Origin of the sequence: Serratia sp. 2723, from assembly GCF_050434425.1 — a bacterium.
Lineage (GTDB): Bacteria > Pseudomonadota > Gammaproteobacteria > Enterobacterales > Enterobacteriaceae > Chania.
This window is the reverse complement of sequence record NZ_JBNDIN010000009.1, coordinates 1-57,671: the sequence shown is the minus strand read 5'-3', so window position 1 is coordinate 57,671 and position 57,671 is coordinate 1. Positions and strand designations below refer to the sequence as shown.

The following is a 57,671-nucleotide window of genomic DNA, read 5'->3' as shown; positions in this document are numbered from 1 at the left end:
CAACGTCTGCCAAGGAGCCTCACCATGCTGGATAGTCAAACCATCGCCACCGTTAAATCTACCATCCCCCTGTTAGCCGAAACCGGCCCCAAACTGACCGCCCACTTCTACGATCGCATGTTTGCCCATAATCCTGAATTGAAAGATATTTTCAATATGAGCAACCAGCGTAACGGCGATCAGCGCCAGGCGTTGTTCGACGCTATCTGCGCTTACGCCAGCAATCTGGAAAACCTGGCCGCCCTGCTGCCTGCGGTAGAACGCATTGCCCAGAAGCACGCCAGCTTCAATATCCAGCCCGATCAGTATCAGATTGTCGGCCAGCACCTGTTAGCCACGTTGGACGAAATGTTCAGCCCTGGCCAGGAAGTGCTCGATGCCTGGGGAAAAGCCTACGGGGTACTGGCTAACGTGTTTATTCAGCGTGAAGGCCAGATCTATCAGCAAACGGAAAAGAGTGACGGCGGCTGGCGTGATTTACGTGCCTTCCGCATCGTGAAAAAACAGCCGCAGAGCGAAGTCATATCCAGTTTTGTATTGGCACCGGTAGACGGTGGCCGCGTGGCCGATTATCAGCCGGGCCAGTATCTGGCGGTCTATATTAACGATGACAGCCTGCAACATCAGGAGATCCGCCAGTATTCACTCACCACCGCATCGAACGGGGAATATTACCGTATCGCGGTAAAACGTGAGGAACAGGGCGCCGTTTCCAACTTCCTGCATCAGCAGGCCAAAGAAGGCGATATTATTCATCTCGCGGCACCACACGGCGATTTCTTCCTGCAGGTGGAACCTACTACACCGGTGGCATTAATCTCGGCAGGCGTTGGCCAAACGCCAATGCTGGGGATGCTTAACACCCTGCACAACCATCAGCATCCGGCCAACATCCACTGGCTGCATGCTGCAGAAAACGGCTCAGTGCATGCTTTTGCCGACGAGGTGGCGGATATCGCCGGGCGCATGCCTAATCTGAGCCGTCATGTCTGGTACCGTGAACCTAATGCCGATGATGTGCAGGGCCGTGATTATCACAGTCAGGGCCTGATGGATCTGAGCACGTTGCGTAGCGAGTTGAGCGATCCGCAGATGCATTACTACTTCTGTGGCCCGGTGCCGTTTATGCAACACGTAGGTAAGCAGTTGCTGGCGATGGGTGTGGAAGCCGAACGTATCCACTACGAATGCTTCGGCCCACATAAGGTACTGTAAGACTCTAGTCTTTTGGTAACATTATCAGGTGCGAATGTTATTGATTAATTTGCGTGCCAAGTGCGGGTGCCGAAGAAACGGTGCCCGCGATAATAATCAACGATATTGTCAGTTTGACATCAATCTCAAATCAACAACCTCCTTAGTGTTATTCCCCTTTCAGCTATCGTTTTTAAGCCGACACTGTGGTAAATCTACGCCCCATTGATAAGGACTTTGCATGGAGCACAAGGATGAGCCAGCTTTCAGCAGCCCGCTTTATTTTCGCCAGCAATCTGATCAGCCACACTCGCCATACTCCCGTCAGGCTAATAAATTTTTTGGCAGCCATACCCGTTCATTCACGTTGTTAATTATGGAAAGTGTACGTTGATCGCATCAATGGACTCACTATTGGCGTCATCTTCAAGGAGGAGCACAGATGCAACAGACCGTACAGGACTGGGTAAGAGAAACGGCGGGTACACAGTTGTATGCCATCCTCGCTAATACTCATGGCGCACAAGGTATCAAAGCCTATTATCGGGAAGACGGCAACCGCACACCTTTCGGGCTTTACGCCAATACGCCCTATGCCAACTGGTTCGAAGTGATGCCGGTGCTGGTGCAGCTTAACGAAGGCAGCCCATTCTTACGCTGGGTGGCAGATACCCCTTTACGCAACTGGGGCTGGCTGGCACGTTCACCGTTGCCACAGGCTGCCCTGGCGGACCATCTTGCGGGCTTGACCCAGGTGATCATGCCCAGCGGTAAAGCGGTGTTTTTCCGCTATTGGGATGGACGCTATCTGCCGGCTTACCTGCGCTACTTTGGCGATGAGTGGCGCTCTATCCTGCCTGTGTTCTCCGATTACTGGGTAAATGGTGAAGTATTTACCTGCCCGGTAGACCCTTCTGCGCAGGCCCTGATTAGCCCCTGGTGGCAGGTGCCCCAAGGGATGGTGGATGCACTGCTGGATGAAGATCCGGAGCCGCTGATCGCCAACCAACTGACCTGGCTGCGCGAGAATGAGTTTGAACTCTATCAAGCCGTGCCGGAACCGGTGTTGCGCCAGATAGCGCTGCGGCTTTACCCACAGGTCTGGCAACAGACGCCAGATCCGAAGAAGCGAACCGCCCGGTTGTCCCAGGCGCTGGTTGATGCGCTGAGCCGCCGTACCCATCCGTTCGAGGTGATCACCCCCAACGTTTCCTCTTTTCGACCGTGAGTAATGGACTATGACGACCGAATATATTGCCAGTATTGATAATGAATTACTGAGCTTCAAGAACAAGATCCTGATCACCCAAGAGTATCGGCAGATTGTCAAGGACTGGTCCGTCGCCAGCCGTATTTCCGGGTTAGCCGGTGGGCCGACGCTGGAGATGGAGAAAACCCTGCGGCTCAACGACAGCAAAACGGCGGTCTCGGAAAACGATCGCAGCTTTGAGAGTAGCGTAGTGACCTGCCCGAAAAGCGGCGAGATCAAGGTGGCCCTCGCCTATGAGTCCACACTTGAACTGCCTATCCCCGATGTGACCATCGAGATCTATGAAGACGTCAGTTATGGTATTGACTCCAAGGTGGCGACCCAGCAAACCGATGAGCAAGGCGTAGCGCGCTTTCCCGGCCTGACGGCAGGCAAGAAATATTACGTTAAAGCCACCGACACCCAGCTGGAACAGCATAATGACCAGATGCTGCAAGCCTATGACGGCCTGATGCTGGAGATGTACGACACTTTGTCAACGCAATGGCAGACCTACAGGCCGCAATGGCAGTTGAGCCCAATCAATGCCGGCTTGTTGAACGCGCTGGGTGACGGATTGTACAACGGCATGTTTGGCCTGTGGGATGACGTGAAACTGGCCTACGACGTGATCACCGACCCCGCAAAGTACGGACAGAAAATCTATGCGGAAGCGGGTAAGTATAAGGATCTGATCACCCAGTTAGATGAACAGAAACTGAAGTCCCTGCTGGAAGGCAGCAAGCAGATGGCCCGCGAGCTGTTGGCGCTGTTCAATGATGAAGCTGCGCTGTACCTGTTTATGCGTTCGGTGGCACTGCAAGTGCGTATGTATCCCTGGGGTGCGCTGTTGGAACCGATGGTAAAGATAGGGGGTTCCATTATTGGTGATGCGCTGGTCGGCATTGTCTTCGGGGCGCTGCTGACTCTGGTGACCGCAGGGTTAGGCTTGGCGTTCCTGGTTTATAAGGTAGGCAGCTTGCTCAAGAAGCTGGGCAGCGCCATGCAGTCTGTCTGGCAGGGGCTGAAGACGATTCTGTTTGCCACCCTGGAACTGGTCAAACGGTTCTTTGAAAAGACTCGCCAACTGAACCTCAAGCGCCAGGCCAATGCCAAGTTGAAGCAGGATCGGAAAAACCAACTGGGGGCATCAAACCATACTGGTCTGGTGGATAACTCAGGCACGGTGAAAAACAACCCCGCGACAAATGCGGCTGACCAGCCCACGGTGAACTCGCAGTGCACCCCCGGCACCGGCTGCCCGGTCTCGCTGATCAACGGCGAAGAGTTGCTTACTCTGGACGATGGGCAACTGATTGGCCTGACACCCTTTATCTTCCAGCGTCAGTACCGCACCACCGCAGTCGAACGCACGTCGGTATTTGGTTTTGGCTGGAGCCATAGCCTGCAACATCAGGTGGAGTTTATCGGTGATGAACTGCACTGGACCGATCACCAGACCCTCACCACCATTCTGCCGTTACCTACCCAGGTTTCCCCAAGCGGGCTTAACTATGTAGCCGGGGCCGCCGCCTATCTGGACGAGGAGCCCGATAGCTACTGCCTGATGGCCGGTAGCATGGAAGGCTGGGTGTTGCATGTGCATCGGGTTACGGGGCAAACGACCGGGCGCATCACCGCCCTTTCACACCGCCAGTTGCGGTTGACCCTGCATTATCACGATGGCTTACCTGTTCGGCTGGAACATCCGGCTGGTGCGGCATTGCAGTTCAGCTATCAGGAGCTGCCTCAAGGCTGGCGCCTGACGCAGCTGAGCCTGACCCCTGAGTCGGGTCGGGAAGAGGCTCTCCACCCGCTCATGACCTATGAGTACGATGAGCGGGGACAACTGAGTGCCGCTATCAATGCGGCCGAGGAAGCCGAGCGCTATCAGTATCGTGATGATTATGTATTCAGCCTGCGGCAGTTGGCTGGCGGGGCTGAGTTTTACTGGGAGTGGCAAGGGGAAGGCAAACAAGCCCGTGCGGTGCGCCACTGGAGCAACCTGCCGAACCTTGACCAACGTTTTCTGTGGGATGAACAACCCGGGGCCGTCACCCTCGTCCATCAGGACGGTTCACGGGAGACCTGGCAACATGACACCCGCTTTCGCCGCCTGATAAAGAAGGTCGACCCGGACGGCGCGACCCACCTCAATGAATACGGTGAACGCGGTGAGCTGCTGAGTGAAACCGATCCGTTGGGCAATCGCACCGAATATGGCTATAACGGTGAACTGCAGTGCACCTGGGTGCGAACTCCTGACGGACAGGAGACCCAATACCGTTATTCGCGTGGCCGGGTAGTAGAGAAAACCACCTGGAGCCTCGATCAGGAGGACAAGCTCCGTGAACGGTATCGCTACGATACGCAGGGCAACCTGACGGAGGAAACCGATGCATTGGGCAATACCTGCCACTACCTGTGGTCTGCACAAGGGGCACTCAACGAGGTGCAATACCCGGATGGCAGCCGCGAGCGCTTTGTCCGCGATGGGTTTGGCCAGGTGCTGGAACACCATCAGCGCAACGGGCTGACCCACTATTATCGTTACAACCTGCTGGGGCAAGTGATCCGGCACAGCGACAGCCCACTGGACGAGGCCGGGGTCAACGGCACCCGTTATACCTGGAATGCCGCCAACCGGCTGGAGGCTATTCACGCGCCTGACGGCACGGTGCGCCACTACCGGTACAACGCCTACGGCAAGGTGACCAGCGAGCGTGATGAAAAGGGGCTGACCACCCAATACGAATACCATCCAAACTCCCATTTGGTGAGCCGAGTCATTTATCCCGACCTCAGCCAGGTGGAATACCGCTATGACAACCCGAAGAACTTCGTCAGCGACATCATCAACCAGAACGGCGAACACCATCGGCTGGCCTATCACCCCAACGGGTTGGTGAGTGAAGAACACACCGTTGACGGACGCCACTTCTTCTATGACTACGACCTGAACGGACACCTGACCCAGCGCACCGAATACGGCACCAGCCAGAGTAAACAGACCGCGCTGGTCACCCGCTATGAGCGGGACGCTGCCGGGAGACTGGTTCGCAAGGTGTTGCCGGACGGCAAAGAAGTCAACTACGGCTATGACAGCTTTAACCGCCTGCAGCTGGTGGACGACGGGCATTGGCCGCTGGCATACGGTTACGATGAAATTGGTCGTCTGACGGAGGAGTATCAGGGCTTCGCCAGCCTGTTTTACGGCTACGACAGCGCAGGTAACCTGACACGCCAATGCCTGCCCGACGGCAACATTCTGGCCTACCAGTACCAACAGGGGCAGGTCTCGCGTATTGCGCTTAATGGTCAGGTGCTGAGTGATCACCAATATCGCGGTGAGCAGGAAATCCGACGTATCACCGGCGAGGTGGTGAGCGAGTTTGATTACGACGGGCAGCAACGCCTGCGCCATCAACGGGCTACCGCCGTGGTACAGGCAGAAATGGAGGGTGACGCCCCGGACGTAACGCCGGTGATGCAGCGCCGCTACGAGTACGACCCGGCAGGCAACCTGACGCAAATCCTCGACCCGCACAAAGGCAACCGGGAATACCGCTACGATAAGCAACATCGCCTGACCGAAGCGCTGCACCACCCGATAGCCTACCCCGAAGCCTTGCCGCAGGCGCTGCGCTGGAGGGGTATCAGTGAACAGTTTACGCACGATGCAGCGGGTAACGTATTGGGGAACGATGCTGCCTCCCGTGGGACGAAAGTCCGTGGCAACCTGCTAAAGCAGAAAGGCGATGTGCGGTTCGAGTATGACGAGTTTGGCAACCTGACACGTGAAGTGCGCAGCACCCAGCCACTGTGGGTGCGGGAGTTCCGTTATGACTGCCAGCACAGGTTGGTGGAATTTATTGAACAACGGCAGGGGCAGAAAACCCACTTTGCCTATGCCTATGATGCCTTTGGTCGCCGCATCCAAAAACAGGACCTGCTGGCCCAACGGCCTGATGCCCTCACCCGTTTCTTCTGGCAGGGTGAGCGGATGGTGGCAGAATGCGCCGACGATGATAATATCTTTACGGCGGACGACCCCAAACCGGCGCACCTGGCAACGTATAAAAGCTACCTGTACAGCCCCGGCAGCTTTGTGCCGCTGGCACAGTTGTTGGGTAAAGGACGCAAGTCGGAGATTTACTTCTACCTGAATGACCATCTGGGCACCCCGCAGGAACTGGTCAACGGCAAAGGACAGATTGCCTGGAGCGCGGCGTACCGCGCCTACGGCAATCTGGCGGTAGCGTTCGTTGAATCTGTGCCGCAGCCGCTGCGTTTTCAGGGGCAGTACTTCGACGCGGAGAGCGGGCTACACTATAACCGGTATCGTTATTACTCGCCGGAGACCGCAAGGTTTATCACGCCTGACCCGATTGGGTTGGCCGGTGGGCTGAACCAGACGCAGTATGTGCCTAACCCTACCGGGTGGGTGGATCCGCTGGGGTTGACTAGCGTTCCTGGAGATTGCCCGGAGACATTTGGTAAATATAGGCCTGACCGCCCATTACCTCGGGATAGCTATGGTAATCCAGTACCTGATGTCGAACTTCCGCATACTCAATTGGGGACAAAAAAGGGGCGAAAAGGGGAGTATACTCAAGCCAGAGAGTGGGGATACGATGATAATGGGAAGTTAGTCCCAATACGAGATATTGACTTCACAGATCATGGCCGCCCTAAAGAACACCCTAATCCTCATCAACACGATTATCTTCCAAACCCTACGGGAGGTACTCCTCAACATGGGCCTGCAGTAGAATTGGTGATGCCAAAATGAATATTATAAAAGGAAAAATGTTTTCAGATAATGGAATGAAAATTAAACTATCTGATTTATTAGCAAAAATACCAAAAAATGAATGGACATGGTGTATTTATGAGTTTGAAGGAGTTGGGGTTGCGCCCTTTGGCCTTTCAATGCCTGAGTTCGAGGACTTGGTTTTATCTAAAGATACTGGATTTGAATTGACTTGGGATGAGATGATTTTATTGGCTGAATCATTAATAGATATCATGTCATGTACATTGGCTGCTGTCACATCCCCAATGCCATATAGTTGTATAGAAAGTAACGAGCTAGATAATTGCATGGTATTATTGAGAGTTTTTGATAGTACCACATGGGAAATAAATATGTATTACTAACCCTTTAACAAATTGCGTCAATATTGGCCGCTGGCATACGGTTACGATGAGGCCGAGCTACTGGCAGGGTAAACGGATCGTGGCAGAATGTGCCGACGATGATGATATCTTTACGATGAGTGACCCAAACCGCCGCACCTGGCGACCGATAAAGCTACATGTACAATCCCGGCAGCTTTGCAGTTGCCGGGAAAAGGCGCGGCGCAACTACCTGAATGACTACCTGAGCCCCCACAGGAACTGGTCAACGGCAATCTGGTGGTAGCATTCATTGAGTCTGTACCGCAGCCGCTGCGTTTTCAGGGACAGTACTTCGACGCGGAGAGCGGGCTACACTATAACCGCTATCGTTATTATTCGCCGGAGACAGCCCGATTTATCACCCCTGACCCGATTGGGCTGGCCGGTGGCCTAAACCAGACGCAGTATGTGCCTAACCCTACCGGGTGGGTGGATCCGCTGGGGTTGACTAGTGTGAAGAGAGGGTGCCCTCCGGACTCAGATATACCGGCTGGGGTGAAGACGGGTGAGCCAGAAATTATCGAGGTAAGTCCCAAGATTCTCGTCTCTACACAAGGTAAAGACGAAATGACTGGCTCGGTTATTAAAAAAGTGAAAAAAAGCATTAAAAATGATGGATTTGACTATAGTAAACCTATTGATGTTTGGAGGAATCCAGGGACTAACCGGCTTGAAATCCAAGATGGCCATCACCGTACTGCCGCAGCATTGGAGCTAAAATTAGATAAGGTTCCTATTAGAATATGGGGCGAGGATTAACAATGAGTTATAAATCTTTTTATATTTTACCTTCAATGACTAAAAAAACACTAACAAAGCATGGATGGGATTTTGAGTCTAACATAGGGCTCCCTGATAATTTGGAAAGCGAGCTTATTATTGCTTTAGATTTGGAATTAATTGAAAGTTACTCTGGAGTGAATGATTACAAGGGGGATGGATTTAAGGTGACTTGTATAAAGAATGATGACTCTGATATTGAAAGTGTTTACTTTAGAGTTTATAGTAAAGAATTCAATGGATTAGTTGATTTCGTTAGCTCACTATTCAAAGATAATGATGATATGGAGTTATTCGTTCCATCGCATAAATGAAGCTTACCCCGGAAAGATTCACCTGATCTTTCCGGCCCTTTTTGGCAACGTCAAGTCATTGTATGACAAGCCCTACGGGCAGGGAATAGGCTGGAATTGCTGGGTAGAGATAGTACTTTGAAGCAGAAAACGGGTTGTACTATAACGAAAAAATGGATGGATATGAAGTTAAGTTTGACAAGAACAATCCAGACAAACCTTTCACCGCATTTCCTACGGAGAAAAAATAATATTAAAGGATCCAGATATCGATTTACCTTACAGCCCGGATATGTATTATTTTTTATACGGGTTTGATGTTTATGAAAAAGATGAAGGGTTTGTTAAAGACTTGGGAAGCCATGATCCTAACAACGTTATAGACAGGAGAAATCTGATAGTTAATTATTTTATTGGTAAATTTAACTATCTATCTTATCGTCATAAATATGTGCTTGTAAAAATACTGAACGATGCAATAAATAACGAAAAATATAATTTTTCTAAAATAATAAATAGCTACGAGGATGATTACTCTTGTCTTCCTTGGAGTTGGGATATTAAAGATCCTCGCGTTTTCTTTGAGGATATATTAAGGATAGCTAAAGAGTATTGGAAGGATGAATTACAAAAAGCAAGTCTAGAAGATCAATGCAATTGGTGAATTATTTATAAAAATTATACTCGTAATCTGGTTGATTTTTATGATTACGTTGAGACAAGGAAAGTTTCGGGGTGCTGGATACGATCTACGCACCTCTAAGATTTACTACTACCTGAATGACCACCTGGGCACCCCGTAGGAACTGGTCAATGGCAAAGGACAGATTGCCTGGAGCGCGGCGTACCGCGCCTACGGCAATCTGGCGGTAGTGTTCGTTGAATCTGTGCCGCAGCCGCTGCGTTTTCAGGGGCAGTACTTCGACGCGGAGAGCGGGCTACACTATAACCGGTATCGTTATTACTCGCCGGAGACCGCAAGGTTTATCACGCCTGACCCGATTGGGTTGGCCGGTGGGCTGAACCAGACGCAGTATGTGCCTAACCCTACCGGGTGGGTGGATCCGCTGGGGTTGACTAGCGTGCCGGGAGGATGCCCTCCAAACTCAGATATACCGGCTGGGGTGAAGACGGGTGAGCCTACAGCACCCAGCACAGATAATAAAGATGTTCAATGGTCACCTCATGGCTATAAGCATTCATCACCGAAAAACTCTTCATGGAAAGATATTATAAAATCGACTAAATTAGGCCCCGCAAAATATAAACCAGGCACTGACATAGAGGCACTGGAGCGTTCAGTTTATAGCACTGGACAGGTTGTAACCAATGGAAAACCATGGAAGGTAAAAGATCTAGGTGAAGTAATTGGTGCTAGCGAGGGAAAACTGAGTCAATGGATGAGAGTTGAAGAAAGTGCAGGGACTATACACGGACACCCTATATCACGCAGTGAGTTTTTGAGGCTAACTAAAATATGATATCAACTGACTTTTCACATAAAAATGGAGTTGTCACTTTTGATAATCTCTTCTTGGATGAAAATAAGCCTCTTATTGATCAACTAGATGATCTTAAAGAGGATATGCTTCAGGTTGAGTTTCCTAATGCGTACCTTCTTGATGTTGGATGGACTCCTTCGTTTAATATAGATGGTAAGTTTAAAATTGTACTTATAAAAGATTATGACTGGCAAAAACCGGTCTACACAGGAGTCGCAACTAACGTAAAAGATTTAGAGAGGGAAATGTCGCTAGCGGTATCTGAAATACCAACTGGCTAAGCAAGTTTTGGTTTTGAGTCCCAGATAAACAAAGTGCGTCGACGATAATAATATCTTTACGGCCGACGCTCCAAAACCGGCGCACCTGGCGACCTATAAAAGCTACCTGTACAGCCCCGACAGCTTTGTGCCGCTGGCGCAGTTACTGGGCAAAGGACGCAAGTCAGAGATTTACTACTACCTGAATGACCATCTGGGCACCCCGCAGGAACTGGTCAACGGCAAAGGACAGATTGCCTGGAGCGCGGCGTACCGCGCCTACGGCAATCTGGCGGTAGTGTTCGTTGAATCTGTGCCGCAGCCGCTGCGTTTTCAGGGGCAGTACTTCGACGCGGAGAGCGGGCTACACTATAACCGGTATCGTTATTACTCGCCGGAGACCGCAAGGTTTATCACGCCTGACCCGATTGGGTTGGCCGGTGGGCTGAACCAGACGCAGTATGTGCCTAACCCGACCGGATGGGTGGATCCGCTGGGGCTGGCTAGTGTGCCTTGCGATGACGTGACGCCTAGCAACCCAATGAAACAACATGTTCTTGATAATATTGAGGCAAGTAAGGCTGCTAGAGAATTGTCAAACATGGGCGGTTTACCACCACAACCAGGAAATAGAACTCGTGAAGGCTTTATGAAAGAACATGTATCACAAGATAGAGAAACTGGTTTATATACAAATTCCCCTGGGTTTAATAACAATAATGGAAATATTGGTGGGCAGTTTAAACGCTTTGGACTTGATTCTCATGGAGGGATAAGCCCTCATGTACATCAACCTATTCGAAATGTATCTCCTAAAGATGGTTCTATATATGGTTCGCAAGGCTCAAAAACTGGTAATGGAGGTGTCACCTCGCCAACAAACAAGGATATTAAACAGCTATATCTTCACATCTACAATGGGAAATACACTCAATGAAGAAGATTGAAAACTTTGACTGCACTCAAATGATTTCATTTGAGCACCATCATGAAAAAAAACCAGAATTGCTTGGTTTGTCAAGTTTTGAGAAAATCGGCTTTGATATATTACTTGATGAAAATATAAGGCAAGTAAAAAAAACATACTTCCAAAGAAGTGAAAATGAATACTTCATAGAACTTATAAATAAAGAATTTTCTGGAGAATTTGAGGGTTGGGTTGATTTCGACACCCCCCCCCAAATAATTGTTGACTTTGCATGTGAAATAATTGATTTTTCAAAAAAAAACAATCTATCTAAAATTAGAATTTTTTTAACATTTTTCGCTGAAAAAAACGTCACAAAAGATCATACTGTTTTATGTAATTCCGATGAGCTTCTAAATGCTTTTTTTATAATGTCAAAAAGCAACTTTGATATATGGGTGGATAATTTAATTATTAATTTTATATCTCCGTAATCATTGAAGGTGCTTAATTTTGTTTACACTGAGGAGCATGCTTTCCACCATAAAGATATTTATCACCGTCGAAAAATAGGTAGTAAATAAAATTTTCGAATGTAAGTGATTGTACGAGTCCCCCCTGGCAGCGTTGTGCCGCTGGCGCAGTTGTTGGGCAAAGGGCGCAAGTCGGAGATTTACTACCACCTGAATGACCATCTGGGCACCCCGCAGGAACTGGTCAACGGCAAAGGACAGATTGCCTGGAGCGCGGCGTACCGCGCCTACGGCAATCTGGCGGTAGCGTTCGTTGAATCTGTGCCGCAGCCGCTGCGTTTTCAGGGGCAGTACTTCGACGCGGAGAGCGGGCTACACTATAACCGGTATCGTTATTACTCGCCGGAGACCGCAAGGTTTATCACGCCTGACCCGATTGGGTTGGCCGGTGGGCTGAACCAGACGCAGTATGTGCCTAACCCGACTGGGTGGGTGGATCCGCTGGGGTTGACTAGCGTTCTAGGGGGGTGTCCGCCTGATACAGCAGAAAAGACAGCTAGTGCGGTTAATTTAGGGGAACCGGACATCCCGACAGTAGAGTTAAATCCTCATGAAGTAAGATACAGCCAAAGTTCAGTAAACAATGCTGGTGGTTTAACAAAGAGTATGAACGAGAATGGTTGGAAGGGAGATCCAATCGATGTGGTAAGAATGAGCGATGGAGGATTAACAACCATAGATAATACCCGTGTTTTAGCTGCATCTCGCGCCAATGTGAATGTTCAGGCTCGAGTACATGATGGAAACTCACCTTTGCCGACTGAATTTATTGAACGATTTACGACTAAAAAAGGTGTACCTGTTACATGGGAAGATGCAATCATGCTACGAATTGGAAAACAAAATTCCGGATATAGAAATACATATCCTAATGGCTCACCAATTATAGGCTCAATAGAATAAATGAATAATTTTCTTACGAAAAACGAACTTCCTGAATGGTTTGAATACCCTATTGAATTCAATAGAATTGCAGACCAAGGGTTGCTTGATTTTGACCCATGGATAATACTTCAAGGAGAAAGGCTAAGAACTCGTTATGATGGAATAAAATCTAGGTATCCATCAAGGCAACTAGTTCCATTCGCGAGGCGTGAGGATAATGATGATATTGCATGTTGGGAGAAAGATAAACTAGGACGAGTGATTATCATTCATGATTTCTCTAACGAAGGGTATGAGAATGTTATTGAATTTAGTGGATTTTGGGATTGGCTTCGTAGTGCATTAGAAGCTACCATTGAATATGATGGAGAATAAATGACCAGACGCGAAATTTGGATGGCGAATTCTATCGTTATAATGTAACAAAATTATAATGGTACTCACGTGTTGATTTATGTGTGTTCAAATAAATGAATTTTTTCAGCCGGGGACAAACCGTCCCCGAGCGTATGTTCAAGTTACCCTAGGTTAGGCGAATCCGTCATTCACTCACAGATAAACTTCACCGGCACAGTAGCCGTTAACCAAACACCATTATCAGCATGGTAAAAATTAAAGCCATTTTGGTGCATGGCCAATGCATCAATTGTTAACACTACAGCTTTACCATGCCGTTCGCCAACCGCTGTCGCTGTAGTTATATTAGCGGATAGATGCACGTACTGACGAGACCCTGCAAGCAAGCCGTTTTGATGAATTGAATTGATAAAACGTGTTGCCGTGCCATGATAAAGATACTGCGGCGGAGTTTTTTCCTCATACTTGATATCCACCAGTGGTGAGGAGTGCCCCTGTATAGCACGGATATAACAGCCATCATCAGAAATAGAGAAACGCTTCTTGTCGCTATTCTCCACAACCAATTTTATTAACTGCAAATCAAGTATCCTACCCTTTTGGGTTGCACAGGTGATAAGCGAGTCGATGCTTACCCACCCCTCGCTGTCCAGAGTTAAACCGATAGACTCTGGTTGATGACGTAATACATAACTTAAAAACTTACTTACTTCTTGATTTTGACTACTCATTTCACATTCCTTGTTGTTAACATCAGCATATTACCTAGTCATCTATGGTCGGAGTCAATAAAGATATCAAAATTGGAGTGATTATGGGCTTTGTTGAATAAATCGAACTTTTGCTGAGTTGAAGGATCAGATCACGCATCCTCTGACAACACAGGCAGTCCCGTGGCAAAGCAGAAGTTCAGGATCACCAACTGGCGCACTTACAACCAAGCCCTTATCAATCGAGGCTCCATGACTTTCTGGCTGGATGACGAGGCTATTCAGACCTGGTATGAGTCAGCAATACCTCCATCACGGGGGAGACCTCAGCGCTATTCTGATCTTGCCATAAAGAACGCCGTCGTATCTGGCGGAAGCTGCATCTGGTCGTTGACAGCAAAACACATGAAGTCATCTGTACGGAGCTGTCACTGAACAATGTGACCGATGCAGAAGCCTTCCCGGGTCTCATCAGGCAGACCCACCGAAAAATCAGGTCAGCGGCAGCGGACGGGGCTGATGGCACCCGATTATGTCACGATGAACTGCGCCGTAAGAAAATCAGCGCTCTCATCTCTCCCCGAAAGGGAGCAGGTTACTGGCCGGGTGAGTACGCAGACCGAACCGAGCGGTTGCTAATCAGCGGCTGAGCGGGAGCAATGCGCGATGGAAATGGACAACGGAGTATAACCGTCGCTCGATAGCGGAAACAGCGATGTACAGGGTAAAACAGTTGTTCGGTGGTTCACTGACGCTGCGTGATGACGATAGTCTGGCGGAGGCTATGGTGCGTGCGCTGAACAAAATGACGAAGGCTGGTATGCCTGAAAGTGTGCGTATCGCCTGACTGGCGCCAACCTGCTACGGGATGCTTATTCCAAACAGGATTTATTCAACAAAGCCCACGCCTGACCCAATTGGGCTGGCCGGTGGGCTAAACCAGACTCGAAACAAACCAGTGAAGTGGCTAAAGTTGTTGGGGTCGAACATGTTCGACCCCAATGAAACAGAAACAGGAACAGCATGGCACATCGGAATGCCTTGTTATTTAGCCAGCTTCCGAGCATCCCGAACCTGCTCCGCCGTCACCGGCGCAGCCTGGTTCCCCCAGCTCCCACGCAGATAGCTCATCAGATCGGCAGCCTTTTGATCGTTGAGCACCCAGCCATAACCCGGCATAACGATCGCCGTAGCATGTTGGGTGACCGGCGTGTGAGCCCCTTCCAGCACCACGCGCAAGGCAGTCAGCGGATTATCCGCCGTCACCGACAGATTGCCCACCAGAGCAGGGATCACATTGCCGCTCCCCTCCCCCTTATTGCCATGGCAAGTTGAGCAGTACATCGCATAGGTCTGACTGCCAGAAGCCATACTCGCGCTCGGTACCGTCGTGGTTACAGCCGGTTTCGGTGCCTTTATCTCCAGGCTATGTACATACTGCGCGATAGCCTGTAAATCGCCATCGCTGAGGTATTGCGTGCTGTGCGTCACCACATCACCCATCGGCCCGGCCACAGCCGCATGTTGGCTACGGCCGCTTTTCAGTAGCGCAACCACATCATCCGGCTTTAACCCACGCAGGCTCGGGGCATACCAACCATCCAACTCTGCGCCACTCAGGAACTCAGGGGATTGGTTATCCAGCCCTTTTTCCTGCATCGCCCAGCCGCGCGGGGTATGGCAACTGCCACAGTGGCCCAACCCCTGCACCAGGTAGGCGCCGCGATTCCATTGGGTGCTTTGCTTACTGTCTGGCTGATAGGTTTGGTCTTCATGGAATAGCGTATTCCATACCGCTAGCGGCCAACGCATGGACATTGGCCAGCTGATATCGCTTTCCCGGTTGGCAGTGTCTTGCGCCGGGACTTCATGCATCAGGTAGTCATAGAGAGCGCGCATGTCCTGCTCGCTCATTTTAGCGTAAGAGGTATAAGGCATGGCGGGATACAGACGATGCCCATCTTTGGCCACGCCCTGCCGCATGGCACGGTCGAACTCTGCAAAGCTATAGCTGCCAATCCCCTGCTGTTTATCCGGTGTGATATTGGTGGCATAGATATCCCCCACCGGCGTTGGGAACTTCATCCCACCCGCCAGTTCCTTGCCACCCGGAGCCGTATGGCAAGCCGTACAGTCCCCTGCCTTGGCCACGTATTCACCGGCGGACATGGCGTGAGCCGAGCCACCAGCCAGTAACAGCATCAGATACAACGGACGTATTGTCATACCCCCTCCTTGGCAGCCACTTTGCCGTAGGCCAGTTCATTCACTGCTCGCCAAGCCTGATCGATCGCCGAGTTGGCATAGGGGCTCCAGTCGGAATCGGAATTGGCAATGACGATCTTGCCGATCGGCTGCCGTGCGGTTTCGATGACCTTTTGGGATTCCTCTTCATCATCAAACATGCCGTTGAGGAAATAGGAATAACCGTGTGACCAACGGTTGACGGTGATAGCCTGAATATCTCGCTGATGATCAAATCCGGCGGCACCCAACATGCCCTGCAACTGCTCACGGATCATCTGCTCATGCACCTCAAACGGGGTTCCTAGCAACAACGCTCGTCCTTTGCGTGACTGTTCACGCGGGCTAAGGCCGCTGCCGGGCAAGGTCGGCACATACACCATATGCAGCCCGATAGGCTGGTTTGGATCGCGCGGGTGCTGATATCCCCCCATGTTTACCGGGTAGTCCAGTTTCACCCGGCTATAAGGCGCGGTCGGGGAATAGACTTCGTGCACCCCAAGTTTGATAAACGGCTGCCAGTTGCGGATCACCACCTTGCTGTATACCAGCGGTGATTTGACGTTCTGCTTCAGCGCCTCCTGCTGCTCGTGAGACATTTCCGGGATCAGATAAGGGATCATCATGTTGTAACCGGCCATCACCACCTGCCCGGTGCGAACCTTGACCATCTTCTCGCCGCTGATATAGGTCACCTCGGCCTTATCGCCCACGTTGGCCACATGCAACCCGGTGCTGTTCAAGCGTAGTTTAACCGGCGACTCAGGGTGATCTAACTTGCTGTAATCGAACTGCGCCAGGATCACGTCGTTCATATCTTTGCCGCCCGGGGCCACCGCCGGGATCAAATGACGCACCATCAGGCGAGCCAGCGTGGCATTGCCATCCGGGAAGTGGAACACATAGGGATCGTCGAGATCGGCCTGCGATTCCTCATCCAGAGGCGGCAGGTTCATGCCGTTCAGGCCCGGTAGGTCACAGATACGGGCATCACTGCATGAGGTTGCATCAATGCCGACGGCCTGAAAATCGTTGGTGGTCTGCTGGAAATAGCGGATCGCCATTTCGCTCAGCCCCACTTTCTCGCGCAGGAACTGGCTATAGCTGTGCTTGTCCAACCAGGCTACCTTCTCTTCCTGGCTCATGCCCGGCAGGTAGTCTTTTTCGACGGTGTGCAGCGCAATCAAGGCCTGACGATCGGCCTGCGGCAACGGGAAGTCGTTGATAAAATCTTCATAAGAGCGACCATTGAGGCGATCACGCGGGATATCATCCGCCACCACTCGGCCCGGATCGCCACTGACCACCTTATCCACGCCAAAATTCTGGCGATCGAAATAGACGCCACGGCTGAGATTCAGATCCGGGTAGAAAGTGGTGTCGAAGGCCTGTTCCATACCGTCCAGGCTGACGCCCAGGTTTTTCAATAGCCCCATGGCGACCGGGCTGAAGTTGGAACGCGGCGACTGTAACGATTCGCTGCCCCCGTAGCCAAGGAGGGTGCCGTTCTCGCTGCTGAATTCGTTACGCTTGGCGTGACCGCCAAAGTCATCATGGTTATCAATCAGCAAGATACGTTGCTGTTTGCCCTTCATCTGCTGCCAGAAACAGGCCGCCGCCAGGCCGCTGATCCCAGCGCCAACGACCACCAGATCGAATTCTTCCTCGATCGGCAGGCTGCCAAAATCAAAGGTTTTGCCATCACGCCCCAGTTGGTGGGCATGTTCGAATGAGCCAGGGTGATTGCCACGCAGGCCAGTTAATGCGGGTGGGTAATACAGGGTATGATGGGCGGCTTGCGGCGATGCGCGCAGGATCTGCATCGGCGTTAGCCCGGCGGCGATGGTGATCGCCACCCCATTAAGAAAATCGCGACGGGTGATAGCCATAAAAGCTTCCTTTTATTCTTTATTATTATCAGGCCAGCCGAAGCCAGCCTGAGAGCCGCGTTATTGTGCGTATAAATCCTGCCAGATCAAGCAGATTAGTGTTTGAACATCACGTGGCGAATGGCGGTGTAATCCTCCAGCCCGTACATCGACATGTCTTTACCATAGCCGGACAGTTTCTGCCCGCCGTGCGGCATTTCGCTCACCAGCATAAAGTGGGTGTTGACCCAGGTGCAGCCATACTGCAAACGCGCGCTCAGGCGATGGGCACGCCCTACGTCCCGCGTCCACAAGGAGGAAGCCAAGCCGTAATTGGAGGCGTTGGCCCAGGCCAGCACCTGCGCTTCGTCGTCGAATTCCGTCACCGTCACTACCGGGCCAAACACTTCGCGCTGGACGATTTCATCTTCCTGGCGTGCGCCTGCCAACAGCGTTGGTTGGAAATAGAAGCCAGGGCCAGCGACTTTTTCGCCCCCGGTGACCACCTGGATATGAGGCAGTGCTTTGGCTCGCTCAACAAAGCCAATCACTCGCTCCAGATGCTGGGAAGTGATCAACGGCCCTAATTCGGTACTGCTGTCTTCCGGAGGCCCGATCTTCAAGCTGGCCACCGCTTCACCCAGCGCTTTCACCAGTTGTGGGTAAATGCCTTTTTGAGCATAGATCCGGCAGGCGGCTGTGCAATCCTGCCCGGCATTGTAAAAACCGAAGGTGCGGATACCGTCAACAACCTGCTGGATATCGGCATCATCGAAGACGATTACCGGCGCTTTGCCTCCCAGCTCCATATGGGTGCGTTTAATCCCAGGTGCGGTGTGGGCAATGATATGCTCGCCGGTAGCAATAGAACCGGTAAGAGACACCATGCGCACCTTGTCATGGCCGGTCAGCACATCGCCCACGCTGGCACCACGGCCAAACAACACGTTGAGTACGCCCGGCGGAAACACGCCAGCGGCCAGTTCGGCCAGCTTGAAGGTGGTTAGCGGCGTCTGTTCAGAAGGTTTGATCACCACGCAGTTCCCCGCCGCCAACGCGGGTGCCAACTTCCAGGCGGCCATCATCAGCGGGTAGTTCCAGGGAGCAATCGAAGCCACCACACCCAGCGGATCGCGGCGGATCATCGAAGTGTGCCCCGCCAGATATTCACCGGCCGCCATGCCACTCAGGCAACGGCTGGCACCGGCAAAGAAGCGGAAGACATCGGCCACCGCAGGCAGTTCGTCATTCAACGCGCAGTGATAAGGCTTGCCGCAGTTGAGGGATTCCAGTTTGGCGAAGGTTTCCGCATGTTGGTCAATCACGTCCGCCAGAGCCAGTAAGTGTTCGGCACGCTCTTTCGGGGTGGTTTGCCCCCACTGTTCAAACGCCTCATCGGCGGCCTGCACGGCCTCTTCAACCTGCTGTGCGCTGGCCTCGGCCACCTGCACAATCACTTCTCCCGTCGCCGGGTTGTAGACCGGCAACTTTTCGCCCTGGCCGGTAACCAGTTGACCATTAATCAGCAGTTGGCTTTGCATAGGGTTATCCTTTGAAAATGTTGGCGTAATTCGGTGCCTGCCTTTATGGCAAACACCTCGTTATTCATTCTTGGAAATACAGTTCCCATCCCCAATGGATTTCAAGTCATAGCCAGGCGGCAAGAGCGTAAATCCCCAGGAGCTTATACAAAATAAGTGGCTGGGGTTTACGCTCGCAGCCAACAACGCTATGGCTTGAAAGACGAAGGAGGTGTTATTTACCGCTGCCTGCAACGCTTTCTCCGCCTTTGGTCAGGTAGTACGCGCCCAGGATCGGGAACATCGTCAATACCATCACCGACAGAGCGACCACGTTGGTGATCGGCACATCACGTGGGCGGCCCAGTTGGTTCAGCAACCACAGCGGCAGCGTACGTTCGTGCCCGGCGGTAAAGGTGGTCACGATGATTTCGTCGAATGACAGGGCAAACGCCAGCATCCCCCCCGCCAACAGTGCCGAACCCAGATTCGGCAAGATCACGTAACGGAAGGTCTGCCAACCATCAGCCCCCAAATCCATCGAGGCTTCGATCAGGCTGTGTGAGGTACGGCGGAAGCGAGCGATCACGTTGTTGAACACGATCACCACGCAGAAGGTGGCATGACCGATGACGATCGTCATGATCCCCGGTTCGATATTCAGCGCCTTGAAGGCCGCCAGCAGTGCCAGACCGGTGACGATCCCCGGCAAGGCGATAGGTAACAACAGCAGCAACGAAATGCTGTCCTTGCCGAAGAAATCCCGGCGATACAGCGCCGCAGCGGCCAGCGTGCCGAGCACCAGCGCAATTGCCGTGGCCAGGCAGGCGATCTGCACCGAAAGCAGTACCGCATCAATAATGTCCTGCCGCCCCGCCGCCACGCTGAACCAATGCAGGGTAAAGCCCTGCGGTGGGAAGCTGAATGCCGCGTCTTCGGTGTTGAAGGCGTACATGGCGATAATCACTATCGGGAAGTGCAGGAAGATCAGACCACCCCAGGCGGCCAGTTTCAGCCCTAACGGCGCGCGTTCAGAGTGCATCGAAGGCCCCCAGGCGTTTCACAATCGAGAGATAAATGGCGATCAGGACGATCGGCACCAGCGTAAAGGCGGCCGCCATCGGCATATTGCCGATCGCCCCCTGTTGGGCATACACCATGCTGCCGATAAAGTAGCCCGGCGGCCCCACCAGCTGTGACACGATAAAATCACCCAGCGTCAGTGAAAAGGTGAAGATGGAACCGGCTGCGATACCCGGCACCGCCAGCGGCAGGATCACATAGCGAAACGTTTGGGACGGGCGCGCGCCCAGATCCGCAGAAGCGTGCAGCAACGAAGGCGGCAAGCGCTCTAACGCCGCCTGGATCGGCAAAATCATGAACGGTAGCCAGATATAGACAAACACCAGAAAGCGCCCAAGGCCGGAGGTAGATAATGTATTGCCCCCTACGCCGGGAATGTTCAGGATGCTCGCCAATACCGGCTCCAGCCCCATATGTTGCAGGAACCACTGCGCCACACCGTCTTTCGCCAGCAGCAACGTCCAGGCATAGGCTTTAACGATGTAGCTGGCCCACATCGGCATCATCACGGCGATATAAAAGAACGCTTTCACTCTGCCGCTGGTATAACGGGCCATATAGTAGGCGATTGGGAATGCCAATACCGCACTGGCCAGCGAAACCACCACCGCCATGGTCAGCGTACGCACGATGATGTCGTAGTTGGCCGGGTTGAACAACGCGCTCAGGTTGGCGAAGGTCAGATCCGGCGTCACCGTCATGGTGAAATCGTCGAAGGTATAGAAGCCCTGCCACAGCAGGGTCAGCAGCGAACCAAGATATACCGCCCCAAACCACAGCAGCGGTGGCACCAGCAACAGCAGCAGATATAGCGTTGGCTTGCGGTACAGGTAGGTTGAAATCGCGCGAATTTTACCGCCGGGCGCTGTCGGCTGCTCGATGCTCATGTCCATCTCACCTCTCCTCCAGCAGCGGTACCATTGCCTCTCTGGCCCAACAGGCGGTGACCGGCTGACCGATCAGGCGCTGCTGTGCCACGGCCTGCCACTGCGGGTTAGCCTGGCTGACCAGCAGTTTCTCACCGCTGCTCAGGGCGATTTCATAGCGTGTCGCCGCCCCTTGGTAATGGATATCCTGCAAGGTGCCTTGAACCTGCACTTCCCCCTGAGTTGCGCCGCTTTGATCCAGCAGGCGGATATGCTCCGGGCGGATCGAGAAGGTGGCCGATTGCCCCAGCAGCCGCTCCGCCAGCTCGCTGCGTACCACGTTGGACGTGCCGACAAACTCGGCAACAAACGGCGTTCTTGGCCGCATATACAGTTCGCGTGGCGTGTCTACCTGCTCAATACGGCCATTGTTAAACACCGCCACCCGATCGGACATCGACAGGGCTTCGCTTTGATCGTGCGTGACGAAAATAAAGGTGATACCCAGTTGGCGTTGCAGCTTCTTCAACTCCCCCTGCATCTGCTCACGCAGTTTCAGATCCAGCGCTCCGAGTGGTTCATCCAGCAGCAGTACGCGTGGGCGATTGACCAATGCACGAGCCAGGGCCACGCGCTGACGCTGGCCGCCGGAAAGGTGTGCCGGTTTACGTTCGGCGGCAAACCCTAACGCCACGCTTTCCAGCGCCTGGTTTGCCCGCGCCAGCCGCTCACGCTTGGCAACGCCTTTCACCATCAGACCGTAGGCCACGTTCTCCAGCACCGACATATGCGGGAACAGCGCATAGTCCTGGAACACGGTATTCACATCGCGCTGATAAGGCGGCAGATTGCTCGCCTCTTGCCCATGAATACGGATGGAGCCGGAGCTTAGTTGCTCAAAACCGGCGATCAACCGCAGGCAGGTGGTTTTACCCGAGCCAGAAGGCCCAAGCATGGAGAAAAACTCGCCGTCCTGTATTGCAACAGAAACCCGATCTACGGCGCGAACATCGCCGAAAATGCGCGAGACATCGATAAATTGCACAGCAATGGTCATGATGTACACTCCAAAATGTTGCCCCTCCCCCCAACCCTCTCCCACAGGGAGAGGGAGCCGTCAGGCACTCGTAGGTTAGAACAGTGGTGGTTATCTACCACCCGTAATGGCGATATAGTCCAGCAGTTCACCCAACCTCTCTCAAAGGGAGAGGGAGCCGTCAGGCACTCGTAGGTTAGAACAGTGGTGGTTATCTACCACCCGTAATGGCGATATAGTCCAGCAGTTCACCCAACCTCTCTCAAAGGGAGAGGGAGCCGCCAGGCACTCGTAGGTGAGAACAGTGGTGGTTATCTACCGCCCGTAATGGCGATATAGTCCAGCAGTTCACCCAACCTCTCTCAAAGGGAGAGGGAGCCGCCAGGCACTCATAGGTGAGAACAGTGGTGGTTATCTACCGCCCATGATGGCGATGTAGTCCTGGGTCCAGCGGCTATAAGGGACGAACTTGCCGCCCTCGGCCTGTGGCGTTTTCCAGAAAGCAATCTTGTCGAACTGGCTGAAGCCGTTGGTTTCACACCCTTTGTCACCGAGCAAGGTGCTGGCTTTGCAACCCGCTGGAACCGCCGGTAACGAACCAAACCAGGCAGCGACGTCACCTTGCACCTTCGGCTCCAGCGACCAGTTCATCCACTGGTAGGCGCAGCTAGGATGCTTAGCCTCGGCATGCAACATGGTGGTATCAGCCCAACCGGTAACCCCTTCTTTCGGGAAGACGGTAGCGATAGGCTGGCCTTCGCCTTTCAGGGCGTTGGCCTGATACGGCCAGGCACTGGAGGCCACCACGCCTTCGTTTTTGAAATCGCTCATCTGTACCGAGGTGTCATGCCAGTAGCGATGGATCAACGCGTGCTGGCTACGCAGCAGTTTCAGTGCCGCCTGATACTGCTCTTCGTTCAGTTGGTAAGGGTCGGTGATGCCAAGCTGGGGTTGAGTCGCTTTCAGGAACAGAGCCGCATCGGCGATATAGATTGGGCCGTCGTAAGCCTGCACCCGGCCCTGATTGGTCTTGCCGTCCGGCAGGTTTTGCTGCTGGAACACCACGGCCCAGCTGTCTGGCGGCGTCGGGAAGGTTTTGGTGTTATACATCAGCAGGTTTGGCCCCCACTGATACGGCGTACCGTAGGTTTTCCCCGCCACGTTGTACCAAGGGCCGTTTAGCAGGCGTGGATCGATATTCTTCCAGTTAGGGATCAGCGCGGTATTGATTGGCTGCACGCGTTTGCCGAAGATCAGGCGCAGCGAGGCATCGCCGGAAGCGGTCACCAGATCGTAACCGCCTTTCGCCATCAGGCTGACCATTTCATCGGAGGTCGCAGCGGTTTTCACATTCACCGCACAGCCGGTCTGTTTCTCAAACTGGGTCACCCAGTCGTAATTCTTGTCGGACTGACCCCGTTCGATGTAGCCAGGCCAGGCGATAATGTCCAACCGCCCTTCCCCTTTGCCCAACTGCTGTGGCGTATCGGCGGCCTGAGCCATACCGCAAAGGATCGTCATACAGAGCGCGGTGACTGTGGTGATTGCGTGTGTTTTTCCCATCGTAATTACCCCTGTGTTGCATATTAGATATGCGGCAAGGAACGGTTGCCGCCGAGTTTTTATCAACTGTGTGGCTAGAACGTAGATTTGAATTTCGCCATCACGTGCCGAACAACGCTGTAATCCTGTAATGAATCGCTGGAGAGATCTTTGCCGTAACCGGAACGCTTTAAGCCGCCGTGGGGCATTTCGCTCGCCAGCGTAAAGTGGGTGTTGATCCAGGTGCTGCCATATTGCAGATGCGCCGCGATATGCAGCGCACGGTCGATATTCTGTGTCCACACCGAGGAGGCCAGACCGTATTCAGAGTCGTTGGCCCAGGTCACCGCCTGCTCCAGAGTATCGAATCGCGTCACGCTGACCACCGGGCCAAACACTTCACGCTGGACGATTTCATCGGTTTGCAGGCAGCCAGCCAATAGCGTGGGCTGGTAGTAAAAGCCAGGGCCGGAGTGTGCCGCAGCGCCGGTAATCAATTCGATATGTGGCTGGCTGAGAGCCCGTTCGACAAAGCTGGCCACCCGGTCACGCTGGCGGCTGCTGATCAGCGGGCCGATTTCATTATCTTCGTCACGCTTGCGGGCAAAGCGCAGGCTGGCGACCGCGTTCCCCAAGGCTTCCACCAGCTTCGGATAGATACCTGCCTGAGCGTAAATGCGGCAGGCTGCGGTGCAATCCTGCCCGGCATTGTAGTAACCGAAGGTGCGGATACTGCTGACGACCTCATCCAGATCGGCATCGTCACAAACGATCACCGGCGCTTTTCCGCCCAGTTCCAGATGCGTGCGCTTGACGCTTTTGACCGCCGCCTGCAAGATTTTTTGCCCGGTAACGATATCCCCGGTAACCGAAACCAAACGCACCTGAGGATGGCCGACCAGATGGCTGCCCACGCCTTCGCCACCGCCGTAGACAATGTTCAACACGCCTGGCGGCAGGATTTCCTGCAACGCAGGCACCAGGGCCAGGATGGTCAAGGGGGTATGTTCAGATGGCTTGAAGACTACGGTGTTGCCCGCAGCCAGCGCTGGAGCAATCTTCCAGGCAGCCATCATCAACGGATAGTTCCACGGCGCGATGGAGGCCACCACGCCGATCGGGTCACGCCGGATCATTGAGGTATGGCCCTCAATATATTCACCGGCCAGTTGGCCCTGCTGGGTGCGCACGGCCCCGGCGAAGAAGCGGAATACGTCAATGGCCGCAGGGAGATCGTCGTTCAACGCCTGATGGAAAGGTTTGCCGCAGTTCAGCGCTTCGAGCCGCGCCAGATGTTCAGCCTGCCGTTCGATGGCATCGGCAATACGCAGCAGGACTGCTGCTCGGAAAGCGGGAGTGGTCCGTGACCAGTGGGAAAATGCCCGCTGCGCGGCGGCAACTGCGTTGCCCACCTGGGTTGGCGTTGCCTCGGCAATGGCAACCAATGTTTCACCGTTGGCAGGATTAACAATGGTCTCCTGATGGCCTTCACCCTCGACCGATTCGCCGTTAATGAATTGCCGACAGGACAAACCTGAAACCAACTGTAGCTCTGCCATTGCGCCGCTCCATGTGACAAAAACGTTAACTAAATGTGATAAGTTAGTTTTAATCAGACTAAGCGAGCGCACTGCGGACAACAAATTCTAAATACTGAAGGCAGCGTTCGATTAAATCGAAGGCTTGAGGCCGGTCATGTTCGTTTTGCTGTTCTCACGCGCGATAGTGAGGAATGGCGTCACCAGTTCAGGCCGCGCACTGCCACGCCGCCAAGCCAGGCCGATATCCAGCGGTTCCAGCAAATCCACCAGCTTGCGCGCTTCGATCATATTGCCCTCCAGCGACCAGGCGCGGTAAGCCATGTCCGGCAGGATGGCAATACCCATACCCGCAGCCACCAGGCTGCGCACCGCTTCAGTAGAGGCGGTCTTCATCGCGATCTCCGGCTTCAGGCCCGCTCGTCCCCAGATGCGCCGGGCATGAACGTCCATTTCATCGACATTGAGCTGGATCAGCGGCTGTTTGGCCACGTCTGCCAAACCGATGCTTTCGTGCTCCAGCAGCGGGTGCAGCGGCGGCAGCCACAGGCGATACGGGGAATGCATCAGCACTTCGGTCTGTAAGGCATCGCGGTCTTCAATGTTCGACAGGATCAGCACCCCGATATCGATTTCACCGCTCACCAGCAAATGCTCGATATAGGGCCGTTCGTCCTCAATCACCTGGATGGTCACGTTGGGGTAGGCTGACTTGAAGCGCTTGAGCAATTCCACCAGAAAATACCCTGCCACCAGGCTGGTGACGCCAATGGTCAGTTTGCCACTCAGGCTTTCGGTGCCTAGTTGTAAGCTGCGTTTGGCATTCTCCACCGTAGCCAGGATCAGGTAGGACTGGCGCAGGAACTGGTGCCCCTGGTGGGTCAGGTTCATTCCCTTGGCGTGGCGCTCGAACAACCGGACGCCAATGTCGGTTTCCAACTGCTGGATCGCCAGCGTGAGCGAAGACTGTGACACAAACACTGCCTGCGCCGCCGCCGAGATCGACCCGGTTTCGGCCACGGCAATAAAATGGCGGATTTGGCGTAGCGTCATCATGGTAACAACCTCAAACAAAACAGTTGGTTTGAGTGTAGATGCTCACCGGTAAGCCATCAGGAAATGTATGAAAAACGCGATATCGTTCGCTTTTTTAGAACGCAAATAGGGAGGGAGTGCACAAAAACAACAAAGGCGCAGCCAAGCCGCGCCTTTGTTGTGAGCCTGTTGGAGCCGAATGATTAAATCGCTTCTTCGTCCTGCTCGCCGGTACGGATACGCACCACACGGGCCACGTCGAAGACAAAGATCTTACCGTCGCCGATTTTACCGGTCTGCGCCGTCTGCATGATGGTTTCCACACAGGTATCCACGATATCGTCAGCTACCACGATCTCGATTTTAACCTTTGGCAGGAAGTCGACCATATACTCGGCACCACGGTACAGTTCGGTATGGCCCTTCTGGCGACCAAAGCCTTTCACTTCGGTCACGGTCATGCCGGTGATGCCTACTTCGGCCAGTGCTTCACGCACGTCATCCAGTTTGAAGGGCTTGATAATCGCGTCAATTTTTTTCATTTTTATTCCTTAATTACCAATTTTTACGGCCAAAGCCGGAGGTGATCGGGTAACGGCGGTCTTTGCCAAAGTTACGGGCGGTAATGCGCGGCCCGACGGCGGCCTGACGGCGTTTGTACTCGTTGATGTCCACCAGGCGGATCACCTTGCGTACCACGGCTTCTTCAAAGCCCTCAGCAACCAGATCGGCTACCGATTTATCGCGCTCGACATAACCTTCCAGAATAGCATCCAGAATGTCATACGGCGGCAGGCTGTCCTGATCGAGCTGATCCGGCGCCAGTTCGGCAGACGGTGGACGATCGATCACCCGCTGAGGGATCACGTAGGAGACGGTATTACGGTATTCGGAAAGCTTGAACACCAGAGTTTTCGGCACATCTTTCAATACGTCGAAGCCACCGGCCATATCACCATACAGCGTGCAATACCCAACCGCCACTTCGCTTTTGTTACCCGTGGTCAACACGATACTGCCGCGTTTGTTAGACAGCGCCATCAGCACCACGCCACGACAGCGAGCCTGCAGGTTTTCTTCGGTGGTATCCCGTGCGGTATCGGCAAACATCGGAGCAAGCTGGCCCATAAAGGCGTCGAACATCGGTTCAATCGAGACCACGTCAAATTCGATGCCGAGAATTTCTGCCTCTTCCTTGGCATCGGCAATGCTGATATCCGCCGTGTAGCGGAACGGCATCATCAAAGCCTGAACCTTGTCTTTACCCAACGCATCCACGGCGATCGCCAGGGTCAACGCCGAATCGATCCCGCCGGACAGACCCAGCACCGCACCTTTGAAACCGTTCTTGGTCACATAGTCGCGCACCGCCAGCACCAACGCTTCATACACCTGCGCAAGCTGCGGCAATTCTGCCGCCGGAGCCGTCATCGGCACCACTTGCAGGCCGTTAAACTCCAGCATGGTCACCTGCTCGGCAAAAGCCGCCAGGCGATGGGTCATATTGCCAGCGGCATCAAAGACTTTCGAACAACCGTCGAAAATCAGTTCGTCCTGGCCGCCGATCTGGTTAAGGTACACCAACGGCAGACCGGTACGCTGGCAGTGGCCCGCCATCAGGGTCTTACGGATATACGGCTTTTCACGGTTATACGGGGAAGCATTGATCGACAGCAGGATCTCTGCCCCCGCCGCTTTTGCCGCATCGACCGGCTCCGGGAACCACAGGTCCTCACAAATCAGCAGCCCCAGGCGATAACCTTTCAGCTCCACCACGCAGTTTTTATCGCCCGCATGGAAATAGCGCTTCTCATCGAACACGCCATAGTTAGGCAGCTGTTGCTTGAAGTAACGAGCCTGCAAAGCCCCCTCAGAGAACAGGGACAGCGCGTTATACAGTTTGCCGTCTTCACGCCACGGGTGGCCGACCAGGATCGCCACATCGGCCGAGGCCTGTTGCAAACGGCTTAGTTGAATATCGCAGCGCTGGTAGAAATCATCACGGTACAGCAGGTCTTCCGGCGGATAGCCGGACAGCGCCAGTTCAGTGAACATGACCAGATCGGCTCCCGCCTTCTGCTGCTCGTGCACGGTTTGCAACATGCGCTCGCTGTTGCCTTCAATATCGCCCACCAGCAAATTAAGCTGGGCCAACGCAATGGAAAGTGATCTGCTCATATCTCTATGGTCTGCCATGCCACAACAAAGAAAACGGAGTGTAAATCATTCCGGCAACTTTGTTGAGAACCTGCGCATGCAGGTTCAGAAAAGAAAACATCATTCTTTGAAATCGTTGGCATCCAGTTCATGGCGCGACAACAATTTATAGAACTCAGTACGGTTACGGCCCGCCATGCGCGCGGCCTGGGTGACGTTACCCTTGGTGATCTGCAACAGCTTACGTAGATAGTGTAATTCAAACTGATTGCGCGCCTCGACAAAGGTCGGCAGCGCCGTGTTTTCCCCTTCCAACGCCTGCTCGACCAGCGCTTCGCTGATCACCGGTGCCGTGGTCAATGCCACACACTGCTCGATCACGTTCACCAACTGGCGCACGTTGCCGGGCCAAGTGGCGGTCATCAGGCGTTTCATGGCATCGGAGGAGAAACTGCGTACAAAAGGTTTGTGGCGCAGCGCCGAAGCACGTAGCAGATGGTTGGCCAGCAGTGGGATATCTTCGGCCCGCTCGTTGAGCGCCGGTATTTTCAGGTTAACCACGTTCAGGCGGTAATAGAGATCTTCACGGAACTCGTTTTTTACCATCGCTTTAGGCAGATCGCGGTGGGTGGCGGAAATGATGCGTACGTCAATATCCAGATCGCGGTTGCTGCCCAGTGGGCGCACCTTGCGTTCCTGCAACACGCGTAGCAATTTCACCTGAAGCGAGAGCGGCATGTCGCCAATCTCATCCAGGAACAACGTGCCCCCCTCTGCGGCCTGGAATAAACCCTCACGGCTGCTGACGGCACCAGTGAACGCCCCCTTGGCATGACCAAACAGCTCCGACTCCAGCAGTTGCTCCGGCAACGCGCCGCAGTTGATGGCAATAAAGGCTTTCTTGGCCCGTGGGCTGGCCGCATGGATGGCCTGTGCCAGCACTTCTTTGCCGGTGCCGCTCTGGCCGTTGATCAGCACGCTGACGTCCGACTGGGCGACCATCTTCGCCTGTTCAAGCAACCGCAGCATAATCGGGCTGCGGGTGACAAAATCCTCACGCCAGCTGTCATCACCGGCAGGGATCGACGACAGCGACAGCGCTTCATCGATCGCCTTATACAACGCATCGCGATCGACCGGCTTGGTCAGGAAGCTGAACACCCCCTGCTGGGTCGCCGCCACCGCGTCCGGGATAGAACCGTGTGCAGTCAGGATAATCACCGGCATCCCCGGCTGGTATTTCTGGATCTCGGCAAACAGCGCCATGCCGTCCATTTCATCCATCCGCAGATCGCTGATCACCAGGTCGATCTTTTCGCGGGCCAACAGGCGCAAAGCCTCTTGGCCGCTTTCCGCCGTGGTTACGTGAAAGCCTTCGCTGGTCAGGCGCATTCCCAACAGCTTAAGCAGACTGGGATCGTCGTCAACCAACAAAAGATTGGCCGGTTTGCGAGCTGTCATTGCGCTGGGGACTCCTTGTTAGCCGTGGGCGGCGTGTAGGTCTCTTCCGGCTCTACCGGCAAGGCGGTACCGGTTTCAGTCACCGGGGCTGGCTCTGGGGGCTCGGCCGCTTTGGCGGGGGCTGCGGACTTGCCTGCGGCATCTGCTTTAGGCTGCGCTACGCTGCTTTCCGGGATTTCCCCCTGCAGTTGCTTGCGCGACGAGAGCTGGCGTTCGATATCGGTCAGGTTCTCCAATTTGCGGGAGGTCTCCTGCAACTGGTTCTGCAGATGGATCTGGTTCTGGCGCAACGAATCAATCTGGCTGTCTGTGCTTTCCTGCAGGTGCTGGTAACGCGCCCGCTCATCAAACAGGTTCACTTGCAACGCCTGCTGCTGACGCCACAGTTGCAGCAATGGACGCAGCGAGTTAGGGAATTCAAGGCGATAGCTGTTCAGACGATCGATGATCTGGCGGCGCTCGCTCGAGCTAGGCTCAGCGCTCCCCAACAAAATGCTTTGCTTGAAGACGTTCTGCCAATTGTTGCCCGGCAGGGTTTTCGCCAACGCTCTGGCCTGTGTGGAACCAATACGATCGGCGCAGTCCATCGCCCGCAGCCAAAACAGTGAGTTTTCCAAGGCTTCTTTTTCGTCAAGCTGCCATAGCGTATCGCAAGGCGCAATGCGGTAATCCACCACCTTGGTATCCGGGATCGCTTCCTGTTGCTGCTGGGCCGGGCCGCTACTGACGGCACGATCGACACAGCCGATCAGCAGAAACGGGGCAAAAAGGATCGTGCCCAAGAAAGAAAGCGAATGTTTGCCGAGCGGTGCGCGTAGAGAAACACGCGGTGAACCTTCGGTCTGCGATTGATAAGCGCGATTAGACCCTGTGTACATTATTTATTCATTCTCGGCGGTTAATGGCAATTCAATACGGAAGCAGACATCGGCATCGGCGAGATCCACCAATGTCAATTCGCCACGCATACGGCGAATACAGTCCTGTGCAATGCTCAGCCCTAGTCCACTTCCTTTAACGGCTCCTTTTCTCTGGTGACTCCCCTGGAAAAAAGGCTCAAAAATCATGGTTCGTTCCGCTTGCGGGATCGCGCTGCCGGTATTGGCGACGTCAATCTGTACCCGTTGGCCGACCTGGCGGCTGCGGATCCAAATGTTACCGGATTCCTTGCCGTAGTGCACCGCATTGGAGTAGAGATTATCCAGTACGCGCATTAATAGCGTAGGCTCTGCCCAGCAGATTTCCGCTTCAAGTTTGACTTCCGTACGGATCATCTTGGCACGTGCTGGCAAACTGTGGGCGGCGACCACCATGTCCACCAGTTCTTCCAGCTCGACGTTCTCATGTTCCGACGGGCCATCTGCCAGTTTGCGGTTGTAATCCAGCAGTTGCTCAATCAGCAATTGCAGATGGCGGCTGCTCTGATCGAGGATCGCCACCACCTCTTTCTGATCGGAGGTGAGCGGGCCTGCCACGCCATCGGCCAACAGCTCGGTGCCTTCACGCATGCTGGCTAACGGCGTTTTCAGCTCATGGGAGATATGGCGCAGGAACTCATGGCGCTGCGATTCCAGCCAGGCCAGGCGTTCGCTCAACCAGATAATGCGCTGAGCCAAAGATCGCAGTTCACGCGGGCCTTTAAAGGACGCCGTCATGCCGATGGGTCGCCCTTCCCCCAGGCGGTTAATCATACGCTCAACGGCCTTGACGGGCCCGATAATCATGCGGGTAAACAGCACCACCAACAGCACGCTGACCAGGAACAGCAACAGCGCCTGCCAGCCAAAGTATTGGCCGCGCTCGGCGATCGCCTGCTGCAGCTGCTGCCCACGGGAAAAGATCACGCTGCGGGTGGCCTGGACCATTTCGGCGTTGGAATGCGAAAAAGATTCTAACAGCAGTGAAGCGTCCTTGTCCGGCCCGCTGCTCTGGCACTTGATGGTGGCAAGCTGAGTCAGCAGTTTACGCAACGTCAGGTAGTAACGCTCGTCCGGCAGGATCGGTGCGTGGGCATCCAGCATCTGTGAATACTGTTTACGCTGGTTCTGATACAAACGCTCCAGGGTCGGATCGACCAGTACGCAATACTGGCGATAGCTGCGCTCCATTTCCAGCGCCACGCTGGTCATTGCCTCACTGCGCCGGGCATCCACCAGCGTCGTGCGGTTGATATCCGCCGCCTGCGCGCTGAGATGATCCAGGCTTTGGTAAGCCTGATAAGCCAATACCAGCAGCGGTAACAGCACCAGCAAGAATGCCATTACGACCAATTGGCGCAACGAGCGCGGAAATAGACGCCATCTTTTCAAAGAAATCATCTCATTATCTCTAGTCTGCCCCGATGCTAACCGACTATCCGGGGAGAGAAAAGCCCGGCAGAGGATTAATGGCGTTCAGATAAGCAAAAACTGCCCCTCACCCTAACCCTCTCCCAAAAGGAGAGGGGACCGATCGAGTTCGCTGATTTTTCCGCGTAATCCCTTTAATCCCCACTTCCGAAGCTGCACAGGCCAACCAAGCACTCCGGACAGCTCCCTCGCCCTGTGGGAGAGGGTTGGGGTGAGGGAAAAAAAGTTGCTGGATCGCGCCAATAACCCATCATCCCCAAAGAGGAAACTGATGTGGTTTGAGAACGTATCGAGGGAAATAACGGAGGCAATGCAGTTTGGATTTTGACGCTGGGGCATGATGCCCCATCGCAAGGAATATGCGGATGCCCTTACTCCTCGTCCCCAGGTGATGTAGCACGAGGCTGGCATCTGATCAGGACGAATAGCATCCAAAAAGTATCCGGGATTGATGAACACTTCATCACAGTTGGATACTAGGCGGTGCCTCACTCCACGTGTCGTCCGATGCTTGATAAAGCCGCTTGCGCGTCTGTTATCGGTTTGGTTGGACGATAGGCACCATTTCTTAGGCATCATTCGGAGGCTTATGAGGCGCTGTTCCGTACTAGACGGGGCCAATCATAAAAAGGTGAATGAGCAACTGACAGTTATAATGCACCTTCCGTGCCAACTTTGCAAAAAATATTATAATTACATGTTTATTAAAGATAAATTATTTAACCCTCGTTTTATCACCTCTGCCAGGGTAGTTGAATGCGAGTAATAACCCGCCTTACTGTCGCCAAAACACGACAGCTAAATCCAAACGATTTAACCATCATTAAAATCAATGAGTTAAATGTCTCTTTTTAGAGACAGGCAATATGGCCTTTGTCTCTAAAAACCGACATTCAGACTAACTAGCTAAAAAATAAAGAAATAAAAAAAGGCGCCAATGCGGCGCCTCAGTAAACTTTCACGCAAACCTCAGGTTAAATCACCCCAGTTGCTTGCGAGCATTGCGGAACATGCGCACCCAAGGGCTGTCTTCACCCCACTCCTCCGGATGCCAGGAGTTGCTGACGGTGCGGAACACGCGTTCAGGGTGCGGCATCATTACGGTGGCGCGGCCATTACTGCTGGTCACTGCGGTAATCCCATTCGGTGAACCGTTCGGGTTGGCAGGATAAGCTTCGGTCACTCGACCATGGTTGTCGACAAAGCGCAACGCAACCAGGCCGTGATGTTCCAACGCCGCCAGATGCGCCGCATCGCGCACTTCTACATGGCCTTCACCATGAGAAACGGCAATCGGCATGCGCGAGCCTGCCATACCCTGCATAAACAGCGACGGGCTACTGGCAACTTCCACCAGGCTGAAGCGCGCTTCGAAACGATCCGACAGGTTGCGCACAAAGCGCGGCCAATGCTCAGCCCCCGGGATCAGTTCACGCAGGTTGGACATCATCTGGCAACCGTTACAAACGCCCAGCGCCAAGGTCTGTGGACGATGGAAGAAATCGGCAAACTCATCACGTACACGCTCGTTGAACAGTATCGATTTCGCCCAGCCTTCCCCTGCCCCCAACACGTCGCCATAAGAGAAGCCGCCACAGGCCACCAGCGTGTGGAACTCTTGCAGATCGCGGCGGCCTGCCAGCAGATCGCTCATGTGAACATCAACCGCATCGAAACCGGCACGGTGGAACGCCGCCGCCATCTCAACGTGGGAGTTAACCCCTTGCTCACGCAATACCGCAACCTTAGGACGTGCCCCCTTGGCGATATAAGGCGCTGCAATGTCATCGTCCGTAGCGAAGGTCAGCTTGACGTTCAGGCCCGGATCGCGTTCGTCCTGCTTGGCCTGGTGCTCCTGATCGGCACATTCCGGGTTATCCCGCAGGCGCTGCATCTGCCAGGTGGTCTCAGCCCACCAGGTACGCAGGGTGCTGCGGCTTTCGCTGTACACCGGTTTGCCAGCACTGGTGATAACGAAACGATCGCCACTCAGCGCCTGGCCAAGATGATGCACGTTATCCGTCAGGCCATATTGGGCAAATACTTGCTGTACGGCTGCCAACTGCGCAGCAGGCACCTGGATCACCGCACCCAGCTCTTCATTGAACAAGGCAGCCAAGGCGTCGGAACCCAGAGCCTGAATATCCACTTCCACGCCGCAATGCCCGGCAAACGCCATCTCGGCCAAGGTGACCAGCAGGCCGCCATCGGAACGGTCGTGATAGGCCAACAGCGTACGATCCGCCACCAGCTGCTGCATCGCGTTGAAGAAACCGGCCAATTGCTCCACGTTGCGTACATCGGCTGGCTTGTCGCCCAGTTGGCGATAGACCTGTGCCAGCGCCGTTGCCCCCAGGGCATTGTGGCCATTACCCAGATCGATCAGTAACAGCGCGCTATCCCCCTTGTCGGTGCGCAATTGCGGCGTCACGGTGTGGCGCACATCTTCGACGCGGGCAAATGCGGTGATCACCAGCGACAGCGGTGAGGTCATTTCCCGCTGTTCATTGCCTTGCTGCCAGCGGGTTTTCATCGACATTGAGTCTTTGCCCACCGGAATGGTGATCCCCAGCGCAGGACAAAGCTCTTCCCCCACCGCCTTCACCGCTTCATACAGACCGGCATCTTCGCCAGGGTGGCCCGCTGCAGCCATCCAGTTGGCGGAAAGTTTCACCCGCTTGAGCGAACCGATTTCCACCGCGGCCAGGTTGGTCAACGCTTCCCCTACCGCCAGGCGGCCAGAGGCGGCAAAATCCAGCAATGCGACGGGAGCACGCTCACCGATCGACATCGCTTCCCCGTAATAGCTGTCCAGGCTGGCCGTGGTTACCGCACAATCGGCTACCGGGATCTGCCACGGGCCAACCATCTGGTCGCGCGCGACCATGCCGGTGACGGTACGGTCGCCAATGGTGATCAGGAAGGTTTTCTCGGCGACGGCAGGCAGGTGCAGCACCCGCTTGACCGCATCGGCAATGGTGATGCCGGCACGCTGCAATGCTTCGCCGCGCGCCTGCTGACGTTTCACGTCGCGGGTCATTTTTGGCGTTTTGCCCAGCAGGACATCTAACGGCATGTCGATCGGCTGATTGTCAAAGTGACGATCGTTGAGCGTCAGATGGCGTTCTTCCGTTGCCTCGCCAATCACCGCGAAAGGTGCGCGCTCACGGCGGCAGATTTCCTCAAAGGTCGCCATCTGCTCAGGCGCTACCGCCATCACATAACGCTCTTGGGATTCGTTACACCACACTTCCAGCGGGCTCATGCCCGGCTCGTCGTTGAGAATGTCACGCAGCTCGAAACGACCGCCGCGGCCACCGTCGCTGACCAGTTCCGGCATCGCGTTCGACAGGCCACCAGCCCCCACATCGTGGATAAACAGGATCGGGTTGCTATCGCCCATCTGCCAGCAGCGGTCGATCACTTCCTGACAGCGGCGTTCCATTTCCGGGTTATCACGCTGTACCGAGGCAAAATCCAGATCGGCGTCAGACTGGCCAGAAGCCATCGACGAAGCCGCCCCGCCGCCCAAACCGATGTTCATCGCCGGGCCACCCAGCACCACCAATTTGGCGCCTACGGTGATTTCACCTTTTTGCACATGATCGGCGCGGATGTTACCCAGGCCGCCTGCCAGCATGATCGGTTTATGGTAGCCACGCAGCTCAACGCCGTTATGGCTATTGACGCGTTCTTCATAAGTACGGAAGTAACCGACCAGCGCCGGGCGACCAAACTCGTTATTGAATGCCGCACCACCCAATGGGCCTTCGGTCATGATATCCAGCGCGGTGACGATGCGATCCGGCTTGCCGAAATCCTGTTCCCAAGGCTGTTCGAACCCCGGAATACGCAGGTTGGAAACAGAGAAACCTACCAGGCCAGCTTTCGGCTTCGCGCCACGGCCGGTTGCGCCTTCGTCGCGGATCTCACCGCCAGAACCGGTCGCAGCACCTGGCCAAGGCGAGATCGCCGTTGGGTGGTTGTGGGTTTCCACCTTCATCAGGATGTGTGCTTCTTCCTGATGATAGTCATACAGGCCGCTTTGCGGTGCGGCAAAGAAGCGCCCCACCGATGAGCCTTCCATCACCGCCGCGTTGTCTTTATAAGCAGAAAGCACGTAGTCCGGCGTCTGCTCAAAGGTATTTTTGATCATTTTGAACAACGACTTCGGTTGCTGTTCGCCGTCGATGATCCAGTCGGCGTTGAAAATCTTGTGGCGGCAATGTTCGGAGTTAGCCTGTGCGAACATGTACAGCTCAATATCCGTTGGGTTGCGTCCCAACTCGGTAAAGGCGGCCAGCAGGTAGTCGATCTCGTCTTGCGCCAGGGCCAGCCCCAGTTTGGTATTGGCCTGTTCCAGCGCGCTGCGGCCTTGCGCCAGAATATCCACCGTCTGATACGGGGCGGGCTGATGATGAGAGAACAGTGTTTCCGCCTGTTGCAGTTCGCTGAATACCGTTTCCATCATGCGATCGTGCAGCAGGGTGGCAAGCTGTTGCCACTGGGCATCGCTCAACGTCGGCGCGGTGACATAAAATGCCAGGCCGCGCTCAAGACGAACTACCTGCGTCAGGCCACAGTTATGGGCGATATCGGTGGCTTTGGAAGACCACGGCGAAATGGTGCCCGGACGCGGCGTCACCAACAGCAGGCGGCCTTGCGGAGCATGTTCAGCGAGAGAAGGGCCGTACTTGAGCAGCCGTTGCAACTTAGCCTGCTCTTCGGCGCTTAGCGGTGCGCTGACATCGGCAAAGTGAACGTACTCGGCATAGATATCAACGATCGGGAGTTGAGCATCCTGGCAGCGGGACAATAGTTTGGTAATACGAAAGGCCGACAAAGCGGGCGAACCACGCAGTATTTCCATAATCAAAGTTCTCTCGTCTTCGAAGCAACTGGGTTCAGCACTTCATTGGGCGCAACAGGGGGAAAACGCGCGCCATTATAGAGAATCCGCGCCGCCGACGAAACCGTTTGCGTAGCTATTATTGATAAAAGCTATTCTCTCGATCAAATTATCATAACGTATCAATAAAGTTGCGCGCTGGCGTAATGTTGCGCAAAATGCCCCGGCACTGGTGATTTAACCATGAAAAAAACCTGATTCCGGCCAACATAAAGCGTGCATCTATTTGAGATAACTATTTGAAACGCCTAAAAATAAATTACTTCCTGATCGGTATTGTGACCCTGCTACTGGCGCTTGCCCTGTGGCCCAATATCGCCTGGCGTGGCGGGCAGGGAGGCCAACTCGAGGCAATCAAATCGCGGGGAGAACTGCGCGTCAGCACGTTGAACTCACCGTTAACCTATTTCACTACTCCACAGGGGCCGAGTGGCCTTGACTATGAGCTGGCAAAAAGCTTTGCCAACTACCTGGGGGTCAAGCTGGTGGTGATCCCACACCAAAACATCAATGATCTGTTTGACGATCTCGATGATGACAATGCCGATCTGCTCGCTGCCGGGCTGATCTACAACCGGGATCGCCTCAGCCGCGCCAGTACCGGCCCGGCATATTATTCCGTTTCCCAGCAGTTGGTTTACCGGCTGGGAACCGCGCGGCCAAAAACCTTTGCCGATATCAAAGGCAAGCTGGCAGTGGCCTCCGGTTCGGCGCACGTCAGCACGTTAAAGCAGCTCAAACAAAGCAAATACCCCGACCTCAGTTGGGAAGCGTCAAGCGATCTGACGTCTAAAGAGCTGCTGGAACAGGTGGCCGATGGCAAACTGGATTACACTATCGGCGATTCCGTGACCATTGCCCTGCTGCAACGCATCCACCCGCAGCTGGCCGTCGCTTTTGACATTACCGATGAAGAACCTGTGACCTGGTACCTGAAGCGCAGCGATGACGATAGCCTGTACGCCGCGCTGCTGGATTTTTATAGTCAGAGGGTAGAAGACGGCACGCTGGCTCGGTTGGAAGAGAAGTATCTGGGGCACGTGGGCAGCTTTGACTACGTCGATACCAAAACTTTCCTTTCCGCCATCGACTCGGTATTGCCCACTTTCCGCTCGCTGTTTGAAAAGTATGCCAGCGAAATTGACTGGAAGCTGCTGGCCGCCATCGCCTATCAGGAATCACACTGGAACCCACAGGCAACCTCCCCCACCGGCGTCCGTGGGCTGATGATGCTGACCAGAGCCACCGCTGACGGCCTGGGTGTCACCGACAGACTCGATCCGGAACAGAGTATTCAAGGCGGAGCGCTCTATCTGCAGCGTCTGATGGATAAGGTGCCTGACACAGTGCCGGAAGATGAACGGATCTGGTTCGCACTGGCCGCCTATAACATGGGCTGGGGCCATATGTTGGACGCGCGTAAACTCACCAAAAGCCAGCAAGGCAACCCCGACAGTTGGGTCGATGTGAAACAACGTCTGCCGATGCTTAGCCAGAAGCGCTACTACCCGTCACTCACCTATGGCTATGCCCGTGGCCGCGAAGCCTATAACTACGTGGAAAACATCCGCCGTTATCAGGTCAGCCTGGTGGGCTATCTGTTGGAAAAAGAGAAAAAGGCAGCAGAAGCAATGAAACAGGCCGACCTGGCCAAGGGCTATCCGGCCGTGCAAGCCAAGCTGGCGCTGGCCCTGTAGTGATTACCGGCTTGTAGTTATTGCGGGTCTTTTCCGGCCCGAAGCGCCAGTTTCAACGCTTTTTTCTGATCGCGGCGTATACGGAAAAAGTTGCTGAGGGTGGCGGCGCACTCTTCTGCCAGCACGCCCGAGACGATTTCTACCTGATGATTCATGCCTGGATGGCGCAGAATATCCACCAGCGACCCCACCGCTCCGGTTTTTTCATCGGCCGCACCGTATACCAAACGACGGATGCGGCTGTGCACCATAGCCCCGGCACACATCACGCAAGGCTCCAGCGTGACATACAGCGTGGCATTCAGCAGGCGGTAATTCTGCAAGACCGCCCCCCCCTGCCGCAGCGCCATAATTTCAGCATGAGCGGTGGGATCGTGGCGGCCGATTGGCCGGTTCCAACCTTCGCCGATCACCTGATTGTCGAGCACCAGCAGCGCCCCAACCGGCACCTCACCTTCTTCCTGCGCACGTTGAGCCAGGCTTAATGCCTGACGCATCCAATACTCATCACTATATTCATTCACCACATCAATCCTCGTGCGCATCGCGGCGGACATTATACACAGTAGATCCTTTTGCCACAGTCACTCGGCCATGTTGATGCAAATAAGCATGAAAAACCCTGAACCTGCCACGGTTGTCGATCGCTTAAAACACCACCAACAAATCAATAACATCACATTTAATAATGATTAAATTTTGTTCATTCCTTAGGAGTTAAGATAACTTTAATAAAGCATTGGAAAATCAAGCTGTAAAATTAAGCAAATTTTGTCTAGCTAAATTGTGATAGATCATATTCTCTTAAGCATTAGCGCGGTAATGTTTACCTCACGCAAAAAGCCTTTATAAGGAGTAGGTTATGGCTGCCTCAACATTCTTTATCCCTTCCGTCAACATGATTGGTTCCGGTTGCCTGGAAGACGCGGCAAAAACCATGAGAGAACATGGTCTGCATCACGCACTGATCGTTACCGACAAGGTTCTGAACGGCATTGGCGTCGTAGCTCAGGTACAGGCGCTGTTAGCGGCACAGGACATTGAAAGCTGCGTCTATGACGGCACGCATCCCAACCCGACCACGGAAAACGTAAAACAGGGTCTGGAACTGCTGCGCGAACATCGCTGCGACTGTGTCGTTTCTCTGGGTGGCGGTTCGCCGCATGACTGCGCAAAAGGGATTGCCCTGGTCGCCGCTAACGGCGGGGAAATCAAAGACTATGAAGGGGTTGATCGCTCCGCCAAACCACAACTGCCGGTCGTCGCGATCAATACCACTGCGGGTACCGCTTCAGAGATGACGCGTTTTTGCATCATCACCGACGAAGCACGCCACATCAAAATGGCGATTGTCGACAAGCACGTTACCCCAATCCTGTCGGTCAACGATCCTCACCTGATGGCTGGCATGCCAAAGGGCCTGACCGCCGCCACCGGTATGGATGCTTTGACCCACGCTATCGAAGCTTATGTCTCCAGCGCCGCCAACCCAATCACCGATGCCTGTGCGCTGAAAGCCGCCACCATGATTGCCGAGTCTTTACGTGATGCGGTCAACGACGGGCAAAACATGCAGGCGCGCGAGAACATGGCCTATGCCCAGTTCCTGGCCGGTATGGCATTTAATAACGCCTCATTGGGTTATGTGCACGCAATGGCGCACCAGTTGGGTGGCTTCTACAACCTGCCCCATGGCGTCTGTAACGCCGTACTGTTGCCACACGTGCAAGAGTTCAATACTCAGGTTGCCGCCGGGCGTCTGAAAGACATTGCCGCCGCTATGGGCGTAAATGTTACAGGCCTTAGCGATGAGCAAGGGGCGGCCGCTTGTATCGCTGCCATTCGCCAACTGGCGAAAGATGTGGGAATTCCTGCTGGCTTACGCGATCTGCAGGTCAAAGAAGAAGACTTTGCTACGTTAGCCACTAACGCCCTGAACGATGCCTGCGGATTCACCAATCCAATCCAGGCGAGCCACGAACAGATCGTGGCAATCTTTAAAGCAGCCATGTAACCGCTGCCAGGCTCCCTCGTTTTACTGGGGGAGCCTTATTTAATCCAACTGCTGTAACTCACCTTCTTTACCCACCCGCCAGCGGTGTTCGCAAAAATAGAGTAAAGGGTTATCCTGCTTGCTGTCGCTGTAGCCACTAAACAGTTTCAATGGCGCTCCCAGGCGCTGCTCCAGTTGCACCACCTTTTGTTCGCCCAGGCAGCGCATGGGCAACACCCAGCCCCCGTAGCGACGCACAATGCGGCTCCCCACCAACCGTACCCGTGGCAGGAACGCAGAATCCCGATAAACCTGCTCCACCAGCCGTTCCGGCGAGCCGGTGATCAGCCATACCTGAGCATCCTGGGCATCCAGGTACTGGCGCAAACGCATCTGCACGACCGGAAACGCGGTGACCTTACGGCGAAAATAGTCGACAAATTTCGCCTCCAGCGCTTTCAGCCTGGCCTCTGTTCGACCAACGGTCATTGCCCACAATAGCAGGCTCATGGGCCAGCGAGTCGCCCGCCCACCGATCAACAAACCCAATCCGATAATGGGCAACAGCGGCACCACCAGCACCAGGTTCAACGGCAGATGCCGTAGCAAAAAGCGCAAGAAACTGCCAAACATGTCTTCCTGATGCAAGGTGCCATCCAGATCGAAAAATACCACGCGCCGGGCCTGTGCAACCGGTTTTTCCGTCAAGCGTTACTCCTCGGGATCGTTGACCCCCATTATGCAGGTGAAAATACAACCGGCTATTATCCTAGTCACTAGGCCGAGCAGATACAACCGACATTGGTCAACGCCAAAGGCGTGTTAACTCATCAAGTCATAGTGTTGCTGCTCGCAAAAATGATTGCTGCCCGTTTTGCCACCGGCGTGGCAGAATGCCAACTGGCTCAAAGGAAAAAACCATGAGTACCCTTCTTCGCATTCGTCAGATGTACCCAACGCTGGCGCAAAACGATCGCAAACTGGCGGACTTTCTGTTGGATAACGCTGAACAGGTCCGTCACCTCAGCTCACAAAAGCTGGCCCAGTTGGCCGGTGTCAGCCAATCGAACGTGGTCAAGTTCGCCCAGAAACTGGGCTACATATGGCGCTGCTCCAGCACGAGCTCGATCAAACCCACGATCGCATCCACCACAGCGAACAATTAGTGAAAAAACGGGTATAAGGCGTATAATCTGCGCTCTGCGAAATACCCCTGTAAATAATGAGAGAGTTGCCATGGCCCTGCTAATCACACGCAAATGTATCAACTGCGATATGTGCGAGCCGGAATGCCCGAACCAGGCGATTTCGATGGGGGATGAGATTTATCAGATCGATGCCAACCGCTGCACCGAATGCGTGGGGCATTACGAGACCCCAACCTGCCAGCAGGTGTGCCCGATCGATAACACCATCATTACCGATCCGCAGCACGTAGAGAACCAGGAACAGCTGTGGGACAAGTTTGTCGTGCTGCACCATGCCGATAGTTTGTGAGTTAAACGCCCCTCACCCTAACCCTCTCCCAAAGGGAGAGGGAACCGATCGAGTTCGCTAATTTTTCTGCGCAATACCCCAGCATCCTTCTTTCTTGTACCCACTTCCCGAAGGTGCACGGGCCAACCAAGCACTCCGGACAGCTCCCTCTCCCTGTGGGAGAGGGTTGGGGAGAGGGGGACTGAAAGTGTCACAGATTGACTCCGGCACCTGACAACCACTCAGGGCTGATCCTTCCTTACCCCTCGATGATCACCGTGGCACAGGCATAACGGCGTTCATCTGCCAGAGAAACGTGGATCGACTTCACCCCCATTTCCTGTGCCAGCTCGGCAGCACGTTCATGCAGCCGGATATTGGGTTTCCCCAGGCCATCATTGAACACTTCGAACTGATTGAACGCCAGGCCGTTGCGGATGCCGGTGCCGAACGCCTTGGCGGCGGCCTCTTTGACCGCAAAACGTTTCGCCAGGAAGCGTACCGGCTGCTGATGCTGCTGATACACCTCCCATTCAGCCGGGCTTAACACCCGGCGAGCCAGGCGATCGCCACTGCGTTCCACCACCGCTTCGATACGCGCCATCTCCACGATGTCGGTTCCCAAGCCCAGTACCGCCATTAGCGACGCGCTTCCCGCATCAGCAGTTTCATGTCCGCCACCGCGGCTGGTAAACCGCTCATCACCGCCTGACCAATAATGGCATGGCCGATATTCAGCTCATGCATCTCTGGCAGCGCGGCAATCGGCTGTACGTTATGGTAGGTCAAACCGTGGCCTGCATTCACCTTCAGGCCTTTGCTGGCCGCGTAGGTGGCCGCTTTGGCAATACGCTTGAGCTCGGCTTGAATGGCCAGATCGCCCTGCGCTTCAGCATAGGCACCGGTATGGATCTCGATATAAGGCGCACCGACGGCCACTGCCGCGTCGATCTGACGATGGTCGGCATCGATAAACAACGAAACCAAAATGCCAGCCTGTGCCAGGCGTTCAACCGCCACGGCCATTTTATCCTGCTGCCCGGCCACGTCTAGCCCGCCTTCGGTGGTCACTTCCTGGCGCTTTTCCGGCACCAGACAACAAAATTGAGGTTTCAGCTCAATGGCAATATCCAGCATTTCATCGGTGACGGCCATTTCCAGGTTCATACGGGTCTGGATGGTTTGGCGCAGGATACGCACGTCGCGGTCGGTGATATGACGGCGATCTTCACGCAGATGAACGGTGATGCCATCGGCCCCCGCCTGCTCGGCAATAAATGCCGCCTGCACCGGGTCCGGGTAATTGGTGCCGCGCGCATTACGTAACGTGGCAATATGATCGATATTGACGCCCAGCAGTAAATCAGCCATGACAACCCTCTACTAAGTCATTTTCAGTAGCAGCAGTTTACACGGGCGAACAAAACGGCAAAAGCAGAAACCGCTTAGGCTTCGTCGACGGGGGAGTCGGGTTGTTTGCGCACGAACTGGCGAAACAGTTCACGGCTCTTCAGCGGCTTACCGCCGAGATAGGGTTTTAGCGCCATGCGGGTAAAGCGCTTGGCTGCACGCAGGGTTGCAGCATCGGGGAATTGGCGTTCATCCAGGGCGCGGAGTTCACGGCCGGTAAAACTGTAATGATCCACCACCAGGCTGGCGATAAAGCCTTTTTCTTCACGATAGCGATAGGTCATGCCGTCATCCACCGGCTCACCGCTACCCGCACAATGGAGGAAATCCAGCCCATAACCCAGGTGCCCCAACAGCGCCAACTCGAACTGCCGCAGGGCATGTTCCGGGGAACTGTCCTCCGCCGCCAAAGCCTGTAAGCATTGCAGATAATCGAAGAACAACACCGAATAGTTGCCTTCCTGCTCCAGCACCCGTGACAACAGTTCGTTCACGTAAAGACCGCTGTAAAGCATCATGCCAGTGAGGGGTAAACCAAGGGAGACCGCTTCGGCACCGCGCAGCGTTTTGACTTCGCCACGACCGCCCCAGCGTACCAACAGAGGAGTAAAGGGTTGCAAGCAACCCTTTAGATTGGAACGGCGACTGCGTGCGCCTTTTGCCAGCAAGCGCACCCGCCCATGACCTTCCGTGAACAGGTCCAGCATCAGGCTGGTTTCACTAAAGGGCCGCCCATGCAGGACGAAAGCGCGCTCCCAGCCATCCATAGGAGGTATTACTTCAGATCGTCGGTATAGCCCAGGCTACGCAGCGCACGTTCGTCGTCCGCCCAGCCCGATTTCACTTTCACCCACAGTTCCAGATGCACTTTGGCTTCAAACATCTGTTCCATGTCCTGACGGGCTTCAATACCGATGGTCTTGATCTTCGACCCTTTGTTGCCGATGACCATCTTCTTCTGGCCTTCACGCTCAACCAGGATCAGACCGTGCACGTCATAACCACCGCGCTCGTTCGGGACAAACTGTTCGATCTCGACCGTCACCGAGTAAGGCAGCTCCTCACCCAGGAAACGCATCAGCTTTTCACGGATGATTTCCGACGCCATAAAGCGCTGGGAACGGTCAGTGATGTAATCGTCCGGGAAGTGGTGTTCCGCTTCCGGCAACACTTTGCGTGCGATAGCCGCGATAGTGTCCACATTCATGCCTTTTTCGGCAGAGATCGGCACCACATCGAGGAAGTTCATCTGCTGGCTGAGAAACGCAATGTGCGGCAACAGCTTGGATTTGTCGGTAACGTTATCGACCTTGTTGATCGCCAGCAGAACCGGGCATTTCAGGCTGCGTAGTTTGTTGACCACCATTTCGTCATCTGCGGTCCAGTTCGTGCCTTCCACTACGAAGATCACCAGCTCGACGTCACCGATTGAGCTGCTGGCCGCGCGGTTCATCAACCGGTTGATGGCACGCTTTTCTTCGATATGCAGACCCGGCGTGTCGACGTAAATGGCCTGATAAGCGCCATCGGTATCGATACCCATGATGCGGTGACGGGTCGTCTGTGGTTTACGCGAGGTGATGGAGACTTTTTGCCCCAGCAGTTGGTTCAGCAACGTGGATTTGCCCACGTTGGGACGACCTACGATCGCAATAAAACCGCAGTATTGTTTTTCTTCGCTCATTCAAGCTCCAGCTTTTTCAGCGCTTGTTCCGCTGCTGCCTGCTCGGCTTTACGGCGGCTTGAGCCGGTGCCCACGACGGGCTCGCTCAAACCACTCACCTGACAGTGGATAGTAAACTCCTGATCGTGCGCCTCACCGCGAACCTGCACCACCAGATATGTTGGCAACGGCAGATGACGACCTTGTAAAAACTCCTGCAAGCGGGTTTTCGGGTCTTTCTGCTTATCACCGGGGCTGATTTCGTCCAACCGGCTACGATACCAGTCCAAAATCAGGCGCTCGACGTTTTGAATATCGCTATCCAGGAACACTCCGCCAATCAGTGCCTCCACCGTATCCGCCAGGATCGACTCGCGGCGGAATCCACCACTTTTCAGCTCACCCGGCCCAAGGCGTAAACACTCGCCCAGATCGAATTCGCGCGCCATCTCAGCCAACGTATTGCCCCGCACCAGCGTGGCACGCATGCGGCTCATGTCTCCCTCGTCTACGCGAGGAAAACGCTGGTAGAGCGCATTGGCGATGACAAAACTAAGGATCGAATCACCCAGAAACTCAAGACGTTCATTGTGTTTACTGCTGGCGCTACGGTGAGTTAACGCTTGCAGTAAGAGCTCCTGCTGTTGAAAAGTGTAGCCCAGCTTCCGCTGCAGCCTGTTTATTACGATGGGGTTCATGAGTTACCAATAGATCAAGAATGCGTCAAAAACTTGCAGCATACGGAACAGGCCTGCTTTGCCAAAAGCCAATCCAAAGCTGTTTCGTTTGCAGTGGCGCCCAAAAGGGGCCAACTTTTATCGCTCGAGGGGCTATTCTACAACGAGTGGAAATATATTGCTGCGTTTATATAGACCCATTGCCTGTCAAACTGCAGCCTAATTGGCTGCAGTTTGCAAAACGCTATTAGTGAATACCACCGATACGGCTCAATCTGACGCCCGTTGGCCATTCACCTTCCTGCTTTTCAAAACTCATCCATATCGCAGTGGCTTTACCTACCAGATTCTTCTCAGGTACGAACCCCCAATAACGGCTGTCGGCGCTATTATCGCGGTTATCACCCATCATGAAGTAATGGCCGGCGGGTACTACCCACTCGGCCAACTGCTGGCCTGACTGCTGATAGTAAGCACCAACCTGATCTTGTGCACCGGGCACGGTCAGAATGCGATGAGTCACGTTACCCAGCGTTTCCTTGCGCTCACCAAGGCGAATACCGCCCTGTGGCACGTTATCCTTCAGTGGGATCTGGAAGAAACCGTTGCTGGCTTCGCCCATGCCGCTGCGGGTAAACATTTGCACAAAATCGCTCGGTTGCATATCGCTGTAGGTGACCGCCAATGCGGTATCGCACGCCTGGCCACTATTACAGGATTCTTGCACCGTCACGCGCTTATTCACCGGATCATAGGTCACGCGATCGCCAGGTACGCCAATCACACGTTTGATATAATCCAGTTTGGTATCACGTGGATATTTAAATACCGCAATATCACCGCGTTTGGGATGACCGGTTTCAATTAGCGTGGTCTGGGTGATCGGATCCTTTATGCCGTAGGCAAATTTTTCCACCAGGATGAAATCACCAATCAGCAGCGTTGGCATCATTGAGCCTGAAGGGATCTGGAACGGTTCGTAAATAAACGAACGCACCACAAACACCAACAGCAATACCGGGAACACCGAAGCGCCGGTTTCAACCCAACCCGGCTGCCTGGCCACTTTCGCCAAGGCCGCTTCGTCGACCGCACCGGCCGTCTGTGCATTGACCTCCGCGATTTTCGCTCGGCGTGCCGGCGCCCATTTAAAGCGCTCAAAGCACCAGATGATCCCGGTCACCAACGTGGCAATCGCCAGGATCAAGGCAAACATATTCGCCATGCAAACTCCCTAGTTACGCGAGCTTTCGCTCTTACTTACCGTCTTTACCCACGTGCAGAATGGCCAGGAACGCTTCCTGCGGCAACTCAACGTTACCCACCTGCTTCATGCGTTTTTTACCGTCTTTCTGCTTCTGCAACAGCTTCTTCTTACGGCTGACATCGCCGCCATAGCACTTGGCGAGCACGTTTTTACGCAGCTGTTTCACCGTAGAACGAGCGATGATATGAGTGCCGATCGCCGCCTGGATCGCAATATCGAATTGCTGGCGTGGGATCAGATCTTTCATTTTTTCGACCAGGTCACGGCCACGATACTGCGCGTTATCACGGTGAGTGATCAGCGCCAGCGCATCTACGCGTTCGTTGTTGATCAACACGTCAACGCGCACCATGTCCGAAGTTTGGAAACGTTTGAAGTTATAGTCCAGCGACGCGTAACCGCGCGAGGTGGATTTCAAACGGTCAAAGAAGTCTAGCACCACTTCGGCCATGGGGATTTCGTAGGTCAGCGCCACCTGGTTACCGTGGTAAACCATGTTGGTCTGTACACCACGTTTCTCAATACACAGCGTGATCACGTTGCCCAGATATTCCTGCGGCATCAGCATGTGACACTCCGCAATCGGCTCACGCAATTCAGCGATGTTATTCAACGGCGGCAGCTTGGAAGGGCTATCGACGTAGATGGTTTCATTACTGGTGGTTTCGACTTCATACACTACCGTAGGTGCCGTAGTGATCAGTTCCAGATCGTATTCACGCTCCAGACGCTCCTGAATGATCTCCATGTGCAGCAGCCCCAGGAAACCACAGCGGAAGCCAAAGCCCAAGGCGGTGGAGCTTTCTGGCTCATAGAACAGGGAAGCGTCGTTCAGGCTCAGCTTGCCCAGCGCATCGCGGAAGGCTTCATAATCGTCGGAACTGATCGGGAACAGACCGGCATATACCTGTGGCTTCACTTTTTTAAAGCCTGGCAGCATTTTGTCTGCCGGCTGGCGAGCCAGCGTCAAGGTATCGCCCACCGGCGCGCCGAGGATATCTTTAATGGCGCAGACCAACCAACCTACTTCGCCACAGTTCAGCACGTCGCGATCGACACGTTTCGGGGTGAAAATCCCCAGGCGATCGGCGTTATAGGTTTGGCCGGTGCTCATGACCTTAACTTTATCGCCCTTGCGCAGGGTGCCGTTTTTCACCCGGATCAGGGAGACAACGCCAAGGTAGTTATCAAACCAGGAGTCGATGATCAGCGCTTGCAGCGGCGCATCCGCATCACCTTCTGGTGGCGGGATATCACGCACCAGACGCTCCAGCACCTCCGGCACGCCAACGCCGGTTTTTGCCGAGCAGCGCACCGCGTCAGTCGCATCTATACCCACGATATCTTCGATTTCCTGTGCAGCGCGATCCGGATCGGCGGCTGGCAGGTCAATCTTGTTCAACACCGGCACCACTTCCAGATCCATGTCCAGTGCGGTATAGCAGTTGGCCAAGGTCTGGGCTTCTACGCCCTGCCCGGCATCCACCACCAGCAATGCACCTTCACAGGCGGCCAGTGAGCGGGAAACCTCATAGGAGAAGTCAACGTGCCCAGGGGTGTCGATAAAGTTAAGGTGATAAACCTGCCCATCAGTGGCTTTATAGTCGAGCGTCACGCTCTGCGCTTTGATGGTAATACCACGCTCACGCTCCAGATCCATAGAATCCAGCACCTGTGCAGCCATTTCACGTTCGGTCAGGCCGCCGCAGATTTGGATAATACGGTCAGACAACGTCGACTTGCCGTGGTCAATATGGGCAATGATAGAAAAATTTCTTATGTGTTTCATTTAATTAGTTTTTCTGCCTTGGTATTTCTGAATTACTCGCCTATGGAACCCGCATGGACATAAAGCGACGGTGAATGGGTCGGCTATTTTTCGCCTGAATCGCAGCATTCTACATGCCACAACACTGAAAACCTAGCAATCGGTGTAGGGAAGCTATTCGATTATACGTTGTTTAGTGTTACAACGCGCCGCAGTTGATGAAAGCAGGTATTAACGCGGTGTAGCCCTGATAAAAGTTGTGGGTTAATTACGCCAATCCTCTTGGAGCAGAGAATATTTACCCGGTGGTAATACATATTACGCGATTACGCAATAAACCCAATCTTAATTATTTAATAAATAATATTTTTATCAATAACTTACAGTTAAATAGCAACGCATTTTATTTCGGATAAACCTCATATACGCTCCCTTACCCCTCGGTTACAAGTGGCAGGAACTTTGGATAAAAACAGACTTCAGGGGCACTACGACATCGGCAAGCCCACCAGAGTTCACCAGCATCTCCTCTAAACATTGATTGGAAGGTTTATCATGATCGATAAAGGGCAAATGCTGAGCCGGCACGATTTTTCCAAGGTCAACTGGGGCATTTTGGCAGCGGTAACGCTGCTGTTCACACTCGGTGCGGCGCTGTTGTTAATGCCGTTATTGAGCAACATGGAAGATCCTCACGTTCTGGCCTTACTGCAAGCCGGCGTGGCTAGCATTCTGTTAGGCACTATTTTGTTGGCATTACGCCATTATCTGCAACCAATGCTGACCTATCGCCTGTATGAGCACGGCGTGCGCGTGCTGGATCAGCGCAGTCATAAAGAACGGTTTATTGCGTTTGAAAAGATTGCCGATATCTACCGTTCTCGCGGTAGCAGGCTGCTTGGCGGACTGAACGACAATATGGCGTTTCGCACCTCGGAGTCGGCGTTCTGGTACAGCATCAAGAGCAATATTTCTCACTCCCGGCAGTTGATTGAAACCCTGATCCAGCAACAGATCCAGCTGCGTGGACCGCTGGCATTAAATTCGCTTTATCAGGGGGAAATATTGACCTTCGGCTATCTCAATAGCGGAAGAGGTTGGCTTGGTTCGTGGCAACGGAAGCCGACCCAAACATTACGGCTTAGCGCTACCACGTTGAGTACCGCCCAGGCCCAGGTTCAGATCGAAAAGATCCACCGGCTGGAAAACAATATGCAGCGAGGCACCCTTCGTTTGCTGGATTTACAAGGCAATGAGCTGTTTTCGCTGGGCTATGGCTCGCTGTTCAGCGCCGATCTGTTTGTTGCGCTGATGGAGCATATGATCAACAACCGCATCCCCGCCTATAACAACCCGGCGATGACGCGGCCGCCGTATTAAATCGGGGATTCGGTTTCGGTGTGCAACCGCAAGGCATCGGGCGGCAAACCGATTTGCAGCACCACGGGTTGATAATTGGCCTGTTCGCCGAGGCGTTTTGCCAATGTACGGGCGATCAGGAAAGCGAGGCCGCCCCCCAAAACCCCACCGAGTGCCGCCGCAGCGTCACTGCCCAACCACCATTGCAGTAGGCCACCGCCTAGCATCATGCCTAATAACGGGGTGAGATAGACCAGCATCGCCGAGCGCAACAGGCTGCCTTCGGCGATACCGACTTCGACGCGCTGGCCGGGTTCCAGAGGCTGGGCGATTGCCACCTGCAAGTGATGTTCACTTTCAGGCACCAGTTCGTCAAATGCGCGAGCACCGCAGCCAGAGCGCGCGGTGCAACTGCCACAGCCGACTTTAGGCTCACAACGCAACTGTGCCACGCCCTGTTGCCACGAGATCACCGTGGCCCACTCTTTCATCATTTCGGCGCTACCTTGAAAGTAATACTGTCGGCAATGCGTTTCGCCGTTGAAGGAGGTAATTCCCCAACCACGGTAATTTCATTGCCATTACGAATTTCGGTTTGGATGGTGCGCCGGCCCTGACGATAAAACTGTTGGCTGGTATTGCTGCCCGAAGGGCTGATGTTAACCGAGAAGCTGAACAAGCCATCGCTATAAAGCCGCGATTCAACCGGCACCGCCACATTCGGTAACTTGCGGCGATTACGCGCCACCTCGTTAACGCCAGCGGGCAACCAACCGGCATTCCAGGCCAGCTTAACGTCTTCAGCGGCGGGTAAAGTCAATAGCGGTGGCAGATTGGCCTTGAGCAACGGTTGCATGACGTTTTTCACCTGATCGCCCACCACTACCGAGATGACCCGATACTGTTCCAGCGTTTCGCCATCACGATCGAGCAAATCGACCCGAAGCGGCAACTTGGTCTCCATATCCATCCAGACCACATAGCTGTAACGGGAACCGTCACGAGCCACGACGCGGTAGACGTCACAAGGCCGATCGGAAATGCGGGTGCGACCAACGGAGATGAAGTCGTAGTATTTCGCCAGATAGGCGAAATCGGCAAACACGATGGCGGGCAAGGCATCGACGATGTGATCGCCAGACAACGTGAACGGTTCCAGACCAGGTTCAAAATAGCTGATCCCACCACCGCGTTGCAGCACTTCCCGACGAGGGCCATCCATATGCAGCAACTGCCCAAGGGGCTGCTTATCGATCACCGCATGGCGATAGCGTAATGACTCTATCCCCTGCTTGCTGATGCTGATATAGGCGAGTTCATAGTTGAGTGAACGGCTGGCACTACTCATTTGTTGCAATAACGCCCCGGACGCAGATTCCTGCGCCGAGGCGATTGTTGAATTGAGCAGGCTGCCCGTTAAAAGACAAACGGAGAACCAGATTTGCTTCATTACTGCTGTTGCATTCCTAAAGACTGAGTTCCAGGAACCTGAACTGCGGCCTGCTGCGGCCTGCTTTGTTCAAGTTGCAGCTGATCGGAGTGCAAACGGCGTTGCAACTCGTAATCCTGCAACATGGCATTAATGCGCTTACGCTGTTCCTGCACCTGCTGCTGTTGGCCGCTGCCGGTTGAGAAACTGTCTGCCGGGACGCCCAGGCTGACCGGGGAAGCTTGCCCCATGATTGGCAGCGTATTGAACGCTGGTGCTTCAGCCGCGCCAGGTTGGGAAGTTGGCTGATTGTACTGTTGCACACCCACGATCACTGCCAGTGAGACACAAGCGGCAACGCCGACTTGAGTAAGCTGACTAGCCCAAGGACGAACCTTGTGCCAGAACGGCAGTTTACCCCAGGTGTGAGGTTGCGGTTGAGATTCGGGGATTGCCGAAGGAACCAGACGAGCGGGCTCTTTTTCCAATGCGGCAGCAACACGGTCTGCGATATCGAAATGCATGACTTGCCCGATATCACCCCGTAACGTGTCACGGATTAGGTGATAGCTCTGCCAGCTTTGTTGAAGCGCCCGATCTTTACTCAATGAACTCAGCAGCTCATTGTCGAGCATTTCACCATCCATCAGAGCGGAAAGCTTTTCTTTCTGCATGCCTAAGTACCCTTCCAGTGTCCGCTATCGCTAACGTTGGATCAGCGGTTGAACTTTATTATCGATAGCCTCCCGAGCACGGAAAATACGCGAACGTACGGTTCCGACCGGGCAATCCATGATGGCGGCTATCTCTTCGTAGCTTAGACCATCCAACTCCCGCAGGGTTATCGCCATGCGAAGATCCTCTGGGAGTGACTCAATGGTACGGAAAACTATCTGTCTCAGTTCTTCTGACAACATTAAGTTCTCAGGGTTCGAAATTTCTTTCAGTGCACCCGCACTTTCGTAATTTTCGGCATCATTGGCATCCACATCGCTTGATGGTGGGCGCCGGCCCTGAGCAACCAGATAATTTTTTGCTGTATTGACAGCAATTCGATACAACCAGGTGTAAAAGGCGCTATCGCCACGGAACGACTCCAGTGCGCGATAAGCTTTAATAAACGACTCCTGCACCACATCCGGCACGTCGCCCTGTGGTACGTAGCGCGAAACGAGACTCGCCACTTTATGCTGGTAACGAATTACCAGTAAGTTAAACGATTTCTGATCGCCCTTCTGGACCCGCTCAACCAGAACCTGATCCGTTAACTGCTCGCTCATCCGAGGTAAATTCTCCCCAAATCTATCTCCACGCGTGAAATTGTACCGCCAGCCATACATTATTTTCCTGAGCAAGCACTCGCTTGGAGTTCATACGGAACGCTAAGTTCCATACAGCCATTGTTTTTTTGTTGATGTCACCTTGTCCGTGGCTTTTGCCCGGACAAGTAGGCTAACATGAATTTCACTGTTCTTCTGCACACATCATACGTTATGCAACCATCATCTGAACATGTTAGCGATGTACTGATCGTCGGTAGCGGTGCTGCTGGCCTCTCCCTGGCGTTGCGATTGGCGCAACATTGCAAGGTTACTGTACTCAGCAAAGGTCCGCTCAATGAAGGTGCGACCTTTTATGCCCAAGGCGGGATTGCCGCGGTGTTTGATGAAACGGACAGCATCGCCTCACACGTTGATGACACGCTGATCGCCGGAGCCGGCCTGTGTGATAAGGACGCCGTCGAGTTTATTGCCAGCAATGCGCGCCACTGTGTACAGTGGTTGATCGATCAGGGCGTGCTATTCGACACCGAAACCAATTCCCAAGGTGAAGAACGCTATCACCTGACGCGGGAAGGAGGACACAGCCATCGGCGCATCCTGCACGCCGCCGACGCCACCGGCAAAGAAGTAGAGACTACCCTGGTAGCGAAAGCAAGTGCTCACCCCAATATTTGCGTGATGGAGCGCCGCAATGCCGTCGACCTGATCACCTCCAACAAGATTGGCCTGCCAGGCACCAGGCGTGTAGTGGGCGCTTATGTCTGGAACCGTGAGCGGGAGCTGGTGGAAACCTACCGAGCCAAAACGGTGGTGTTAGCCACCGGCGGAGCAGCCAAGGTCTATCAATATACCACCAACCCGGATATCTCTTCGGGCGACGGCATCGCCATGGCCTGGCGCGCAGGGTGTCGGGTCGCCAATCTGGAATTCAACCAGTTCCATCCAACCTGTCTGTTCCACCCGCAGGCACGCAATTTCCTGCTAACCGAAGCGCTGCGCGGCGAAGGCGCCCACCTGAAACGCCCGGACGGCAGCCGCTTTATGCCAGACTTTGATCCCCGTGGTGAACTGGCACCGCGCGATATCGTCGCCCGTGCGATTGACCATGAGATGAAGCGCCTGGGTGCGGACTGCATGTATCTGGATATCAGCCACAAACCGGCGGAATTCATCACCCAGCACTTCCCGATGATCCACGAAAAGCTGATGACGCTGGGCTTTGACCTGACGCAACAGCCGATCCCGATCGTCCCTGCGGCACATTACACCTGCGGCGGCGTGATGGTCGATCAGCATGGCCGCACCGATCTGGACGGCCTGTATGCGATTGGCGAAGTGAGCTACACCGGCCTGCACGGTGCCAATCGCATGGCGTCCAACTCACTGCTGGAATGCCTGGTTTATGGCTGGTCCGCCGCCGAAGATATTCTGACACGCCTGCCTGCCATCAAGCTGGCCAAACAGTTGCCGCAGTGGGATGAAAGCCGGGTGGATGATTCGGATGAACGCGTAGTGATCCAGCATAACTGGCACGAACTGCGGCTGTTTATGTGGGACTACGTCGGGATCGTGCGCACCACCAAACGCCTGGAGCGGGCGCTACGCCGCATCAATACGCTGCAACAGGAGATCGACGAGTATTACGCCAACTTCCGCATCTCCAACAATCTGCTGGAACTACGTAATCTGGTGCAGGTGGCGGAACTGATTGTGCGCAGTGCGATGGAGCGCAAGGAAAGCCGTGGGCTGCATTACACACTGGATTACCCGGATATGTTGCCGGAGCCAAAACCCACCATTCTGCAACCCTGAAGCTTCAGTAGTTCAGATAGAAATCGGTGATCAACTGGCGGAAATCGGTGGTGTAGCTGCCATCCGCCAGTTTTATTGCCAGTTCAGCCTCTTCTTTCGCCACCGGTTTACGCGCTAATGCCAGCATCAAACGGTGCTTTGGCGTCTCGGCCCGGTCGCTGATATTCAGCCGCCGCGCGGTATGCCAGCCACGTTGGTGGGCATTCACTTCAAAAGCTTCACCGATCTCGTAGGGCAGCACCACGCAGAAATGGCCCTCCGCCGTTATCAATCGTTCGGCGCTATCCAGCAAGGCATCATGAGTCAGGGTTTCGGTATAGCGGGCATTGGTGCGGGCCAGGTCACGACAGGCGACGGAAGGCTCAAAATACGGTGGATTGCTGGCGATCAGATCGTAACAGTGGGCATGCCGTTGGGCAAAATGATGAATATCCTGGCTGTGCACCTGGATCTTCTGCGGCCAAGGTGACTCCCACACGTTGTCACGCGCCTGCAAGGCGGCAGCGTTATCCAGCTCAACCGCATCAATGGTGACCTCGCTAGCCGTGCGCTGTGCCAACATCAGAGCGATCAGCCCGCTACCGCAACCAATATCCAGCACCCGTTGCACGTTATCCACGGCAGCCCAGGCACCGAGCAATACCGCATCGGTACCCACTTTCATCGCGCAACGATCGTGGGCGACAAAGAACTGCTTAAAGGTAAAACCACCGCGGCGCGGGGTCGATTTAGTTTTAATTTGATTACTCACAATGGCCACCTGCAGACAAAACTGGCGTAGCATAAGGCAATCTGATTTAGGGTAAAAGTTAAAAAGGGTGAACCCTGCGGCCATCCCGTCTATAATCGGCGCCCCAAGTAGAGGTAGATAATGACAGCAACCAATTTTTCCGAACTCGAACTCGATGAGCGCCTGATCCTCGCTTTGCGTGATAAAGGCTACGATCGCCCCACCGCTATCCAGGCCGAGGCGATCCCGCCAGCCATGGACGGGCGCGACGTATTAGGTTCGGCGCCGACCGGCACGGGCAAAACCGCCGCATTCTTGCTGCCGGTTCTGCAACATCTGCTGGATTTCCCACGTAAGAAGTCTGGCCCACCACGCGTGCTGATCCTCACCCCGACGCGTGAGCTGGCAATGCAGGTGGCCGATCAGGCTCGTGAATTGGCTGCGCATACCTCGCTGGATATCGCCACCATCACCGGCGGCGTGGCATATATGAACCACGCCGAAGTCTTTAGCGAAAACCAGGACGTGGTAGTCGCTACTACCGGCCGTCTGCTGCAATACATCAAAGAAGAAAACTTTGACTGCCGCGCGGTAGAAACCCTGATCCTGGACGAAGCCGACCGCATGCTCGATATGGGCTTTGCGCAAGACATTGAGACCATCTCGGCCGAAACCCGCTGGCGTACCCAGACGTTGCTGTTTTCCGCAACGTTGGAAGGCGAAGCCATCCGCGAGTTTGCCGAGCGTATCCTGAAGGAACCGGTTGAGGTTGAAGCCGATCCGTCCCGTCGCGAACGTAAAAAAATCCTGCAATGGTATTACCGCGCCGATGACGTGAAGCATAAAACCGCCCTGCTGGTGCATCTGCTGCAACAGCCGGACGTACAGAAGTCAGTGATCTTTGTGCGTAAGCGCGAGCGTGTACATGAGCTGGCCGCCTGGCTGCGTGAAGCGGGCATCAATACCTGCTATCTCGAAGGGGAAATGGTGCAGGCCAAGCGTAACGAAGCGGTAAAACGCATGATGGATGGCCGCGTCAACGTGCTGGTCGCCACCGACGTTGCGGCGCGCGGGCTGGATATCCTGGATATCACCCACGTGTTCAACTTCGATATGCCGCGTACTGCCGATACCTATCTGCACCGCATTGGCCGTACTGGCCGCGCCGGGCGTAAAGGCACCGCCATTTCGCTGGTAGAAGCGCACGACCATCTGCTGCTGGGCAAAGTGGGGCGTTACCTCAATGAGCCACTGAAAGCCCGCGTGATCGACGAGCTACGCCCAACCACCAAGGTACCTAGCGAGAAGAGCAACGGTAAACCTTCGAAGAAGGTGCTGGCCAAGCGCGTCGAAGACAAGCTGAAGAACAAAGAGAAGGCCAAGGTGAAGGTACGCCATCGCGATGCGAAAAACGTCGGCAAGCGCCGCCAGCCAAAAGCCAAACCAGAGGCATAATCAGCCGTATGTTGCTAAAAAACCGCCTCTTGGGCGGTTTTTGCATTTTAGCGGCATAGAAAAGGGAGCCGAAGCTTAATGCCGGTCACTTAAGGTGACCGGCATTGTTTTTAAAGGGATATTTTGCCCTTTTCTCCCTGATTTCTCTTTCATACTCCCGTTCTCGTCTCGGCGGCAGTTTTAGCATCGCTGCA

49 protein-coding genes and 3 pseudogenes are annotated in these 57,671 nt (G+C 54.2%); 22 read left to right on the top strand and 30 right to left on the bottom strand.

The features are described 5' to 3' along the window. The first annotated feature begins 24 nt into the window (after window positions 1-24). From hmpA to ABIE29_RS14790, 14 genes and pseudogenes are all read left to right on the top strand, one after another. Window positions 25-1,215 carry an NO-inducible flavohemoprotein gene (gene hmpA / locus ABIE29_RS14855; RefSeq protein WP_429619498.1) on the top strand — a complete coding sequence of 397 codons (1,191 nt, stop codon included), beginning with the start codon at window positions 25-27 and terminating at the stop codon, window positions 1,213-1,215. Between the two features lie 421 nt (window positions 1,216-1,636). After that, window positions 1,637-2,422: a DUF4123 domain-containing protein gene (locus tag ABIE29_RS14850; protein ID WP_429619497.1), complete on the top strand. Its 786-nt coding sequence runs from the start codon at window positions 1,637-1,639 to the stop codon at window positions 2,420-2,422. A gap of 10 nt (window positions 2,423-2,432) precedes the next feature. After that, window positions 2,433-7,235, top strand: a complete 4,803-nt coding sequence (locus tag ABIE29_RS14845; protein ID WP_429619496.1) for an RHS repeat-associated core domain-containing protein — start codon at window positions 2,433-2,435, stop codon at window positions 7,233-7,235. Continuing rightward, window positions 7,232-7,603 carry a hypothetical protein gene (locus ABIE29_RS14840; RefSeq protein WP_051363183.1) on the top strand — a complete coding sequence of 124 codons (372 nt, stop codon included), beginning with the start codon at window positions 7,232-7,234 and terminating at the stop codon, window positions 7,601-7,603. Before ABIE29_RS14845 ends, ABIE29_RS14840 begins: the two co-directional genes overlap by 4 nt. A gap of 285 nt (window positions 7,604-7,888) precedes the next feature. Next, window positions 7,889-8,074: pseudogene (locus tag ABIE29_RS14835) on the top strand (RHS repeat-associated core domain-containing protein); the annotation flags it as partial. Window positions 8,075-8,191: 117 nt separating this feature from the next. Beyond that, window positions 8,192-8,383, top strand: coding sequence for a ParB N-terminal domain-containing protein (locus ABIE29_RS14830; RefSeq protein WP_429619632.1), 192 nt, complete (start codon window positions 8,192-8,194; stop codon window positions 8,381-8,383). Between the two features lie 2 nt (window positions 8,384-8,385). Beyond that, the gene (locus ABIE29_RS14825; RefSeq protein WP_429619495.1) at window positions 8,386-8,718 is read left to right on the top strand and encodes a hypothetical protein; all 333 of its coding nucleotides are present in this window, start codon (window positions 8,386-8,388) and stop codon (window positions 8,716-8,718) included. Between the two features lie 271 nt (window positions 8,719-8,989). Continuing rightward, window positions 8,990-9,361, top strand: a complete 372-nt coding sequence (locus tag ABIE29_RS14820; RefSeq protein ID WP_429619494.1) for a hypothetical protein — start codon at window positions 8,990-8,992, stop codon at window positions 9,359-9,361. A gap of 142 nt (window positions 9,362-9,503) precedes the next feature. Next, window positions 9,504-10,178 (top strand): RHS repeat-associated core domain-containing protein, encoded by a 675-nt coding sequence (locus tag ABIE29_RS14815; protein ID WP_429619631.1) that lies wholly within the window; start codon window positions 9,504-9,506, stop codon window positions 10,176-10,178. Beyond that, a complete protein-coding gene (locus tag ABIE29_RS14810) occupies window positions 10,175-10,480 on the top strand; it encodes a hypothetical protein (protein ID WP_429619493.1) in 306 nt (101 codons plus the stop codon). The genes ABIE29_RS14815 and ABIE29_RS14810 overlap by 4 nt, the downstream gene beginning before the upstream one ends. Before the next feature lie 127 nt (window positions 10,481-10,607). After that, the gene (locus tag ABIE29_RS14805; protein ID WP_429619492.1) at window positions 10,608-11,396 is read left to right on the top strand and encodes an RHS repeat domain-containing protein; all 789 of its coding nucleotides are present in this window, start codon (window positions 10,608-10,610) and stop codon (window positions 11,394-11,396) included. Beyond that, window positions 11,393-11,860, top strand: coding sequence for a hypothetical protein (locus ABIE29_RS14800; RefSeq protein WP_429619491.1), 468 nt, complete (start codon window positions 11,393-11,395; stop codon window positions 11,858-11,860). The genes ABIE29_RS14805 and ABIE29_RS14800 overlap by 4 nt, the downstream gene beginning before the upstream one ends. Window positions 11,861-11,995: 135 nt before the next feature. After that, window positions 11,996-12,802: an RHS repeat-associated core domain-containing protein gene (locus ABIE29_RS14795; protein ID WP_429619490.1), complete on the top strand. Its 807-nt coding sequence runs from the start codon at window positions 11,996-11,998 to the stop codon at window positions 12,800-12,802. Then, window positions 12,803-13,159: a hypothetical protein gene (locus tag ABIE29_RS14790; RefSeq protein ID WP_429619489.1), complete on the top strand. Its 357-nt coding sequence runs from the start codon at window positions 12,803-12,805 to the stop codon at window positions 13,157-13,159. Window positions 13,160-13,329: 170 nt separating this feature from the next. Here ABIE29_RS14790 and ABIE29_RS14785 read toward each other — a convergent pair whose 3' ends face one another. After that, window positions 13,330-13,872: an RNA 2'-phosphotransferase gene (locus tag ABIE29_RS14785; protein WP_429619488.1), complete on the bottom strand. Its 543-nt coding sequence runs from the start codon at window positions 13,870-13,872 to the stop codon at window positions 13,330-13,332. Between the two features lie 118 nt (window positions 13,873-13,990). On the opposite strand from ABIE29_RS14785, the pseudogene ABIE29_RS14780 reads away from it, so the two are divergent. After that, a pseudogene (locus ABIE29_RS14780) lies at window positions 13,991-14,698 on the top strand (transposase). A gap of 197 nt (window positions 14,699-14,895) precedes the next feature. Here the strand turns inward: ABIE29_RS14780 and ABIE29_RS14775 are convergent. The 15 genes from ABIE29_RS14775 to purL form a co-directional block, all read right to left on the bottom strand. Next, window positions 14,896-16,077 carry a c-type cytochrome gene (locus tag ABIE29_RS14775; RefSeq protein ID WP_429619487.1) on the bottom strand — a complete coding sequence of 394 codons (1,182 nt, stop codon included), beginning with the start codon at window positions 16,075-16,077 and terminating at the stop codon, window positions 14,896-14,898. Beyond that, entirely contained in the window at window positions 16,074-17,984 is a 1,911-nt protein-coding gene (locus ABIE29_RS14770; RefSeq protein ID WP_429619486.1) for an NAD(P)-binding protein, read from the bottom strand. Before ABIE29_RS14770 ends, ABIE29_RS14775 begins: the two co-directional genes overlap by 4 nt. 95 nt (window positions 17,985-18,079) lie before the next feature. Further along, entirely contained in the window at window positions 18,080-19,504 is a 1,425-nt protein-coding gene (gene patD / locus ABIE29_RS14765) for an aminobutyraldehyde dehydrogenase (RefSeq protein WP_429619485.1), read from the bottom strand. Window positions 19,505-19,718: 214 nt separating this feature from the next. Beyond that, on the bottom strand, window positions 19,719-20,525 hold the full coding sequence (locus ABIE29_RS14760) for an ABC transporter permease (protein WP_071683930.1): 807 nt from the start codon (window positions 20,523-20,525) through the stop codon (window positions 19,719-19,721). Then, complete coding sequence (locus tag ABIE29_RS14755) at window positions 20,515-21,459, bottom strand: ABC transporter permease (RefSeq protein ID WP_429619484.1); 945 nt, start codon at window positions 21,457-21,459, stop codon at window positions 20,515-20,517. The genes ABIE29_RS14760 and ABIE29_RS14755 overlap by 11 nt, the downstream gene beginning before the upstream one ends. Window position 21,460: 1 nt before the next feature. Beyond that, a complete protein-coding gene (locus ABIE29_RS14750; protein WP_429619483.1) occupies window positions 21,461-22,489 on the bottom strand; it encodes an ABC transporter ATP-binding protein in 1,029 nt (342 codons plus the stop codon). A gap of 390 nt (window positions 22,490-22,879) precedes the next feature. Next, window positions 22,880-24,031: a putative ABC transporter substrate-binding protein YdcS gene (ydcS, locus tag ABIE29_RS14745; RefSeq protein WP_429619482.1), complete on the bottom strand. Its 1,152-nt coding sequence runs from the start codon at window positions 24,029-24,031 to the stop codon at window positions 22,880-22,882. Window positions 24,032-24,105: 74 nt separating this feature from the next. Continuing rightward, on the bottom strand, window positions 24,106-25,569 hold the full coding sequence (locus tag ABIE29_RS14740; protein WP_429619481.1) for a gamma-aminobutyraldehyde dehydrogenase: 1,464 nt from the start codon (window positions 25,567-25,569) through the stop codon (window positions 24,106-24,108). A 111-nt stretch (window positions 25,570-25,680) separates the two neighbouring features. Further along, window positions 25,681-26,604 (bottom strand): LysR substrate-binding domain-containing protein, encoded by a 924-nt coding sequence (locus tag ABIE29_RS14735; RefSeq protein ID WP_429619480.1) that lies wholly within the window; start codon window positions 26,602-26,604, stop codon window positions 25,681-25,683. Window positions 26,605-26,786: 182 nt separating this feature from the next. Further along, window positions 26,787-27,125, bottom strand: a complete 339-nt coding sequence (glnB, locus tag ABIE29_RS14730) for a nitrogen regulatory protein P-II (RefSeq protein WP_004847623.1) — start codon at window positions 27,123-27,125, stop codon at window positions 26,787-26,789. A gap of 13 nt (window positions 27,126-27,138) precedes the next feature. After that, window positions 27,139-28,761 carry an NAD+ synthase gene (locus ABIE29_RS14725; RefSeq protein ID WP_429619476.1) on the bottom strand — a complete coding sequence of 541 codons (1,623 nt, stop codon included), beginning with the start codon at window positions 28,759-28,761 and terminating at the stop codon, window positions 27,139-27,141. Window positions 28,762-28,860: 99 nt separating this feature from the next. Beyond that, window positions 28,861-30,201 (bottom strand): two-component system response regulator GlrR, encoded by a 1,341-nt coding sequence (gene glrR / locus ABIE29_RS14720; RefSeq protein WP_429619475.1) that lies wholly within the window; start codon window positions 30,199-30,201, stop codon window positions 28,861-28,863. Then, window positions 30,198-31,079 (bottom strand): two-component system QseEF-associated lipoprotein QseG, encoded by an 882-nt coding sequence (qseG, locus tag ABIE29_RS14715; RefSeq protein WP_429619474.1) that lies wholly within the window; start codon window positions 31,077-31,079, stop codon window positions 30,198-30,200. The genes glrR and qseG overlap by 4 nt, the downstream gene beginning before the upstream one ends. A gap of 3 nt (window positions 31,080-31,082) precedes the next feature. Beyond that, on the bottom strand, window positions 31,083-32,519 hold the full coding sequence (locus ABIE29_RS14710; RefSeq protein WP_429619473.1) for a sensor histidine kinase: 1,437 nt from the start codon (window positions 32,517-32,519) through the stop codon (window positions 31,083-31,085). A gap of 1,009 nt (window positions 32,520-33,528) precedes the next feature. Next, a complete protein-coding gene (gene purL / locus ABIE29_RS14705; protein ID WP_429619630.1) occupies window positions 33,529-37,422 on the bottom strand; it encodes a phosphoribosylformylglycinamidine synthase in 3,894 nt (1,297 codons plus the stop codon). Window positions 37,423-37,697: 275 nt separating this feature from the next. Between purL and mltF the strand changes: the two genes are divergently transcribed. Further along, window positions 37,698-39,155: a membrane-bound lytic murein transglycosylase MltF gene (mltF, locus tag ABIE29_RS14700; RefSeq protein WP_429619472.1), complete on the top strand. Its 1,458-nt coding sequence runs from the start codon at window positions 37,698-37,700 to the stop codon at window positions 39,153-39,155. Between the two features lie 17 nt (window positions 39,156-39,172). On the opposite strand, the gene tadA is transcribed toward mltF, so the two are convergent. Next, the gene (gene tadA / locus ABIE29_RS14695) at window positions 39,173-39,679 is read right to left on the bottom strand and encodes a tRNA adenosine(34) deaminase TadA (protein ID WP_429619470.1); all 507 of its coding nucleotides are present in this window, start codon (window positions 39,677-39,679) and stop codon (window positions 39,173-39,175) included. Between the two features lie 338 nt (window positions 39,680-40,017). On the opposite strand from tadA, the gene yiaY reads away from it, so the two are divergent. Continuing rightward, a complete protein-coding gene (yiaY, locus tag ABIE29_RS14690) occupies window positions 40,018-41,169 on the top strand; it encodes an L-threonine dehydrogenase (protein ID WP_429619469.1) in 1,152 nt (383 codons plus the stop codon). A gap of 39 nt (window positions 41,170-41,208) precedes the next feature. Here yiaY and yfhb read toward each other — a convergent pair whose 3' ends face one another. Further along, window positions 41,209-41,856 carry a phosphatidylglycerophosphatase C gene (yfhb, locus tag ABIE29_RS14685; RefSeq protein ID WP_429619467.1) on the bottom strand — a complete coding sequence of 216 codons (648 nt, stop codon included), beginning with the start codon at window positions 41,854-41,856 and terminating at the stop codon, window positions 41,209-41,211. Window positions 41,857-42,068: 212 nt separating this feature from the next. On the opposite strand from yfhb, the pseudogene ABIE29_RS14680 reads away from it, so the two are divergent. Together ABIE29_RS14680 and ABIE29_RS14675 are read left to right on the top strand one after the other, a co-directional pair. Continuing rightward, a pseudogene (locus ABIE29_RS14680) lies at window positions 42,069-42,248 on the top strand (MurR/RpiR family transcriptional regulator); the annotation flags it as partial. A 136-nt stretch (window positions 42,249-42,384) separates the two neighbouring features. Next, a complete protein-coding gene (locus tag ABIE29_RS14675; protein WP_021807691.1) occupies window positions 42,385-42,645 on the top strand; it encodes a YfhL family 4Fe-4S dicluster ferredoxin in 261 nt (86 codons plus the stop codon). A 238-nt stretch (window positions 42,646-42,883) separates the two neighbouring features. On the opposite strand, the gene acpS is transcribed toward ABIE29_RS14675, so the two are convergent. The 7 genes from acpS to lepA form a co-directional block, all read right to left on the bottom strand. Further along, the gene (gene acpS / locus ABIE29_RS14670; protein ID WP_024486233.1) at window positions 42,884-43,264 is read right to left on the bottom strand and encodes a holo-ACP synthase; all 381 of its coding nucleotides are present in this window, start codon (window positions 43,262-43,264) and stop codon (window positions 42,884-42,886) included. Then, window positions 43,264-43,995, bottom strand: coding sequence for a pyridoxine 5'-phosphate synthase (gene pdxJ, locus ABIE29_RS14665; RefSeq protein ID WP_179245670.1), 732 nt, complete (start codon window positions 43,993-43,995; stop codon window positions 43,264-43,266). Before pdxJ ends, acpS begins: the two co-directional genes overlap by 1 nt. Before the next feature lie 74 nt (window positions 43,996-44,069). Then, a complete protein-coding gene (recO, locus tag ABIE29_RS14660; protein ID WP_429619466.1) occupies window positions 44,070-44,801 on the bottom strand; it encodes a DNA repair protein RecO in 732 nt (243 codons plus the stop codon). 8 nt (window positions 44,802-44,809) lie between these two features. After that, window positions 44,810-45,718 (bottom strand): GTPase Era, encoded by a 909-nt coding sequence (era, locus tag ABIE29_RS14655; RefSeq protein ID WP_021178900.1) that lies wholly within the window; start codon window positions 45,716-45,718, stop codon window positions 44,810-44,812. Then, window positions 45,715-46,395, bottom strand: coding sequence for a ribonuclease III (gene rnc, locus ABIE29_RS14650; RefSeq protein WP_021178901.1), 681 nt, complete (start codon window positions 46,393-46,395; stop codon window positions 45,715-45,717). Before rnc ends, era begins: the two co-directional genes overlap by 4 nt. Before the next feature lie 226 nt (window positions 46,396-46,621). Then, the gene (lepB, locus tag ABIE29_RS14645; protein WP_429619464.1) at window positions 46,622-47,599 is read right to left on the bottom strand and encodes a signal peptidase I; all 978 of its coding nucleotides are present in this window, start codon (window positions 47,597-47,599) and stop codon (window positions 46,622-46,624) included. Between the two features lie 31 nt (window positions 47,600-47,630). Further along, window positions 47,631-49,430 carry a translation elongation factor 4 gene (gene lepA / locus ABIE29_RS14640; RefSeq protein ID WP_429619463.1) on the bottom strand — a complete coding sequence of 600 codons (1,800 nt, stop codon included), beginning with the start codon at window positions 49,428-49,430 and terminating at the stop codon, window positions 47,631-47,633. A gap of 534 nt (window positions 49,431-49,964) precedes the next feature. Here lepA and ABIE29_RS14635 point away from each other — a divergent pair. After that, on the top strand, window positions 49,965-50,789 hold the full coding sequence (locus tag ABIE29_RS14635) for a hypothetical protein (RefSeq protein ID WP_429619462.1): 825 nt from the start codon (window positions 49,965-49,967) through the stop codon (window positions 50,787-50,789). Here the strand turns inward: ABIE29_RS14635 and rseC are convergent. Genes rseC through rpoE form a run of 4 tightly spaced genes read right to left on the bottom strand, consistent with a single transcriptional unit; the run spans window position 50,786 to window position 53,477 of the window. After that, complete coding sequence (gene rseC, locus ABIE29_RS14630; RefSeq protein WP_429619461.1) at window positions 50,786-51,262, bottom strand: SoxR-reducing system protein RseC; 477 nt, start codon at window positions 51,260-51,262, stop codon at window positions 50,786-50,788. The two genes, ABIE29_RS14635 and rseC, sit on opposite strands and share 4 nt — an antisense overlap. Next, window positions 51,259-52,218: a sigma-E factor regulatory protein RseB gene (gene rseB / locus ABIE29_RS14625; RefSeq protein ID WP_429619460.1), complete on the bottom strand. Its 960-nt coding sequence runs from the start codon at window positions 52,216-52,218 to the stop codon at window positions 51,259-51,261. Before rseB ends, rseC begins: the two co-directional genes overlap by 4 nt. Then, window positions 52,218-52,871, bottom strand: coding sequence for an anti-sigma-E factor RseA (rseA, locus tag ABIE29_RS14620; RefSeq protein WP_429619459.1), 654 nt, complete (start codon window positions 52,869-52,871; stop codon window positions 52,218-52,220). The genes rseB and rseA overlap by 1 nt, the downstream gene beginning before the upstream one ends. 30 nt (window positions 52,872-52,901) lie before the next feature. Continuing rightward, a complete protein-coding gene (gene rpoE / locus ABIE29_RS14615) occupies window positions 52,902-53,477 on the bottom strand; it encodes an RNA polymerase sigma factor RpoE (protein WP_012146382.1) in 576 nt (191 codons plus the stop codon). A gap of 213 nt (window positions 53,478-53,690) precedes the next feature. On the opposite strand from rpoE, the gene nadB reads away from it, so the two are divergent. Next, window positions 53,691-55,292, top strand: a complete 1,602-nt coding sequence (nadB, locus tag ABIE29_RS14610; RefSeq protein WP_429619458.1) for an L-aspartate oxidase — start codon at window positions 53,691-53,693, stop codon at window positions 55,290-55,292. 4 nt (window positions 55,293-55,296) lie between these two features. On the opposite strand, the gene trmN is transcribed toward nadB, so the two are convergent. Next, window positions 55,297-56,076, bottom strand: coding sequence for a tRNA(1)(Val) (adenine(37)-N(6))-methyltransferase TrmN (trmN, locus tag ABIE29_RS14605; protein ID WP_429619457.1), 780 nt, complete (start codon window positions 56,074-56,076; stop codon window positions 55,297-55,299). An 87-nt stretch (window positions 56,077-56,163) separates the two neighbouring features. On the opposite strand from trmN, the gene srmB reads away from it, so the two are divergent. Beyond that, window positions 56,164-57,477 carry an ATP-dependent RNA helicase SrmB gene (gene srmB, locus ABIE29_RS14600; protein WP_429619456.1) on the top strand — a complete coding sequence of 438 codons (1,314 nt, stop codon included), beginning with the start codon at window positions 56,164-56,166 and terminating at the stop codon, window positions 57,475-57,477. Window positions 57,478-57,671 lie beyond the last annotated feature (194 nt).

Excerpts from the sequence above, each read along its gene's own strand:
- hmpA (WP_429619498.1), top strand. The coding sequence starts at position 25 with ATGCTGGATAGTCAAACCATCGCCACCGTTAAATCTACCATCCCCCTG.
- ABIE29_RS14850 (WP_429619497.1), top strand. The coding sequence starts at position 1,637 with ATGCAACAGACCGTACAGGACTGGGTAAGAGAAACGGCGGGTACACAG.
- ABIE29_RS14845 (WP_429619496.1), top strand. The coding sequence starts at position 2,433 with ATGACGACCGAATATATTGCCAGTATTGATAATGAATTACTGAGCTTC.
- ABIE29_RS14840 (WP_051363183.1), top strand. The coding sequence starts at position 7,232 with ATGAATATTATAAAAGGAAAAATGTTTTCAGATAATGGAATGAAAATT.
- ABIE29_RS14830 (WP_429619632.1), top strand. The coding sequence starts at position 8,192 with ATGACTGGCTCGGTTATTAAAAAAGTGAAAAAAAGCATTAAAAATGAT.
- ABIE29_RS14825 (WP_429619495.1), top strand. The coding sequence starts at position 8,386 with ATGAGTTATAAATCTTTTTATATTTTACCTTCAATGACTAAAAAAACA.
- ABIE29_RS14820 (WP_429619494.1), top strand. The coding sequence starts at position 8,990 with ATGTATTATTTTTTATACGGGTTTGATGTTTATGAAAAAGATGAAGGG.
- ABIE29_RS14810 (WP_429619493.1), top strand. The coding sequence starts at position 10,175 with ATGATATCAACTGACTTTTCACATAAAAATGGAGTTGTCACTTTTGAT.
- ABIE29_RS14800 (WP_429619491.1), top strand. The coding sequence starts at position 11,393 with ATGAAGAAGATTGAAAACTTTGACTGCACTCAAATGATTTCATTTGAG.
- ABIE29_RS14790 (WP_429619489.1), top strand. The coding sequence starts at position 12,803 with ATGAATAATTTTCTTACGAAAAACGAACTTCCTGAATGGTTTGAATAC.
- ABIE29_RS14785 (WP_429619488.1), bottom strand. The coding sequence starts at position 13,872 with ATGAGTAGTCAAAATCAAGAAGTAAGTAAGTTTTTAAGTTATGTATTA.
- ABIE29_RS14775 (WP_429619487.1), bottom strand. The coding sequence starts at position 16,077 with ATGACAATACGTCCGTTGTATCTGATGCTGTTACTGGCTGGTGGCTCG.
- ABIE29_RS14770 (WP_429619486.1), bottom strand. The coding sequence starts at position 17,984 with ATGGCTATCACCCGTCGCGATTTTCTTAATGGGGTGGCGATCACCATC.
- patD (WP_429619485.1), bottom strand. The coding sequence starts at position 19,504 with ATGCAAAGCCAACTGCTGATTAATGGTCAACTGGTTACCGGCCAGGGC.
- ABIE29_RS14760 (WP_071683930.1), bottom strand. The coding sequence starts at position 20,525 with ATGCACTCTGAACGCGCGCCGTTAGGGCTGAAACTGGCCGCCTGGGGT.
- ABIE29_RS14755 (WP_429619484.1), bottom strand. The coding sequence starts at position 21,459 with ATGGACATGAGCATCGAGCAGCCGACAGCGCCCGGCGGTAAAATTCGC.
- ABIE29_RS14750 (WP_429619483.1), bottom strand. The coding sequence starts at position 22,489 with ATGACCATTGCTGTGCAATTTATCGATGTCTCGCGCATTTTCGGCGAT.
- ydcS (WP_429619482.1), bottom strand. The coding sequence starts at position 24,031 with ATGGGAAAAACACACGCAATCACCACAGTCACCGCGCTCTGTATGACG.
- ABIE29_RS14740 (WP_429619481.1), bottom strand. The coding sequence starts at position 25,569 with ATGGCAGAGCTACAGTTGGTTTCAGGTTTGTCCTGTCGGCAATTCATT.
- ABIE29_RS14735 (WP_429619480.1), bottom strand. The coding sequence starts at position 26,604 with ATGATGACGCTACGCCAAATCCGCCATTTTATTGCCGTGGCCGAAACC.
- glnB (WP_004847623.1), bottom strand. The coding sequence starts at position 27,125 with ATGAAAAAAATTGACGCGATTATCAAGCCCTTCAAACTGGATGACGTG.
- ABIE29_RS14725 (WP_429619476.1), bottom strand. The coding sequence starts at position 28,761 with ATGAGCAGATCACTTTCCATTGCGTTGGCCCAGCTTAATTTGCTGGTG.
- glrR (WP_429619475.1), bottom strand. The coding sequence starts at position 30,201 with ATGACAGCTCGCAAACCGGCCAATCTTTTGTTGGTTGACGACGATCCC.
- qseG (WP_429619474.1), bottom strand. The coding sequence starts at position 31,079 with ATGTACACAGGGTCTAATCGCGCTTATCAATCGCAGACCGAAGGTTCA.
- ABIE29_RS14710 (WP_429619473.1), bottom strand. The coding sequence starts at position 32,519 with ATGATTTCTTTGAAAAGATGGCGTCTATTTCCGCGCTCGTTGCGCCAA.
- yiaY (WP_429619469.1), top strand. The coding sequence starts at position 40,018 with ATGGCTGCCTCAACATTCTTTATCCCTTCCGTCAACATGATTGGTTCC.
- ABIE29_RS14675 (WP_021807691.1), top strand. The coding sequence starts at position 42,385 with ATGGCCCTGCTAATCACACGCAAATGTATCAACTGCGATATGTGCGAG.
- acpS (WP_024486233.1), bottom strand. The coding sequence starts at position 43,264 with ATGGCGGTACTGGGCTTGGGAACCGACATCGTGGAGATGGCGCGTATC.
- pdxJ (WP_179245670.1), bottom strand. The coding sequence starts at position 43,995 with ATGGCTGATTTACTGCTGGGCGTCAATATCGATCATATTGCCACGTTA.
- recO (WP_429619466.1), bottom strand. The coding sequence starts at position 44,801 with ATGGATGGCTGGGAGCGCGCTTTCGTCCTGCATGGGCGGCCCTTTAGT.
- era (WP_021178900.1), bottom strand. The coding sequence starts at position 45,718 with ATGAGCGAAGAAAAACAATACTGCGGTTTTATTGCGATCGTAGGTCGT.
- rnc (WP_021178901.1), bottom strand. The coding sequence starts at position 46,395 with ATGAACCCCATCGTAATAAACAGGCTGCAGCGGAAGCTGGGCTACACT.
- lepB (WP_429619464.1), bottom strand. The coding sequence starts at position 47,599 with ATGGCGAATATGTTTGCCTTGATCCTGGCGATTGCCACGTTGGTGACC.
- lepA (WP_429619463.1), bottom strand. The coding sequence starts at position 49,430 with ATGAAACACATAAGAAATTTTTCTATCATTGCCCATATTGACCACGGC.
- ABIE29_RS14635 (WP_429619462.1), top strand. The coding sequence starts at position 49,965 with ATGATCGATAAAGGGCAAATGCTGAGCCGGCACGATTTTTCCAAGGTC.
- rseC (WP_429619461.1), bottom strand. The coding sequence starts at position 51,262 with ATGATGAAAGAGTGGGCCACGGTGATCTCGTGGCAACAGGGCGTGGCA.
- rseB (WP_429619460.1), bottom strand. The coding sequence starts at position 52,218 with ATGAAGCAAATCTGGTTCTCCGTTTGTCTTTTAACGGGCAGCCTGCTC.
- rseA (WP_429619459.1), bottom strand. The coding sequence starts at position 52,871 with ATGCAGAAAGAAAAGCTTTCCGCTCTGATGGATGGTGAAATGCTCGAC.
- rpoE (WP_012146382.1), bottom strand. The coding sequence starts at position 53,477 with ATGAGCGAGCAGTTAACGGATCAGGTTCTGGTTGAGCGGGTCCAGAAG.
- nadB (WP_429619458.1), top strand. The coding sequence starts at position 53,691 with ATGCAACCATCATCTGAACATGTTAGCGATGTACTGATCGTCGGTAGC.
- trmN (WP_429619457.1), bottom strand. The coding sequence starts at position 56,076 with ATGCTACGCCAGTTTTGTCTGCAGGTGGCCATTGTGAGTAATCAAATT.
- srmB (WP_429619456.1), top strand. The coding sequence starts at position 56,164 with ATGACAGCAACCAATTTTTCCGAACTCGAACTCGATGAGCGCCTGATC.